The organism is Pedobacter agri, assembly GCF_032678665.1.
In the GTDB taxonomy this organism is placed as follows: domain Bacteria; phylum Bacteroidota; class Bacteroidia; order Sphingobacteriales; family Sphingobacteriaceae; genus Pedobacter; species Pedobacter agri_A.
The window spans coordinates 1-57,671 of the sequence record NZ_JAVTSH010000008.1 but is presented as its reverse complement, the minus strand read 5'-3'; the positions used below and the strand labels follow the sequence as shown (position 1 = coordinate 57,671).

At 37.0% G+C, this 57,671-nt stretch carries 55 protein-coding genes (1 of these 55 running past the window's edge); 30 read left to right on the top strand and 25 right to left on the bottom strand.

The features are described from left to right. The 3 genes from bla to R2Q70_RS16655 form a co-directional block, all read right to left on the bottom strand. Positions 1 to 184, bottom strand: the beginning of a protein-coding gene (gene bla / locus R2Q70_RS16665; RefSeq protein WP_316808683.1) for a subclass B3 metallo-beta-lactamase. Its footprint begins 674 nt before the window's first position; only the first 184 of its 858 coding nucleotides appear in the window; its start codon is at positions 182 to 184; its stop codon lies beyond the left edge, outside the window. A 54-nt stretch (positions 185 to 238) separates the two neighbouring features. After that, positions 239 to 3,391 (bottom strand): peptidase MA family metallohydrolase, encoded by a 3,153-nt coding sequence (locus R2Q70_RS16660; RefSeq protein ID WP_410478386.1) that lies wholly within the window; start codon positions 3,389 to 3,391, stop codon positions 239 to 241. A 157-nt stretch (positions 3,392 to 3,548) separates the two neighbouring features. Further along, the gene (locus R2Q70_RS16655; protein ID WP_316808681.1) at positions 3,549 to 5,999 is read right to left on the bottom strand and encodes a transglycosylase domain-containing protein; all 2,451 of its coding nucleotides are present in this window, start codon (positions 5,997 to 5,999) and stop codon (positions 3,549 to 3,551) included. Between the two features lie 141 nt (positions 6,000 to 6,140). Here R2Q70_RS16655 and R2Q70_RS16650 point away from each other — a divergent pair, with 141 nt between their 5' ends. Continuing rightward, positions 6,141 to 7,019 (top strand): polyphosphate kinase 2 family protein, encoded by an 879-nt coding sequence (locus R2Q70_RS16650; RefSeq protein ID WP_316808680.1) that lies wholly within the window; start codon positions 6,141 to 6,143, stop codon positions 7,017 to 7,019. Between the two features lie 57 nt (positions 7,020 to 7,076). Here the strand turns inward: R2Q70_RS16650 and R2Q70_RS16645 are convergent, their stop codons facing one another. Then, positions 7,077 to 8,318, bottom strand: coding sequence for a serine hydrolase (locus R2Q70_RS16645; protein WP_316808679.1), 1,242 nt, complete (start codon positions 8,316 to 8,318; stop codon positions 7,077 to 7,079). 260 nt (positions 8,319 to 8,578) lie between these two features. On the opposite strand from R2Q70_RS16645, the gene R2Q70_RS16640 reads away from it, so the two are divergent. From R2Q70_RS16640 to R2Q70_RS16615, 6 genes are all read left to right on the top strand, one after another. Then, positions 8,579 to 9,169: a DUF6580 family putative transport protein gene (locus R2Q70_RS16640; protein WP_316808678.1), complete on the top strand. Its 591-nt coding sequence runs from the start codon at positions 8,579 to 8,581 to the stop codon at positions 9,167 to 9,169. A 120-nt stretch (positions 9,170 to 9,289) separates the two neighbouring features. Beyond that, positions 9,290 to 10,231 (top strand): ABC transporter substrate-binding protein, encoded by a 942-nt coding sequence (locus tag R2Q70_RS16635; RefSeq protein ID WP_316808677.1) that lies wholly within the window; start codon positions 9,290 to 9,292, stop codon positions 10,229 to 10,231. Positions 10,232 to 10,244: 13 nt separating this feature from the next. Continuing rightward, entirely contained in the window at positions 10,245 to 10,931 is a 687-nt protein-coding gene (locus R2Q70_RS16630; protein WP_316808676.1) for an SIR2 family NAD-dependent protein deacylase, read from the top strand. Beyond that, a complete protein-coding gene (locus R2Q70_RS16625; protein ID WP_316808675.1) occupies positions 10,921 to 11,646 on the top strand; it encodes a diphthine--ammonia ligase in 726 nt (241 codons plus the stop codon). Before R2Q70_RS16630 ends, R2Q70_RS16625 begins: the two co-directional genes overlap by 11 nt. 127 nt (positions 11,647 to 11,773) lie before the next feature. Beyond that, a complete protein-coding gene (locus tag R2Q70_RS16620) occupies positions 11,774 to 12,271 on the top strand; it encodes a YMGG-like glycine zipper-containing protein (protein ID WP_316808674.1) in 498 nt (165 codons plus the stop codon). Positions 12,272 to 12,346: 75 nt separating this feature from the next. Continuing rightward, complete coding sequence (locus R2Q70_RS16615) at positions 12,347 to 12,679, top strand: Dabb family protein (RefSeq protein WP_316808673.1); 333 nt, start codon at positions 12,347 to 12,349, stop codon at positions 12,677 to 12,679. Between the two features lie 344 nt (positions 12,680 to 13,023). Here R2Q70_RS16615 and R2Q70_RS16610 read toward each other — a convergent pair whose 3' ends face one another. After that, on the bottom strand, positions 13,024 to 13,275 hold the full coding sequence (locus R2Q70_RS16610; RefSeq protein ID WP_316808672.1) for a hypothetical protein: 252 nt from the start codon (positions 13,273 to 13,275) through the stop codon (positions 13,024 to 13,026). Positions 13,276 to 13,309: 34 nt separating this feature from the next. Then, complete coding sequence (locus tag R2Q70_RS16605; protein WP_316808671.1) at positions 13,310 to 14,002, bottom strand: DUF3291 domain-containing protein; 693 nt, start codon at positions 14,000 to 14,002, stop codon at positions 13,310 to 13,312. Positions 14,003 to 14,116: 114 nt separating this feature from the next. On the opposite strand from R2Q70_RS16605, the gene R2Q70_RS16600 reads away from it, so the two are divergent. The 8 genes from R2Q70_RS16600 to R2Q70_RS16565 all read left to right on the top strand — a co-directional run bounded on the left by R2Q70_RS16600 (position 14,117) and on the right by R2Q70_RS16565 (position 20,361). Beyond that, a complete protein-coding gene (locus R2Q70_RS16600) occupies positions 14,117 to 14,596 on the top strand; it encodes a GAF domain-containing protein (RefSeq protein ID WP_316808670.1) in 480 nt (159 codons plus the stop codon). 10 nt (positions 14,597 to 14,606) lie between these two features. Next, on the top strand, positions 14,607 to 15,212 hold the full coding sequence (locus R2Q70_RS16595) for a DNA-3-methyladenine glycosylase (protein WP_316808669.1): 606 nt from the start codon (positions 14,607 to 14,609) through the stop codon (positions 15,210 to 15,212). A 54-nt stretch (positions 15,213 to 15,266) separates the two neighbouring features. Next, on the top strand, positions 15,267 to 15,755 hold the full coding sequence (locus R2Q70_RS16590) for a pyridoxamine 5'-phosphate oxidase family protein (protein WP_010601427.1): 489 nt from the start codon (positions 15,267 to 15,269) through the stop codon (positions 15,753 to 15,755). A 65-nt stretch (positions 15,756 to 15,820) separates the two neighbouring features. Then, complete coding sequence (kynU, locus tag R2Q70_RS16585; protein ID WP_316808668.1) at positions 15,821 to 17,116, top strand: kynureninase; 1,296 nt, start codon at positions 15,821 to 15,823, stop codon at positions 17,114 to 17,116. Between the two features lie 2 nt (positions 17,117 to 17,118). Next, positions 17,119 to 17,979, top strand: coding sequence for a bestrophin family protein (locus R2Q70_RS16580; protein WP_316808667.1), 861 nt, complete (start codon positions 17,119 to 17,121; stop codon positions 17,977 to 17,979). Beyond that, positions 17,979 to 18,881, top strand: coding sequence for a histone deacetylase (locus R2Q70_RS16575; protein WP_316808666.1), 903 nt, complete (start codon positions 17,979 to 17,981; stop codon positions 18,879 to 18,881). Before R2Q70_RS16580 ends, R2Q70_RS16575 begins: the two co-directional genes overlap by 1 nt. A 23-nt stretch (positions 18,882 to 18,904) precedes the next feature. After that, a complete protein-coding gene (locus tag R2Q70_RS16570; protein WP_316808665.1) occupies positions 18,905 to 19,588 on the top strand; it encodes a pseudouridine synthase in 684 nt (227 codons plus the stop codon). Between the two features lie 38 nt (positions 19,589 to 19,626). After that, entirely contained in the window at positions 19,627 to 20,361 is a 735-nt protein-coding gene (locus tag R2Q70_RS16565) for a hypothetical protein (protein ID WP_316808664.1), read from the top strand. A gap of 80 nt (positions 20,362 to 20,441) precedes the next feature. Here R2Q70_RS16565 and R2Q70_RS16560 read toward each other — a convergent pair whose 3' ends face one another. The 3 genes from R2Q70_RS16560 to R2Q70_RS16550 form a co-directional block, all read right to left on the bottom strand. Beyond that, entirely contained in the window at positions 20,442 to 21,797 is a 1,356-nt protein-coding gene (locus tag R2Q70_RS16560; RefSeq protein ID WP_316808663.1) for an MATE family efflux transporter, read from the bottom strand. Positions 21,798 to 21,918: 121 nt separating this feature from the next. Continuing rightward, a complete protein-coding gene (locus tag R2Q70_RS16555) occupies positions 21,919 to 22,545 on the bottom strand; it encodes an RNA-binding domain-containing protein (RefSeq protein WP_316808662.1) in 627 nt (208 codons plus the stop codon). 6 nt (positions 22,546 to 22,551) lie between these two features. After that, the gene (locus tag R2Q70_RS16550) at positions 22,552 to 23,037 is read right to left on the bottom strand and encodes a DUF4442 domain-containing protein (protein WP_316808661.1); all 486 of its coding nucleotides are present in this window, start codon (positions 23,035 to 23,037) and stop codon (positions 22,552 to 22,554) included. A gap of 306 nt (positions 23,038 to 23,343) precedes the next feature. Here R2Q70_RS16550 and R2Q70_RS16545 point away from each other — a divergent pair, with 306 nt between their 5' ends. The 3 genes from R2Q70_RS16545 (at position 23,344) to hemF (ending at position 25,902) form a co-directional block, all read left to right on the top strand. Continuing rightward, positions 23,344 to 23,556, top strand: coding sequence for a hypothetical protein (locus tag R2Q70_RS16545; protein ID WP_029204312.1), 213 nt, complete (start codon positions 23,344 to 23,346; stop codon positions 23,554 to 23,556). Between the two features lie 99 nt (positions 23,557 to 23,655). Then, positions 23,656 to 24,885: an MFS transporter gene (locus R2Q70_RS16540; RefSeq protein ID WP_316808660.1), complete on the top strand. Its 1,230-nt coding sequence runs from the start codon at positions 23,656 to 23,658 to the stop codon at positions 24,883 to 24,885. A gap of 123 nt (positions 24,886 to 25,008) precedes the next feature. Then, on the top strand, positions 25,009 to 25,902 hold the full coding sequence (hemF, locus tag R2Q70_RS16535) for an oxygen-dependent coproporphyrinogen oxidase (protein ID WP_316808659.1): 894 nt from the start codon (positions 25,009 to 25,011) through the stop codon (positions 25,900 to 25,902). Positions 25,903 to 26,090: 188 nt separating this feature from the next. Here the strand turns inward: hemF and R2Q70_RS16530 are convergent, their stop codons facing one another. The 3 genes from R2Q70_RS16530 to gyrA form a co-directional block, all read right to left on the bottom strand. Further along, positions 26,091 to 27,236: a tetratricopeptide repeat protein gene (locus R2Q70_RS16530; RefSeq protein ID WP_316808658.1), complete on the bottom strand. Its 1,146-nt coding sequence runs from the start codon at positions 27,234 to 27,236 to the stop codon at positions 26,091 to 26,093. A gap of 107 nt (positions 27,237 to 27,343) precedes the next feature. Then, positions 27,344 to 28,432, bottom strand: coding sequence for a tetratricopeptide repeat protein (locus R2Q70_RS16525; protein WP_316808657.1), 1,089 nt, complete (start codon positions 28,430 to 28,432; stop codon positions 27,344 to 27,346). A gap of 25 nt (positions 28,433 to 28,457) precedes the next feature. After that, complete coding sequence (gyrA, locus tag R2Q70_RS16520) at positions 28,458 to 31,049, bottom strand: DNA gyrase subunit A (protein ID WP_316808656.1); 2,592 nt, start codon at positions 31,047 to 31,049, stop codon at positions 28,458 to 28,460. Between the two features lie 285 nt (positions 31,050 to 31,334). On the opposite strand from gyrA, the gene R2Q70_RS16515 reads away from it, so the two are divergent. Beyond that, the gene (locus R2Q70_RS16515) at positions 31,335 to 32,546 is read left to right on the top strand and encodes a TCR/Tet family MFS transporter (protein ID WP_316808655.1); all 1,212 of its coding nucleotides are present in this window, start codon (positions 31,335 to 31,337) and stop codon (positions 32,544 to 32,546) included. On the opposite strand, the gene R2Q70_RS16510 is transcribed toward R2Q70_RS16515, so the two are convergent. Together R2Q70_RS16510 and R2Q70_RS16505 are read right to left on the bottom strand one after the other, a co-directional pair. Next, a complete protein-coding gene (locus R2Q70_RS16510) occupies positions 32,543 to 33,262 on the bottom strand; it encodes a hypothetical protein (protein ID WP_316808654.1) in 720 nt (239 codons plus the stop codon). The genes R2Q70_RS16515 and R2Q70_RS16510 overlap by 4 nt on opposite strands. 80 nt (positions 33,263 to 33,342) lie before the next feature. Next, positions 33,343 to 34,695 (bottom strand): PhoH family protein, encoded by a 1,353-nt coding sequence (locus tag R2Q70_RS16505; RefSeq protein WP_316808653.1) that lies wholly within the window; start codon positions 34,693 to 34,695, stop codon positions 33,343 to 33,345. A 734-nt stretch (positions 34,696 to 35,429) separates the two neighbouring features. On the opposite strand from R2Q70_RS16505, the gene R2Q70_RS16500 reads away from it, so the two are divergent. After that, complete coding sequence (locus tag R2Q70_RS16500) at positions 35,430 to 37,604, top strand: FUSC family protein (protein ID WP_316808652.1); 2,175 nt, start codon at positions 35,430 to 35,432, stop codon at positions 37,602 to 37,604. On the opposite strand, the gene R2Q70_RS16495 is transcribed toward R2Q70_RS16500, so the two are convergent. From R2Q70_RS16495 to R2Q70_RS16485, 3 genes are read right to left on the bottom strand one after another with little or no spacing between them, the layout of a single operon-like run. Then, positions 37,601 to 38,041, bottom strand: a complete 441-nt coding sequence (locus R2Q70_RS16495) for a hypothetical protein (protein ID WP_316808651.1) — start codon at positions 38,039 to 38,041, stop codon at positions 37,601 to 37,603. The genes R2Q70_RS16500 and R2Q70_RS16495 overlap by 4 nt on opposite strands. Positions 38,042 to 38,044: 3 nt before the next feature. Further along, positions 38,045 to 39,040 (bottom strand): PorP/SprF family type IX secretion system membrane protein, encoded by a 996-nt coding sequence (locus R2Q70_RS16490; protein ID WP_116168182.1) that lies wholly within the window; start codon positions 39,038 to 39,040, stop codon positions 38,045 to 38,047. Beyond that, positions 39,040 to 41,427 carry a gliding motility-associated C-terminal domain-containing protein gene (locus R2Q70_RS16485; protein ID WP_316808650.1) on the bottom strand — a complete coding sequence of 796 codons (2,388 nt, stop codon included), beginning with the start codon at positions 41,425 to 41,427 and terminating at the stop codon, positions 39,040 to 39,042. The genes R2Q70_RS16490 and R2Q70_RS16485 overlap by 1 nt, the downstream gene beginning before the upstream one ends. Positions 41,428 to 41,879: 452 nt before the next feature. On the opposite strand from R2Q70_RS16485, the gene R2Q70_RS16480 reads away from it, so the two are divergent. After that, positions 41,880 to 42,290, top strand: a complete 411-nt coding sequence (locus R2Q70_RS16480; RefSeq protein WP_316808649.1) for an organic hydroperoxide resistance protein — start codon at positions 41,880 to 41,882, stop codon at positions 42,288 to 42,290. A 61-nt stretch (positions 42,291 to 42,351) separates the two neighbouring features. Here R2Q70_RS16480 and mgtE read toward each other — a convergent pair whose 3' ends face one another. From mgtE to R2Q70_RS16465, 3 genes are all read right to left on the bottom strand, one after another. Beyond that, positions 42,352 to 43,701 (bottom strand): magnesium transporter, encoded by a 1,350-nt coding sequence (gene mgtE / locus R2Q70_RS16475; protein WP_316808648.1) that lies wholly within the window; start codon positions 43,699 to 43,701, stop codon positions 42,352 to 42,354. Positions 43,702 to 43,774: 73 nt separating this feature from the next. Continuing rightward, positions 43,775 to 44,896 (bottom strand): magnesium/cobalt transporter CorA, encoded by a 1,122-nt coding sequence (corA, locus tag R2Q70_RS16470; protein WP_316808647.1) that lies wholly within the window; start codon positions 44,894 to 44,896, stop codon positions 43,775 to 43,777. A 1-nt stretch (position 44,897) separates the two neighbouring features. Next, positions 44,898 to 45,509, bottom strand: a complete 612-nt coding sequence (locus R2Q70_RS16465; RefSeq protein WP_316808646.1) for a WbqC family protein — start codon at positions 45,507 to 45,509, stop codon at positions 44,898 to 44,900. Between the two features lie 38 nt (positions 45,510 to 45,547). On the opposite strand from R2Q70_RS16465, the gene R2Q70_RS16460 reads away from it, so the two are divergent. Further along, positions 45,548 to 46,420 carry a lysophospholipid acyltransferase family protein gene (locus R2Q70_RS16460; protein ID WP_316808645.1) on the top strand — a complete coding sequence of 291 codons (873 nt, stop codon included), beginning with the start codon at positions 45,548 to 45,550 and terminating at the stop codon, positions 46,418 to 46,420. 4 nt (positions 46,421 to 46,424) lie between these two features. Further along, positions 46,425 to 47,438, top strand: a complete 1,014-nt coding sequence (locus tag R2Q70_RS16455; protein WP_316808644.1) for a glycosyltransferase family 2 protein — start codon at positions 46,425 to 46,427, stop codon at positions 47,436 to 47,438. Here the strand turns inward: R2Q70_RS16455 and R2Q70_RS16450 are convergent. Both R2Q70_RS16450 and aroQ read right to left on the bottom strand, forming a co-directional pair. Continuing rightward, positions 47,431 to 48,153, bottom strand: a complete 723-nt coding sequence (locus R2Q70_RS16450) for a TlpA disulfide reductase family protein (protein WP_316808643.1) — start codon at positions 48,151 to 48,153, stop codon at positions 47,431 to 47,433. The two genes, R2Q70_RS16455 and R2Q70_RS16450, sit on opposite strands and share 8 nt — an antisense overlap. A gap of 15 nt (positions 48,154 to 48,168) precedes the next feature. Beyond that, on the bottom strand, positions 48,169 to 48,585 hold the full coding sequence (aroQ, locus tag R2Q70_RS16445; RefSeq protein WP_316808642.1) for a type II 3-dehydroquinate dehydratase: 417 nt from the start codon (positions 48,583 to 48,585) through the stop codon (positions 48,169 to 48,171). Between the two features lie 133 nt (positions 48,586 to 48,718). On the opposite strand from aroQ, the gene xerD reads away from it, so the two are divergent. Continuing rightward, positions 48,719 to 49,618 carry a site-specific tyrosine recombinase XerD gene (gene xerD, locus R2Q70_RS16440; protein ID WP_316808641.1) on the top strand — a complete coding sequence of 300 codons (900 nt, stop codon included), beginning with the start codon at positions 48,719 to 48,721 and terminating at the stop codon, positions 49,616 to 49,618. A 6-nt stretch (positions 49,619 to 49,624) separates the two neighbouring features. Here xerD and prmC read toward each other — a convergent pair whose 3' ends face one another. Next, positions 49,625 to 50,482 carry a peptide chain release factor N(5)-glutamine methyltransferase gene (gene prmC / locus R2Q70_RS16435; protein ID WP_316808640.1) on the bottom strand — a complete coding sequence of 286 codons (858 nt, stop codon included), beginning with the start codon at positions 50,480 to 50,482 and terminating at the stop codon, positions 49,625 to 49,627. A gap of 81 nt (positions 50,483 to 50,563) precedes the next feature. Here prmC and ribD point away from each other — a divergent pair, with 81 nt between their 5' ends. From ribD to R2Q70_RS16415, 4 genes are read left to right on the top strand one after another with little or no spacing between them, the layout of a single operon-like run. After that, complete coding sequence (ribD, locus tag R2Q70_RS16430) at positions 50,564 to 51,616, top strand: bifunctional diaminohydroxyphosphoribosylaminopyrimidine deaminase/5-amino-6-(5-phosphoribosylamino)uracil reductase RibD (protein ID WP_316808639.1); 1,053 nt, start codon at positions 50,564 to 50,566, stop codon at positions 51,614 to 51,616. Beyond that, positions 51,617 to 52,483 (top strand): DMT family transporter, encoded by an 867-nt coding sequence (locus R2Q70_RS16425; RefSeq protein WP_316808638.1) that lies wholly within the window; start codon positions 51,617 to 51,619, stop codon positions 52,481 to 52,483. Continuing rightward, entirely contained in the window at positions 52,470 to 53,084 is a 615-nt protein-coding gene (locus tag R2Q70_RS16420) for a YigZ family protein (protein ID WP_316808637.1), read from the top strand. Before R2Q70_RS16425 ends, R2Q70_RS16420 begins: the two co-directional genes overlap by 14 nt. A gap of 22 nt (positions 53,085 to 53,106) precedes the next feature. Beyond that, a complete protein-coding gene (locus tag R2Q70_RS16415; RefSeq protein WP_316808636.1) occupies positions 53,107 to 53,967 on the top strand; it encodes a nucleoside phosphorylase in 861 nt (286 codons plus the stop codon). 38 nt (positions 53,968 to 54,005) lie between these two features. Here the strand turns inward: R2Q70_RS16415 and R2Q70_RS16410 are convergent, their stop codons facing one another. Both R2Q70_RS16410 and R2Q70_RS16405 read right to left on the bottom strand, forming a co-directional pair. After that, entirely contained in the window at positions 54,006 to 54,401 is a 396-nt protein-coding gene (locus R2Q70_RS16410) for a DUF1398 domain-containing protein (RefSeq protein WP_316808635.1), read from the bottom strand. Between the two features lie 3 nt (positions 54,402 to 54,404). After that, positions 54,405 to 55,451: an aldose epimerase family protein gene (locus tag R2Q70_RS16405; RefSeq protein WP_316808634.1), complete on the bottom strand. Its 1,047-nt coding sequence runs from the start codon at positions 55,449 to 55,451 to the stop codon at positions 54,405 to 54,407. Between the two features lie 75 nt (positions 55,452 to 55,526). On the opposite strand from R2Q70_RS16405, the gene R2Q70_RS16400 reads away from it, so the two are divergent. Then, the gene (locus R2Q70_RS16400; RefSeq protein ID WP_316808633.1) at positions 55,527 to 56,678 is read left to right on the top strand and encodes a galactokinase; all 1,152 of its coding nucleotides are present in this window, start codon (positions 55,527 to 55,529) and stop codon (positions 56,676 to 56,678) included. Between the two features lie 50 nt (positions 56,679 to 56,728). Further along, on the top strand, positions 56,729 to 57,259 hold the full coding sequence (locus tag R2Q70_RS16395) for an RNA methyltransferase (RefSeq protein WP_316808632.1): 531 nt from the start codon (positions 56,729 to 56,731) through the stop codon (positions 57,257 to 57,259). Positions 57,260 to 57,671 lie beyond the last annotated feature (412 nt).

Genomic DNA, 57,671 nt, shown 5'->3' with positions numbered 1-57,671 from the left:
CTTGATTAGTTACAATTAAATAGGAAGCCAAATCGTAGGTGCCTACGTAATAAAGATTGCCTGCAATTCTAAATGGCTCGGTTTTTTGCGACCATTCTTTTGGGTTGTTAACTGGCTCAGTTACATTTTGAGCCATTGCCATCAACCTAACAGACATCAGAATTATTAAGGCAATCTTTTTCATGTTATAGCTTATCAATTTATTATGGCACTAACCATAAGTTAAAAACTTTCTGAATTACCAGCCAGGAGCGAAGGTTAAACCGAAAACACCAGTTTTAACATCTTTGCGTTGGAAAGGTATGGCATAATACGGCTCCAATACAAAATAACCAAACACGTTTACACGCAGAGATACACCCACACTCATTGCCGGCACACGCTCATTGGTTGCCTGATAAGTTACTTGTTTCCCTTGACTATCAACAACAGGAACACCGTTTGCATCTCTAACTACCTCTGTTGTATATGTCGGTTCACTTTTGAATTTTACCTTCGTGTCATTCGTCCATGCCAGACCTGCATCAAAGAATAAGTTTAAATCGCTAAATAGAAATTTGGACGGTATGGCAGCCAGTTTTTTAGGTCCGGTAAAAGGTAATCTCAACTCAAAATTGAATACCGCAATTTTACTTCCAGTTAATTGATTGATGTCAAAAGATTCTGACGATTGCGCTGAAGTTGTTTTGTAGATTGAATTTGATTCATAACCTCTAATTAAATAAGGATAACCTACGTACATTGGGTACAGGCGGTCAGCATCTTTACCAATTCTGAAAGTATTATAAGATCTGGCGGCAACGGTAACAGGCTTCAACCTCCAGTATTTTCTTAAATCTGCCGTGGCACCTGCAAAATTATAGGTTCCGAAATATTTTTCTCCCGCCACGCGGTATCTAAAACCATCTAAAGGCCCGGTTAAACCAAATATCGAATTATCGCCAACAAAACCTGCGTTAAGTTGATAAAGTGTAAATGATCTGAAAGGTACGCCATAATCTAATGTTGCCTGATCATTGTCTAGTCTTTTTCGATCTGAACCTATATAGTAGCCTGCGTTATTATAATAATTGCTATACCTGTCGATCCTGTAGCTATAATGAGAAAATGCTCCTCCAAGTTCGAATCGGTGCTTTTTACTAAATGGGTAGGCGCCAAAAATTTGCAATTGATCTTCAAAAGTTCTAATAATATCTGTTCGCTCACTTAAGGCGTCAATGCTTGTGTTATTATCGGCAGGCAGTTTTTCGTATCCGTAAGAACTAAATCCAGATACATAAGGAATGTGAGATATTGCGGCTCCCCAGTTAATTCTGCTTTTTTGATTAATGTAACCTACCAAACCACCTGCATCATAAATTTCACCGTTAACCGAGATATTGGCGATGATTTGATTGGTACCTAAAATATCGCTAAACATCCCAACAATACCACCAGAAACACCAGTGCCAAATCTACTTGTAGAAACGCCAACGCCACTATTAGCCAAATAATCCAATCTAAACTTCGGTTTGTACGCCACAGTTTTCATCGAATCGGCAACAATTTTCTCAAATCTATCAAAGTTGTTAAGATTAGAATTGATGATGTTTACTCCGAAATTCTCCATTGGTGGTAAAATGGCTGCGTCGAAGTTTTCTTCCTGGTTACCAACTCTTTTGGCTTTAAAACTGCTTAATTTTGCATTGTAAAGTGTGTAGCGCTGATAACGATAGTAACTGTAAACAATATCATCTGTATTAGATACTGATATCGCTGGAGAAAACTCAGTGATACCACTAATACCTGTAAAGTAATCGGTTAACTGATCTACCGAATTATCTTCAAAATTGTATTTATAAAGATTTCTGAATCCATCTCTGTTTGATAAGAAATAAATATTTTGACTGTTTGAAGAAAATTGTGCGTTTAAGTTATTTGCACCTGGAAAAACATCAAGATTGCTTACAGCCTTTGAAGCAATATCATAAACTGCGAGGTTAATAGGTAGTACTGCATTGATATTTTTATTCTGGATGGCAGCTCGATCTGAAGAGAAAACAATCTTTTTACCATCAGGAGAGTAGCTTGGTGCATAATCTGAATATACATCATTGGTGATTTGCGTAATCACCTTTGAATCTAGATTATAAGAATAAATATCACTTTGTCCTTCCACCATACCTGAAAACGCAATATCCTTTCCGTTTGGCGACCAGGTTAAGTTCCCAAATTGTTGTACTTGTTCCATCGCGGTTTGAGAAACGGTACTTCCATTTGCCACATTGATAATCATCATCTGGTTTTTACCATGGCTGAAAATACTGAATGCAAATTGCTTACTATCCGGCGACCAGGCACCAGCTGATTCAATGAAGTTAAAATCGTCAATGTGTCCATTTGAAATTTGGCTGGTCAGCTTCCGGATAATTCTACCCGTTTTCGCATCAGCCAAAAATAAATCGATGCCAAATAAATCTTTTTCCGACATGAAGGCCACATATTTTCCATCAGGACTCAGGGCAGGAGCAACGTTCATGTTACCTGCATTTTTATTATCGATAATTTTAGTTCCGGTTATCTTAATCTGCGAACTATCAGCTTTTAGCATGGGTTTGTAATGCGCATCGATGGAGTTTTTCCATAAACCCGATAACGTTTTATCATCGTAACCGAAGGTGTATCTGATCGCATTTTCATAACCGTATTTAGCTGTATTTTTAAATAACGGAACAATGGTTGTATCGCCATATTGTGAACCGATGTAAGTCCAAAAGGCTTGCCCGTAGCGATATGGAAAGTATTTGTTGGAATTGGTCAGATCTTTTAACGATGGAATATCTCTGTTTAACATGGCATCACGCATCCACATTGACGTAAATGCATCCTTTTTTCCAATGGATAAATATTCAGCCATACCTTCAACCATCCATAAAGGCGTTTGGCCAACATTTTCTAAGCTAATGGAATCTTTTTGCAACAAAATGTGATATTGAAAAGCGTGAACCAATTCGTGTCCTAACACGTGGCGTGTTTGGCTATTCAGCTCCATTACTGGCATAATCACCCGATTTTTTAGCGCTTCTGTTACACCACCAGTTCCAATTCCAATCTCTCCCTGCAGGGCGGTAGTTTGCTGAAAATCAGGATGGTTGTTATAAAGAATAATTGGATTTTTTGTCAGAAATGTATCTCTAAATACTTCCTGATGCATCTTATACCAGGTTTCTGCATCCTGAGAAAAACGCTTCAACATATTATCATTCTTCAGATAATAATAGATTTCGAAATGCGGAGTTTGTAAAACTTTAAAATCGAGTTTTTTATATCGAACCTTATTTTGTCCGAAATATTGCGCCTGTGCAGAAAAAGAAAGAATAAGCAAAAGCAATATTGGAACATATTGCCTCATATAAGTAGAGCCTATTTTCATAAATGTTTGTTTAGTTTGTATCAATAATTACTATTCGGAAGTCGGATAGATAAATAAAAATAATAACACTTTAAATTAGTATTTAAAATTTAACACTTTTTAAAGGAGTTAATAACTGATCCTTTAAAGCCAAAATCTATTGGCCACCATTTTCATTTTTTTTCTTTTCGCGTTCTTCCTGTCTCTGTTTCCTCCGCAGCTCTCGCTCTTCCTTTTTCGTAAGCGGGGCAGTGGTTGCAGGCTGGTTTTGTACAGGATCGGCTTTCTTTTCTTCCTTTTTCACCTCTTGTTCGGTTGGTGCTACAGGTTGGGCAACTTCAGGTTCCGGCACATCAAAGTCTGTAGAATCTACTACGACACTATCAGTAGAAGTTGTATCTCTAACATATTGCGGACTTGGGCAGTTGTAAGTTCGGGTAATTTCTACAGTCGCTTTAGGGAAGGGACCATAAGTATAGCCCGTTGATGGATCTAAATAAACTTTTTCCATAAACTTGGCAAAAATTGGCAAGGCAGTTCTTGATCCTTCACCTTGTTCACCATTTTTAAAGTGGGCTGTCCTTTCATCGCAGCCTACCCAAACACCGGTTACTAAATCCTTGGTCAGCCCCATGTACCAGGCATCAACATAATCTGATGAAGTGCCGGTTTTTCCACCAATCTGGTTATTCTTTTTAAACAAGTTTGGCCATTCCCATAAGGCTTGCGATGTTCCTCTGGGTTCTTCCATACCCCCACGAAACATATATGTCATTAACCAGGCAATCTCTTCAGATAAAACCCTTTTTGTTTTAGGCTTGAATTCCTCGATAACATTATTATCCAGATCTGTGATTTTTTCGACCAGGATCGGATCGGTTTTAATGCCTTTGTTCATGAAAGTTGCATAAGCCTTAACCATTTCGTAAACGGTAACATCATTCGAGCCTAAACTTACCGATGGAACAGATTCCAGATGACTGTCTATACCACATTCATGGGCATATTTTACCACATTATCCCATCCAACTTTCTCCGTTACCTGAGCCGTAATGGTATTAACCGATCTGGCCATGGCCCAACGCAAACTCATTTCCTGGTAGGTAACACTATAATCTGCATTTTTTGGTTCCCAATATTTTGTCTCTCCTTTATCCTGGTATGCAATTTTAACCGGTTTGTCTGTAAATTTATCACACGGGCTCATGCCTTGTTCTAATGCGGTTAAGTAAGCGAAGGGTTTAAAAGTTGATCCTGCCTGTCTTTTGGCTTGATTTACGTGATCGTATTTAAAGAACTTATGATCAATACCACCGACCCAAACTTTAATTTTACCACTGGCGGGCTCCATGGTCATCATTCCAGTATTCAATATTTTTCCATAATAGCGAATGGAATCTAACGTGGAAAATAATGTATCTCGATCGCCTTTGTACGTAAAGATTTGCATCCTTTTCTTTTTATTGAAATAGGCTGTAACAGAATCTGGCTGATTTGGAAACTTCTTCTGCAACATTGCATAAACCGGTAAATTTTTCATCGCCCGATCGGGATAATCTACTTTTTTCTTCTCAGAATCGTACCATGGATCTTCATTTCCCCAAACGCTGTAAAACCGGCGTTGTAAGGTTTTCATTTGCTCTGCTACTGCTTCTTCTGCATATTTTTGGAGTTTTGAATCAATTGTAGTATAAATTTTTAAACCATCTTCGTTTAAATCGTAACCATTTTCGGTACACCATTTTTCCAGGTATTTTGATACAGCAGCCCTCAGGTACGAATCGCCATCACTGCCATCTTCCATTTTACCTTCTTTAAGTTTAATGGGCTCTTTGGAAAGTATAGCCAAACTATCTTTACTTAATTTATTGTTTTTATTCATTTGGCTTAATACAACATTTCTGCGTACCAATGCCTTTTCAGGGTTTTTAGTAGGATTATAGAGGCTTGTACCTTTTAACATACCAACCAGCATCGCTGCATCGGTAGTAGCTAAATCTTTTGTTTCCTTATCAAAATAAATTCGTGCCGCTGTTTTAATGCCGTAAGTGTTATTTCCAAATGATACCGTATTGAGGTACATCGTAATGATGTCGTTTTTTGAGTAATTCGACTCCAGTTTAACTGCAGTTAACCATTCTTTGAGCTTCACGATTAAGGTTCTTACCAATGGAATTTTTACAAGAAACCCTTGTGATTTGTTGTACCTGGTGCGATACAAGTTCTTTGCTAATTGTTGGGTAATGGTACTGGCGCCGCCATCTTTACCCATGCCTACAACAGCACGCCCTACAGCCTGTGCATCTATTCCCCAGTGTTTGTAAAAACGAACATCCTCGGTGGCAACCAATGCATTTATTACACTAGGTGCGATATCGCTAAAACTAACAGGAGTTCGGTTCTCTTTAAAATACCGGCCAATGAGTTTTCCATCAGAAGTATATAGTTCAGAGCCAACACGCAAGGTTGGTGTTTTAATATCACGATAACTAGGAGAATAGCCAAATAGCCACAGAAAATTCAGTTGAAGTGCCGAAAAGAAGATTATTATAAAAAATATAAAGATTGTAAAATAACGTAAGTACTTGTTTTTTATCTCTTTGAACATATTAAATAGGCTGATATTTTGGTAAATGCTGTGGCGTTAAATATAAAAAACTCTCTATGCAAATTCACGTTTTTAATTTACTAATTTTTTAGTACTATATTTAAAACCTTGATGCTGAAATAATCTAAATTACAATAAAAGATGAAAAACGAATTTAAGGCGCTAATTGTACAAGGCGATAAAAAATTTTCAATCAAAAGTGCAAAAACTGATTTTACCGGAGATTACAATAAAGAAAAGGCTAAAGATGCTTTGATTAAATCAAAAATCGAAGTGAACCATTTGCAAGAGAAACTATATGCTTCAGCAACACATTCGCTCTTAATAATCTTTCAGGCAATGGATGCCGCCGGTAAAGATAGTGCCATTGAACATGTAATGAGTGGTTTAAATCCGCAAGGATGTCAGGTTTTTAGTTTTAAGGTTCCGACATCCGAAGAATACAAACACGATTTTTTATGGCGACACATGAAGGCCTTGCCCGAGCGTGGACGTATTGGCATTCACAACCGCTCGCATTATGAGAATGTTTTGGTTTGTAAAGTGCATCCCGAATATATTTTAAGTGAAAGCATTCCAGGTTTTGATGAGGTTAAAAAAGTTAATAAAAATTTCTGGAAACAGCGCTACCAAAGCATTAGGAATTTTGAGGAGCATTTGGCTGCAAATGGAACAGTTGTACTTAAATTCTTTTTAAATGTTGGCAAAGACGAACAGAAACAAAGGTTTTTAGATAGGATAGAAGACCCCATTAAAAATTGGAAATTTTCTTCAGGTGATATTAAGGAAAGGGCTTTATGGGATGAATATATGAAAGCTTACGAAGACGCCATTAATGAAACCAGCACCAAAGAATCGCCGTGGCACATTATTCCGGCAGATAAAAAATGGTTTGCCAGATTAGCCATTAGTGAGATCATTGCCGATAAATTAAAAAGTTTGAATATTAAATTCCCTGTTTTAGATGAAGTGGAACAGGGGAAATTACTGGAAACCAAAACTGCGTTATTAAACGAATAACGCAGTGATTTTGCGGCAGCTTGAGGGGTTTAGTTCTCGTGAAATGTTGATCAATATCTAGTAATCCAGCTTAAACTTGCTTAAATCTGGCTTAGGTTTGTTCCGATTCTTTTCAAACTCATAAATTGTTCTTCCGAGGTTTTTCATGAAGGGAAAACAAACGGTTTCATATTCGTATTTGTTATCATTAAAAATGCCGTCTTCATTGCTCTGAATTACAGCAGTGAGTAAAAATTCAACGCCCGTTTTGAAATCTACAAAGTAAGCGTTGTCTATAATATATCCGTAACTGTCTCCGTATTTGTTGAAAATTCTAATATTAGGTTTTGGGGCTATATTTTTCTCCCGACCATAATAAAGCATTTTGGCATAGGTTGGCCAAAATTCGTTCGCATCATATTTGGGGTAATCGCTCTCTGTTGGATATTTACTCATGTAAGTGTAAATCATCTGATAATCTGCTGAAGCAAGATTAAATCTTTCCTTTGCCGGAAAAGCTTCAGGAAACATCAGTTTCTGCATTAAATGATGTTGATCATTAATGGCAAAGGCATTTTTATTTGCTAAACTGAAAGGTTTGTTTACCAAACGATCAGCGCTGTCCAGATATCCTTTACCCATGGTTAAGTTAGTTAAATCCAATTTATATTCTTTTGGATCAAACTGCGCTTTTTGGTCATAAACCAATTGATCGCCATGGTAAAACTTAATCGGGTTCGTATGTTTAGAGGTTTCCCCGGCATCGCCGATAGCAAGTCTGTTTAATACCCGACTGTCATTAAACCCATATTTTTTCAATTTTTCATTAATTTCAGCACGACCGATAAATTCAAATAATCTGTTAAAAGCATCATTATCGCTGGTAAGCAAAATCTTTTTAATATAGTGTTCAATAGTTGGATAGCCATTTTTGGCGGTGGTATCTTTGGTAACTTTTGTTTGTCCCCGAAAGGCGCTATCGGTAATCATTTTATTGTTAACCGTCAATCCTGTACTTTTTAGTCGATTTACTTTTTCCAAAGCAAAAATAACGGCAGCAAGTTTGACCGTGCTGGCCGGATAGAAATAGCGGTGCGGATCTAAATTAAAGCTATAGCTTTTAAAACCTGGTCTATTTTTAGCATCGCGTGTAATTTGCGTGTATAAAATCTGCACCTGATTTTTATCTGGATGGTTTAGTACCGAACTGAACAATTCTGGTCGGGATTCCATTAACTTCTTGAGAAAAGTTGTATCCGTGTTTTGAGCCATCGTAATAATGCTGTTGAGTAAAAAAATGATCAAAAAAAGGGTTCTCATGGTTTCTTGTTGAACTATAAAGTTAAACTTTTAATGTAAATGTGCCGTTTCTCATCATTTATTTTACAGCTATGAGAGGTTAGTTATTGTCTGAGTATTCCAGTGAACTATAAATGTGCTCAGCGATAAATGAGGTAATTTAATATAGGTTAGTAGTTTTAATATCCGCTAATAAAATTTAACTTTGCATAAGATAGGAATTCGGGTTTGGGCATTCGAAAATCCTATTTATTAAGATACCAACTACTATATTCCACAATATGTCTAATTTAAAATTTAATCCGCGTAACCTTATTTTATTACTGATGATTCTGGTGATTACCTTATTTCGTTTATTGGTAACCTTCAACTCAGATGAGCTTCAGTTCGCTAATTTTTCTTCGATAGGGGCAGTTGCACTTTTTGGTGGCGCATATTTTAAAGATCACTTTAAGGCGTTTGCTTTTCCATTAATCAGTTTATTTTTAAGCGATTTTATTCTGGCTAATACAATTTTTAGCAAATACAGTAATGGTTTTTTATATGAAGGTTGGTATTGGACTTATCTGGCTTTTGCTTTGATGGTTTTAGTGGGAAGAGTTTTGCTGAAAAAAATTAACGTGGTAAGCTTACTGTCATCAACCTTAACAATTGTTTTCATTCATTGGATTGTTACTGATTTTGGAGTATGGTTTCAAAATCCTTCATACACGCAAGATTTTGCCGGCTTTTGGTTATGCCTCGAAAGAGCAATTCCATTTGAAATCAGATTTTTAGAAGGTACCTTGATATATGGTGCACTACTTTTCGGAGCATTTGAATTATTAAAAGCAAAGTATCCTGTACTAAAACTTCAGGCCCAAAGCGTTTAGAAATAACTAATGTTTCTTTAAATCCTCTTTTGATTATTCAGAAGAGGATTTTTTTTAACTTTATATTTTTTACAGGTAAATAATTCCTGTTAAAAATCCATCATCCTTTAAATGTTTCGAATGAAAGTTGTCTCTTTTTTACCTGCCGCAACCAAAATGATCTACGACATGGGTTTGCAAGAACACTTGTACGGTGTTACATTCGAATGTCCTAAAGAGGCTGCAGCGCAACCTAAAGTAGTCCGCTGTATTCTCGAAGGTAAAAACTATTCGAGCATTGAAATTGATCGAATCTTTTCTGCATCGAAGGCGCAGGGTAAAAGCTTGTATTGGGTTGATGATGAACTTTTGGAAAGCATAGCTCCTGATATCGTATTTACGCAGGATGTATGCGAAGTTTGCAACATCGATACCGTTTGTACGGAAACTGCTGTCATGAAGTTGTCTAAAATGCCCAAACTTGTTCCATTATCGCCAAACAATCTTCAGGATGTTTTTGAATGTGCCATCACCATTGCAAAAGCTTTAGGGAGGGAAGAGGTTGCACTACAATACCTGGCGAACCTTCAAAAACAAACGGATTATATTTTAGATCAGCTCAGAGCAAATAGGGCTCCGTTGAAACGTGTAATGTTAATGGAATGGATTGAGCCCATTTATAACTGTGGACATTGGATTCCTTTTCAAATTGCGGCCGCTGGTGGCGTTGATATGTTATCTAACCCTGCCGGAGATTCAATCGTTACTCCATGGGAAAAAGTGGTTAAGTATAATCCTGAAGTATTGGTTATTGCGCCATGTGGTTTTGATAAAGAGAGAACACTGCAGGAAATAACGTTGCTGTTTGCTAAAAGTAATTGGAGCGAACTCCACGCTGTAAAAAACAATCAGGTTTACATTGCCGATTTTGATATGTTCACACAGCCCAGCATCGGCACACTGGTGCAGGGAATTCAGGCGCTGGCTTGCATGTTTCATCCAGAAATTTTTAAAGCTGACGACATCATTAGCAGCAAATTCAGCAACCTATCAGCATCCAACATACTTCAGTCGTCTTGCTAAATACTTAATCCAAATGAAAATAGTTGTTCTAACAGGGGCAGGCATCAGTGCTGAGAGTGGATTAAAAACGTTCAGAGATTCTGATGGTTTATGGGAAGGCTATCATATTCACGATGTCGCAACTCCTGAGGCATGGGAACGTAACCCTGAAATGGTTCAGGAATTTTACAATGAAAGAAGAAGGCAGGTGCTTGCTGCTCAACCCAATCAGGCGCACCAAATTTTAGCTGAACTGGAGAAAAATTTCGATATCGAAATCATTACGCAAAATATTGATGACTTACACGAGCGGGCCGGCTCAACAAAGGTTACACATCTTCACGGCATTATTACCAAATCGCAATCCGATCGAAAGTCTAATTTAACATATCCAATTAATGGTTCAGAAATTAGTATGGGCGATTTATGCGAACTTGGCTCTCAACTGCGTCCGCATGTGGTGTGGTTTGGTGAGGCTGTACCCATGATTGAAGTTGCAGCTGATATTTGCCAGCAGGCGAATGTTTTCGTGCTTATCGGTACCTCTTTAGCCGTTTATCCCGCCGCAGGTTTAATCGATTTTATTCCAAAAGGAGTGACAAAGTATATTATTGATCCCAGAACACCTGATGTAAAAAGATATCAGAATGTAATCGCCATACAAAAAAATGCCGTTCAAGGTGTAGCCGAATTAAAACACATGCTGTTAAATGCCAAATAAAAAACTTTGTATTTTTAACTGGAGTGGTGGCAAAGACAGCACTTTGGCGCTTCATTACGCACTGCAAGATCCTACGATTGAGATAAAATATTTAATCACAACAATTACTGAAAAATATAATCGCGTATCGATGCATGGTGTAAGAGAATCTTTACTGATTGCTCAAGCCAAAAGCATCGGCATACCTTTATATCAAATTCGATTGGGCGAAATGCCAGATATGAATTCGTATGACCAAGTGATGGAACTGCATTTATCTAAATTTAAGGAAGAAGGAATTACCCATTCCATATTCGGTGATATTTTTTTAGAGGATCTCCGTACATACCGGGAGAAAAAATTAGCAGAAGTTGGATTAATGGCTATTTTCCCTCTCTGGAGAAAAGATACTAAGCAACTCATCAGCGAGTTTCTAAATCTGAACTATAAAACCATCATTGTTTGTACGCAGCAAAACCTAGAAGTTTTTTGTGGACAAATAATTACCAGTGACTTAATTGCCAATTTGCCTCCTGGTATTGATCCTTGTGGAGAAAACGGTGAGTTCCATACTTTTGCTTTCGAAGGTCCCATTTTTAAAGAAAAGATTCCATTTGAATTAGGAGAGAAAGTTTTCAGAACTTATAATCAACCTAAAAAAGTGGATGAAAGCAGTGGGAATGATGATACGGATATTGCTCTTTTAGGTTTTTGGTATATCGATTTAATAAATTAATCGATGTATCAAAACATTTTGGCATCATTTTTTCTTTACTACATATAATTAACTAAAATACACATCCTAATGAAACCTGTTTTGTGAGGTTAGGTAGCAAAGCAAGATTCATAAAAAACAAAAAGTTATGAAAAAGATATTTGTAGTAATCGCATTGAGTTCAGTAATGTTCGCTTGTAATAATAAGGCAAAAGAAGAAGCAGCGTTGAAGCAGCAAGAAGCTGAAAAACAACTTGCAATCAAAGCAGTTAAAGATAGCTTACGGTTAGATAGTTTCAAAAGAGCTGAGACAGCGAAAATTGAAGCAGAAAAAGAAGCGCAACACCAGGCTGAATTAGCAGCTGCAAGAAGAGCAGGAGCAGCTTCATCTAAATCATCTAGATCTTATGCAAGTTCAGGCGGTAGCAGTTCAAGCTCATACGGTGGTACACAGCCAACAGCTAAGAAAAAAGGATGGAGTGATGGTGCTAAAGGTGCCGTAATTGGTGGCGCAGCTGGTGCAGTTGGTGGTGCATTAATCGACAAGAAAAAAGGTAGAGGTGCCATTATCGGTGGTTTAGTTGGCGCAGGTGGTGGTTACCTGATCGGTAGAGGTGAAGATAAAAAATCAGGTAGAGTACAATAATCAATAAAATTATATTTATTTTGAAAGCGGTCATTTAATGGCCGCTTTTTTTATGTTTAAGCTCATCTCAACATCATGATTACTTCAAATTCAAATAAAGGACAAATTCAACACTTTGTTTTATTCTGGTTAAAGCCTCAATTAACTCAAGTCGAAATCCAAGACTTTGCTAATTTCTTCGAAAGCCTTAGGCCAATAAAACTGATTAAAAGCCTGCATTATGGTTTAGCCGCAAACACCCCTGCGAGACCAGTAATAGATAACTCGTTTACCTATTCGCTAACCATTACTTTTGATAATATTAAAGATCATAATGCCTATCAGGAAGATAAAATTCACTTGGATGCCGTCGCGAAATTTTCTAAAAATTGGTATAGGGTAGTAGTACACGATACCGTAATTGCTTGATAGATGATTGAGACTTTATTATAGTCAACGCCCATGCCTAAGCAATGATGATTGCATTTCAAGACATATTTATTAGGTACTTAGTTAGCTGCCTTTGAAGATGATAAGTTATACGAAATGCTTCTTACAAGTAATCTTACCAATAATTTGGCAATAATCGCCTGCAAAACAAAATTCTGTATATTAGTATAATAATCTTTTTATCAGTTACTTATTTTGTTTAATTAAAACTTATACATTATATAGATGATTGATTCTTCCATTGAAACAATCAAATTAGCCAAACAAAATTCTGTATATGAATTTATGTGATTAATAATCAGTGTTTTATCTAATTTTATTAACTAAAATTGGTGTCTTTTGTAAGCAGTGGTAAAGTCTGAACGCATTTGTTTAAATCGCTCTATTACAGTTGCAATAAAATCTTCATCCAGAATTTCAAACACATCATTTACGCCACCGCCGCTCAAATCCAATTCAGCAAGTTTATAACTCTGCTCAAAAGTGCCTTGTTCAAACTTTACAATGTATTTCTGGTTCATTGAAAAGATACTAATCTTACATTCCGGATGTGGAAGTTCTGCAATAACTCTCATATAATTTTATTGATTTGTTTGGTAACAGTTTATTCTAATTGTTTGACACTGATTTTCCGTTCAACGTTCCCCAGCTTTTAATTATTTCAAAACGGGCGAAAAGTTCTTCTGAATACCATTTACGCTCTCTGGTGAGTTTGATTACCTCAGCATGGTCATGTGATTTATAAGCGTAGTTTTTCATACTTTGAGCATCCTCCCAAATGGAAAACGTAGCCTGGTCTAGAAATGGATTTTCTCCAATTCCGGCTGAGAGTATGAAACCATCTGCCCGTCTCATCTCATTTGCAGCTCGTTTAATATTGCTTCTAAATTCCTTTACCTTGTTAAATCTGATTGCTGCCCGGGTAATCACCGCGATCTTACCAGTTGTCGGATTGGGATTTTTAATATATTCAAATGGTTGTTTTCCAGACCATAAGCCATGAGCAGATAAAGGAGTTAATAAGATCGTAAATTCTTCGCAACCGAAAAATCTAAACCATTTCAATACAAATGATTGGTTGTAGAAATGGTCGCAATCGGATTCATTGTTCCATGTTGTTAGTATTGCCCAATGTTTAAAATCAGGAGCCAGATCAACCTGAGCGTCTTTACCGCTGCCCATTAATTTCCAAAATTTACATTTCTGATTTAACCACATGGGAATACGTAATATTGCCATTCCTAAAAAGGCAAAGGGAATGGCTATTCGACTAAACTTCGTAATGGTTAATGCAACGATCATTTCAGGGTATAATTGAATCCAAAACTAAGGAAATTAATATAGCTGATCATTCAATTTTTTGTCATTATCAATCCTTAACCCAAAAATCAGGAAAATCCTGCCTAACTTTGATTAATGGCAGAAGATTTAAAAATAAATAGAACGGCCGCCAAGGCTGGACAATATGAATCGCTGATTCCACAAATTAGCGCCTTGCTAAGTGGTGAAACCGATTTTGTAGCAAATATGGCTAACGTCGCGGCAGCACTAAAAGAACAATTTAATTGGTTCTGGGTGGGTTTTTATCTGGTAAAAGATGAGCAATTGGTACTAGGACCATTTCAGGGTCCTGTTGCTTGTACCAGAATTGCAAAGGGAAAAGGTGTTTGCGGATCATCATGGGCACAAAATAAAACGTTAATCGTTCCAGATGTTGATGAATTTCCAGGACACATTGCATGTGCCTCGGCATCTAAGTCTGAGATTGTTTTGCCGCTTGTACAAGATGGAAAGGTAATTGGTGTGTTGGATGTAGATAGTGAATTTCTAGATTATTTCGATGAAACAGATCAAGTTTATTTAGAGCAGGTTATTTCCATTTTATTAAACAAATAATTTATCTGAATTGAAATTATCCAGGGAATATTATTTAAATGAAGATGTGCTGCATCTAGCCAAAGATTTGCTTGGAAAAGTTCTTTTTACAAATATTAATGGTGAAGTTTCTGCGGGAGTCATCGTCGAAACTGAAGCTTATTTCGGAATAAATGACAAGGCTTCTCATGCTTATGGAGGAAGAAGGACCAACCGAACTGAGACCATGTTTAGTGAGGGTGGTGTTGCTTACGTTTATCTGTGTTATGGCATGCACCATCTTTTTAATGTGGTAAGCTCGAAAATAAATGATCCTCATGCCGTCCTGATCAGGGCGATAGAACCGCTAGTAGGCAAAGCGTTGATGGAAGATCGCAGGAAAATGGCATTTACAAAGCCAGCTATTTCATCGGGCCCAGGTTCTGCGGCGAAAGCTTTAGGCATCAACAGGTCTTTCAATGCTAAAGATTTAACCGGAACAGAAATTTGGATTGAAGATCATCAAATTAATTTTGATGATAATGAGATTATGGCTTTTCCCAGGGTTGGAATTGCATACGCTCAGGAACATGCTGCACTTCCCTGGCGTTTCTTTATCAAAGGAAACAAATATGTGAGCAAACCTAACAAGGTTTAGTTTAATTCAAACTTTTCATTCGTCTTGCTGTTTTTCTTTCAAATATCTACAATCATGAAAAACGAGAAGAACATAGCAATATTGAAAGAAATGGCAGAGAGTGTGCGCACCTGTATGTTTACCACATTTTCTACGGGTGATGAACTGGGTAGCCGACCAATGGGTACCGCCAAAATAGAAGATGATGGAAGCATCTGGTTTTATACCAATGAATATTCGCTTAAATCAAAAGAAATTTCGAAAGAGAATAATGTGCTGCTGGCATACAGCGATCCTTCTAAAAATACTTATTTAACGGTAAAAGGAAAAGCTGAATTGGTAGATGATCAGGTTAGGAAAGAAGCCTATTTTTCGCCTTTTGTAAAAGCATGGTTTCCCGATGGTGTAGAAGATCCAAGATTAATTTTGATAAAGGTAACGCCTGACGAAGCCGAATACTGGGATGCATCATCCTCAAAAATTGTTGTGCTTTTTAGTATGTTGAAAGCTGTAGTTACCGGAGATACTCCTGATTTGGGCAAACATGATACAATGAAATTTTAAAATCACATTTATCTTTTAAAAGCAGGTTTGGAAACAATACCTGCTTTTTTTGTAATATTGAGGCAATGAAATTTGAAAACACTTTAGCTTTTGCAAAGGAACAGGATGAAAGAGATGAACTTAAACATTTCAGAGATCAATTCCTGTTTCCGAAATATCGTGATGAATCATTTATATACTTGTGTGGTAACTCATTAGGATTGCAACCTAAAGTGGCTAAAGAGGTACTTAATAGTCAGTTAGATAACTGGGCTAATCTCGCTGTAGAAGGTTGGTTTGATGGAGATGAACCCTGGATGTATTATCATAAAGAGCTGAAAAAGTTAATGGCGCCTGTTGTTGGTGCGCTCCCAAGTGAAGTCTGCCCGATGAATACGTTAACCGTAAACCTCCATTTGTTGATGATTAGCTTTTATCAGCCAAAAGGTAAGCGATTTAAAATCATCATGGAAGCTGGTGCATTTCCTTCTGATCAGTATGCAATAGAAAGTCAGGTTAGGTTCCATGGTTTTGATCCAAATGATGCAATTATCGAGGTTTTCCCGCGAGCTGGCGAAGAAACCCTTCAAACGGAAGATATTGTTGCTAAAATAAAGGAACAGGGAGATGAAATCGCCTTGGTACTTTTCGGTGGAATAAATTATTACACCGGTCAATGGTATGATATGGAAACCATTACCAAAGCTGGTCACAGCATTGGTGCAATGGTAGGATGGGATTTAGCTCATGCTGCAGGTAATGTCCCGGTTAAACTTCACGATTGGGATGTAGATTTTGCCTGCTGGTGTTCTTATAAATATCAAAACGCTGGCCCTGGAGGTATAAGTGGGATATTCGTACATGAAAAGCATTTTGAAAATACAGCGCTCAACCGGTTTGCCGGATGGTGGGGCTATCAGGAAAATAAGCGCTTCAAAATGGAAAAGGGTTTTATTCCCGAAGCCGGAGCTGATGGTTGGCAAGTAAGCTGTACGCAGGTAATGCCGATGGCTTTATATCATGCTTCATTACAAATTTTTAAGGAAGCTGGCTTTCTAAATATGTTAAGAAATAAAAGTATCAGTTTAACCAGTTATTTGGAATTTGTTGTGAATGAATTAAATATAGAATTAGAAGAAGTGCAATATAAAATTATTACACCTAAAAATTCAGAAGAAAGAGGTGCTCAACTATCTATCATTGCGGCTCGAAATGGTAAGGAAATTTTTGATGGTTTATTAGCGCATGGAATTCTTGGCGACTGGCGTGAGCCAAATGTAATTCGTTTAAGTCCGGTTCCGCTTTATAATTCATTTGAAGATGTTTACCAGACAGGTAAAGCATTATCAGAAGTCACCAAAAAGATATTAACTACGGCATAAACATGATTCATTATAACCCGAAAGATTGGTTTACATTTATTTTTCATTTTCATAAAGGCGATACTTTTAGGAAGTTATGGCCGCTAATGATTAGTATCTCAATATTTTCTGCTTTTGTAGCATTTCTTGAACTGAATGTGTTTCAGCTCTCCAAAAGTGATTATGTAAGCAATATCGGGATGATGCACAGCCTTTTAGGTTTCGTGATTTCTATGTTACTCGTTTTCCGAACAAACACTTCCTACGACCGGTGGTGGGAAGGCAGAAGGTTGCTCGGTGCACTCACCAACGTAAGCCGAAATTTCGCCATGAAAATTAAAGCGCTTAACTTACCAGAGGAGGAAGTAAGGTTTTTTGAGTATGGCATTCCAAAATATGCTTTCGCATTAAAAGAGCACCTCCGCGAAAAAAAATATTTCGGTAAGAATAGTTTTTTGATAGAGGTTGAAGAAAGCAAACATATTCCAAATCAAATTGCCAGCAGTATGATTTCGCGTTTATATGAGCTAACCCGAAAAGGATACATTTCGCAAGAACAGCTAATCGTGTTAACCAATGACGTGAATCAGTTTACGGATATTTGCGGAGGTTGCGAAAGGATTAAAAATACGCCTATTCCATTTTCTTACAGCGTTTTCATTAAGAAGTTCATTTTCATTTATGTACTAACACTTCCTATCGGATGGGTATTTAGCTTAGGTTATTTCCTGGTGCTGATTGTTCCATTTATACTATATGTACTGGCAAGTTTGGAGCTGATTGCCGAAGAGATTGAAGATCCGTTCGGATATGATCCGAATGATTTGCCGGTAGATCAGATTTCGAATAATATTGAAAAACACATTGAAGAGATTTTGAGCTAATGATCAAAATTGCCTGGCATCCATTGTACGCACATCCTTTGCCCGAAGGACATCGGTTTCCTATGTTAAAATATGAGCTCATTCCCGGACAGCTCCTTCATGAAGGTACAATTGATCAAAATAATTTATTTAGTCCGAACCTGGTTGATGAAGACATCATCCTGTTGACTCACGATGAGAATTACTGGAAACAATTGAAAGGACTTACCCTTCCACAAAAAGAACAAAGGAGAGTCGGTTTTCCACTTAATGCGCAACTGGTTGAACGTGAATTGCGAATTACACAAGGAACAATTGAAGGAACGCAATTCGCAATTGAAACCGGAATAGCATTTAATGTAGCCGGCGGAACCCACCATTCTGGCAGTAATTGGGGAGAGGGATTTTGCTTACTAAATGATCAGGCTATTGCAGCTAACTATTTGCTACATAATAATTTATTCAGTCGAATATTAATTATTGATTTAGATGTACATCAGGGAAATGGCACTGCTGAAATTTTCCGTAATGAACCACGGGTATTCACCTTTTCCATGCATGGCGAAAAAAACTTTCCATTCAGAAAAGAAATTTCAGATCTAGATGTACCGCTGGAAGACCATATCGGAGATGATGAATATTTATCGTTGCTTGATGAGAAGCTAAATCAAGCTTTCGATAAATCCAATCCGGAATTTGTATTTTATCTTGCCGGCGTAGATGTGCTGTCAACAGATAAACTAGGGAAATTATCTTTAAGTAAAGCCGCCTGTAAGGAGCGAGATCGCATGGTTCTTCAGGCCTGTAAAAGCAACGGCATTCCGCTGCAAGTAAGTATGGGTGGCGGCTATTCTGCAGATATCAAAGATATTGTAGATGCACATTGTAACACATATCGTTTAGCTTTTGATTTATTTACTTGATTCAATATCCTTATCTTCGCCGCATGTTGGAGATTATTTATGAGGATGAACATTTGATTGCGATTAACAAACCACATGGTTTATTGGTACATCAATCTTCTATTGCGAGGGATGCTACAGAATTTGCTTTACAAATGCTACGCGATCAGGTAGGCAAACACGTGAGTCCGGTACATCGTTTAGACAGAAAAACCAGTGGAATCTTATTATTTGCATTTGATAAGGAATCGGAGATCGCCATGCACCAGCAGTTTATGAATGCAGCCACCGAAAAAAAATATTTAGCGATTTTACGTGGCTTTACGCCAGATGAAATGGATATTGATTATCCTTTGGCTAAAGAGAATGGAACCATGCAAGATGCTTTTACCTCCTTTAAGACCCTGCAAAAGGCAGAAGTGGATGTAGCCTTCGGTAAACATGCAACTTCCAGGTATTCATTGGTTGAGGCAACTCCGAAAACCGGGCGTATGCATCAGTTAAGGAGGCATTTCAGTCATATTCTTCATCCAATTATTGGTGATAGAACTCATGGCTGTAATAAGCAAAATAAATTTTTTCTCGAACAATGGAACATGACAACCATGTTGCTCCATGCATCAGAACTGAAATTTATTCATCCTAAAAACCAAAAAGAGATCCATTTAAAAGCTGGGTTGCATGATGAATTCAAAAGAGTAATGGATTTTATGAAAATGAAGCTTTAACACAATTTTTGCATCGAAAAACTGTTTATAAAACATCTATGAATAAATACTTACGTTTAGCTTTCCCAATTTTAGCGCTTTTTGCCAGTAGTTGTTCTTCCGTTTACATGCCCAATGTACCAAATACGCCAATGTTAAGTAAACAGGGGGAATTTAGCGGTGGCGGCCATATTTCCTTAAAAGGTAATGCCAGTATTAATGGTGCTTATGCTGTTTCAAATCACATAGGTGTTTTGTTTAGTGGATCGGCGATGAATAGTGAACGTAAATCGAAAGATTTCGGACACAAATTGATTGAAATAGGGGGTGGTTATTTTGATACTTTCGGGCCGGATAATAACCGCATTATCGAAGTTTACGCTGGTGTTGGAAAAGGATGGAGTGACATTACCTTCAGAGATTATAAAAATGATGTTCTGGTAAGCAGCGAACTCCAGGAAGTAGATTATAGAAAATCCTTCCTTCAGGTAAACTATAGCTCTAAAAAGAAAAACAATTTAAAGTTGTTCGGCAAAGATTTTCCGATCAATTATGGTACGGCATTAAGAATCAGTCATGTGAAGATGGATCGCTTCTTTTTAAATGGCGTGTTTCAGCCCAAAGAAGACAACATTTTCTTCGAGCCAATCTTTTTTACCAGAATGGGATTAAGCAAAACCATTCAATTACAATATACAACAAGTAGTAATATCGGTCTGAAGAACAGAGATTATATGTCTGCCGGAAATTCAATTTTCACTATCGGCGTGGTGGTGAATGTTGGCGGGAAGTAAATCTCAACTCAATAACTGATTAATTTTCGATGAACGAAAAACATAAGTCAATGATCAATGGTTTAAGCATAATGCCTCAGTTATTGATTAAGGTTTCTGGTTTTATTCTGAAACCTTAAAAACAATAGGATAGAGGCAGTTAACAATCCAAAGGTAAGGCCATACCAAATCCCGTATACACCCAACCCAAAGGTAAATCCTAGTAAGTAACCTACCGGAATACCCACAACCCAATATGCTAAAAATGTGATAAATGTTGGCATATTCACGTCGCCAATGCCACGTAACACACCCAAACCAACCACCTGGGTTCCATCGAATAATTGGAAAAAGCCTGCAATAATCAGTAGTTGTCCGGCAATAGCTACAACTTTGGCGTCATCAGTATAGATGAACGGCATAATGGTGTGCGCTACAATAAAGATAATTGCTGTACAACTCATAAAAAGTAAAATGACATGGTAACTTGCGATGGCAGATTTCCGGAGATCATCAAAACTTTTTTTACCAAAATTATTTCCTGTTTTTATTGTTGCGGCAGAAGCTATACCGCTGGCAATCATATACGTCATCGATGCTAAACTGATCGCAATTTGATGCGCTGCCTGTTCAACAGCACCAATAGTTCCAATTAGAATAGCTGCACCGCTAAAGGCACTGATTTCAAAGGAATACTGCAACGCAACCGGTGCACCAATTTTGATGATTTTAGTGGCATAAACCTTATCAATAAATGTAGCTTTAAAGCCAATAAGATATTTTTTAAAATGTTTTGATCGCAGTACATAAATCGCCATTACAACAGCCATCAATGATCTGTCTATCAGCGTACTTAAGCCAACTCCGCTTACGCCCATTGGTTTAATGCCAAACATTCCCTTTACAAAAATGATCCCTAAAGTGATATTTAAAACATTACCCCAAATGGAAACAAACATTGCCTGCTTGGTAAAACCTAAACCTTCGGCAAACTGCTTAAAAGTCTGGAATACGAGTAAAGGGATGATGGATATCGAAAGCAATCCCAAATATGGTTTAGCATAAGCTACAACTGCTGGTGTTTGATTTAAATGATCAATTACCAACAACATTCCAAAATGCACCAGCGCATAAAGCAATATACCCACCAACACATTAATAATTAAGCTGCTCGATAGAAGTTTTCCGCATTCCTGATCATTGTTGCGACCATGTTCTTGTGCAATTAAAGGTGTTAATCCGTACGAAATACCTAAACCAATCACCATGATCAGAATAAAGATACTGTTAACAAGCGATACAGCGGCAAGCTGTGTGGTATCAGTGAAGTGGCCAACAATTACACTATCAGCCATATGTACCAAAGTGTGCCCAACCTGCGATCCAACAATTGGCAATGCCAGATGAAGATTTTCTTTGTAGTAGGGCTTGTATTTGGTATAAATTTTAGAAAACATAAGGCTGCAAAGGTCGGCTTTTTTAATATGAAAAAAGATAGCTTTGATTAATTATGCGGTTTACTTGGTAATTACGGTGATGATTTCTCATCACTCATACAGCGAAACAATAACATCGTTTTTATACAGCTACGAAATATTCTTCCTTCTCCGAAGTATAGGCTCTAATTACATTGGTAAGAATAAGATTCACTAGTATTTTCTGTGCTTTCCGATAGGAGCAGCGTAGTAATTTGCTCAGTTCTTTTAAGGTAATTCGCTGATTGCGATCCAAATATTCCAAAAGCTTTTTCTCATTATCAGAATAGGAGATGAGTACCCCTTTATCTTTATGATCATTTTTGAGCACCTCCACAATAATTTTGCTGGCCAATACACTCTTGTCATCAATTCGGATATATGCCCACCATTTTTTATGTTCATCCAGTGCATAATGCGGCTTAGTATCGCTTTCCGGAATGTTGGCAACCAATACTAGTTTCTCATCAACATAAATTTCTTCGAAATAAGGTTCAATGGCGGGCTTGCAAAACTGATGGGCAGCCGTAAGGATCATGTATTTTTCTTCTTCTTCCGATTTTACACCTTTGATGGTGCCATCATCGGCTACGCCAATAAGCAACTTACCGCCCTTATTATTTGCAAAGGCAACTAAGCTTTTTGCAATCTTTTCGGTGTTGGTAATCGTTTTTTTAAAATCGAGCATCACACCTTCGCCCTGCAGAATTAAACTTTTAATACTTGGCATAATAGATCAATAAGCAACAGTTGGCGTTTCGCCTTGATGCAGGTTTCGGATATAAACTTCGTTCATTACGGTAGCACAAAGCACCCCATTTTTATCAGTAATTTCCATAGGAAAGGCCTTTACAAATTTACCAACGGTTTTTAATGCGTCTTCGGCTTCGGCTATCATCTCATCGGTTACACGAATGGTAAAATATAAATTCGATCTTCCAGGTTTTAAATATTGAATAGATGCACTTTTTAACCAAACCCGAACTTTAAAACCCCGTCTTTGCATTAGTTGATCGAATAACAAGGCATAAAATGGATCGGTGGCAGCGTAAATAGTTCCCCCAAAAATAGAACCATTATAGTTCTTATTCAGGAAACTTTTGCTCAGTTTAACAGTACAACTTCTAAAATCCTCTTCAAATTTCTTCACCCAAATGCGCTGAAAAAATAAAGGTGGATAAAAGCGCATTACCCATTTCAAGGTGTTTTGAGAAATAATCATATTGCCTAATATCAGAAAGATTTAGCACCTTTTAAAGTTTTTAAGCCCGATGTTCAGTAATATTTCAGTAAATAAAGGTGGCAAACAATTATTTGTTAAAGAATTCATCAAATCCTGATTTTTTCAAAAAGCATGTATATAATTCTGAATGTGATCGAACTTAAAAATGGCAATGTGCCAGCTGGTATCCTTTACCGAGAATGCAGCTATGAATCAGCTACATATCTAAAAACGCCAATACTTGATAACAAAAATAAAACTAAATGATTACAAGGTTGTTAAGTGTATAGATAACAATAAAAAACTATGAAAAAAATAATTTTAAGTCTTGCTTTTGCTGGCACATTGATGATTGCCACATCAGCATGCAATTCATCTAAGAATATGGCTGGTTCATCAGACAGTACTTCGATGGATTCTACAGCAACTACGGCGCCAATGGATACGACAAGAACCACACCGCCAGATACATCTAAAACTACACCACCGGATACAACAAAAACACCTCCGATGCAGTAATATAAATGCCACTCTAAATCAAGAGTGGCATTTATTTTTATAATCTGTTTTATTTATTTGTGCTAATTTGTACTTTCAGCAAATAAACCAAATATCGAAATGGATCCAAAATCTAAAGCAAACAATCGTAATGTTATATTTTTAGTCATCGTAGCCGCTCTGGGTTATTTCGTTGATATATATGATCTTGTTTTATTCTCGGTAGTTCGTGTACAAAGTTTAACTGAAATTGGCGTTTCACCTGAAAACATGCAATCTGATGGTTTCCTGATCATCAACTCGCAGATGTTTGGATTGCTTCTTGGGGGGATTCTTTGGGGCGTGATGGGCGATAAGCTTGGCCGAATTAAAGTACTTTTCGGCTCCATTTTATTATACTCCTTAGCTAATATTGCGAATGGTTTTGTTACCTCGGTAAATAGCTACGCTATGATCAGGTTTATTGCTGGTATTGGTTTGGCCGGAGAGCTTGGAGCAGGCATTACGCTTGTTGCTGAAACCATGGATAAAGAAAAGCGTGGTTACGGCACTATGATTGTTGGTGCAATTGGATTGCTGGGCGCAGCCGTGGCAGCAACGGTAGCGTCAAAATATACCTGGCAAACCTCATATTTCGTAGGTGGTGGAATGGGACTGGTTTTATTGCTCCTTCGTGTAGGTACATTTGAATCAGGAATGTTTAAACATGCCGCCGGCGCTGACGTTTCTAAAGGAAACATTTTCATGCTTTTTAACAATAAGAAGCGATTTCTGAAATATCTCTACTGTATTTTAATTGGTATTCCATTGTGGTTTGTAGTTGGAATTTTAGTTACACTTGCCCCAGAATTTGGGAAGGCATTGGGCGCCACTGAGCCGCTGAAAGCCGGAACCGGAATCATGTTCACTTATTTTGGTATTGCAATTGGCGATGTGGTAACGGGCCTGCTTTCTCAGGTGCTTAAATCCCGTAAAAAAACCGTATTCATTTTTCACTTGCTTTCGGCAATTAGCGTGGTGGTTTATTTAACCAGTTATGGATTAACGAGTGATTCCTTTATCTGGATTTGCTTGTTCATGGGTTTTTCGGTAGGATATTGGGCTACCTTTGTCACCATAGCATCAGAGCAATTCGGAACCAATATTCGTGCTACGGTAACTACTACAGCTCCTAATTTTGTACGTGGCGCACTTATTCCAATTACTTTTCTGTTCGAATTTCTCGCGAAAAAATATGGTTTAATTTCTGCAGGGTATTTAGTTATGGCTATTTTAACCATCATCGCCGTGTTTGGATTGAGTCAGTTGAAGGAAAGCTTTAGTAAGGATCTTGATTATCTCGAAGAATAATTAACGGATTTGACAGTAAAGCTTTCGAGATAAAAGATTATGTCAATCCAATGTACTATCTAAACATTTATCAATATAGCTCCTTTAATAGCTTTAAATTTGTGAATACTTAATCACACCACCATGTTTAAAGAAGAAGTTGCAGAACGTTATAAGCAAATACAGGATGAAATTTGCAGGGGATTGGAAATTGCCGACGGAAAGGGAAAATTTCAGGAAGAGCTTTGGGAAAGAAATGGTGGGGGAGGCGGTCGCACCCGAATCATGCAAAACGGTTCGATTATCGAAAAAGGTGGTGTAAATTTCTCTGCGGTATATGGAAAACTTCCGGAACCGGTAAAAAAGGCCTTTAATGTAACTGAAGATGATTTTTTCGCTACTGGAGTATCTATCGTTATTCATCCAAATCATCCTTTAGTTCCGATCATCCACATGAATATCCGCTACTTTGAGCTAAATGAAGAAACGCGTTGGTTTGGTGGCGGAATTGATTTAACACCGCATTATGTGTTTGAGAACGATGCCCGTTTTTTTCATCACAAATTGAAGCAGGCATGTGATGATTTTAGCATTGACTTTTATCCGAAATTCAAGAATCATGCTGATGATTATTTTTTTATCAAGCACCGTGAAGAAACCCGTGGTATTGGTGGCATTTTTTACGATCGCTTGAAGCCAGAAAATACAAATTTATCCTGGGAAGAAATTTTAGATTTTTCGATTAATGTTGGTGAAACATTTTTACCAATTTATACAGAATTGATTGACCGAAACCGCGACAAGCAATTTACCGAAGTTCAAAAAGAATGGCAGTATCAGCGCCGCAGCCGTTACGTAGAATTTAATTTAGTTTACGATTCCGGAACCAAATTCGGCCTGGAAACCAATGGCCGGATTGAATCAATATTGATGAGTTTGCCGCCACAGGCAAACTGGGGTTACAATGTTCAGCCGGGAAATGATACAGAGGAATTCAAAACGCAACAATTTCTAAGAAAGGGAATTAATTGGGTTTAAAGATTTGTATCGGCATTCATGCTGGTCATTAATTTTGCCTAATTAATTTTTTTAATTTTTTGGGCTGTTTCAAGCTCATTTATGAGATGATAGCTGTGTATAAAAGTATTAATAATTGAGTCTTATAATTAATATTATGTTAAGTTGATATTTTGCAATACTATCCTATTCTCTTTTTTATTATCATCTTACAATTCCTGGAGTTTACGGTTCAGTTCCTGAACTTTGTCTGTAGCATTTTTTCTGGTGTAAATGTCTACAAGTAACTGAACTGTTTTTTTGTCGTTAGGATTAATTTCATTTGCTCTTTGTAAAGCAAACTGCGCCCTGTTAATCAGATTATTATATTTGTTGGCTTTGTCTGCTTCATTTTTACTGAGCGTTTCATTTGCACTGTTAATATAAGCCAGACTCAATTGATAAAGCGCATCAAAATAATTTTGGTCGCTATCAAGTGCTTTATCATAAGCGAGAATTGCTGTCGCATTATTTCCATTTACTTGCTGTAGATAACCGTACAAAAAGTAAAGTAATTTATTGCCTTTTTCTACTTTTAAATTTCCCTCGATCAATGCAGCAGCTCTGGTATAGTTCTCAGTATCCAGAAGCAAGTTAATGTAATCGTTAGTAAGATTTCTTTGAAAAGGATTTTTCACCAGGCCATCTTCAAGAGTTTTGATTGCCGTTTCATTATCGTATTTCCCGACGTATAACTGTGCAAGCTTTTGAAACATCGCCGCATTCTGAATACCATTATCTTTTGCTCTTTTGAAGTAATTTATGGCTTCATCATAATTCTGGATGTTTAAAGCACAAATTGCCGTATTTAACGCTAATGTGGTATCTGCAGGAAAACTATCACTTACTTCTTTCAGGTCGTTGTAAGCCTCAGTAAAATCATTGTTAAAAAACGATGAATTAGCTTTTTCCTGTTTTTTAATTAAGATATTATGGTTCGAAGCTTTAATTAAGCCAGAATTGTCTTCGTACTTATCTAAACCCCTCGCCTGCTTAATTGCTGCATTCGCCGCGTCATAAAACTTATCAGAATTGGCTTTATCTGTATCGATGAGCGACGCGAAAGATGTTAAATATGATTTGATTGACCAGGTTTCTGCCCAGTTTTTTGTTTTGTTATCTTTCTCTGCTGATTCTATTGATTTAAGACCTTCGGTAATAATCGCAAGTTGCTTTTTTTCATCCTCTTTATTAGCAATCGAGGCTTGAAGTTTACCTACCGCATTTCTGGCAATTAGTATCTGGCTTTTTTGAGCAACAGCATTAAATGAAACAAAAAATGAGAGGGCTAATATCAACTTTGAACCGCTATGCATAGGATAATTGTACGTTAAATTCGTAAAATGTATTGGTAATGCCGTAAAAATAAACAAAAAAAAAGAGTCCCGAATTAATTCGGGACTCTTTTTTAAATTGTTATCATTTATTGCTTAGGAAGCGCATCTAAACGTTTTTTGATGTCTTCGTAATTTTTAGTGTCATTTCTGAAACCATAAATTGTTTTAAGGGTTTCCAAAGCACCTGGATTTTTAGGGTCAATTTCTAACGCTTTTTTGTAGTAAGGTAGAGATTTGTCTAACAAACCATTCATTTTGGCAGTTACATCATTAAACTCTTTAACTTTTTTAGCATCAATTTTATTTCTTTCATTTTGTAGCTTTAGCGCTTGAGAGAAATAAATGTTTCCTAATAAAACCTGATAGTTTGGGTTAGTAGGCTCTTTTGTTGCCAATGCATTTAACATTTGCTCCGATTTAGCAGCATCTCCCCTGTCGATATAAATTTGAGTTTCTGTTTTGATTAACTCAGCATTATCAGGATATTTTGCTACCGCTTCTTTAATAATTGCCAACGCAGCTGTGGTATCCTTTTGCTTACGTAAAGTAATGTCAACCAGCTCGTTGTATAATTCTGATGACTGTGGTGAGTTTAAAGAGATAACCTTTTTAAACTGCTGAACAGTAGCTGGCCAGTCTTCAGTATTTCTTGCTGCAATGCCTGCGTTTAAATACATCGAAGTATCCTGAGGATTAATTACTGTTGCCTGAACAAATTTGGTGTAAGCTGTCTTATAATCTTTTTTGTTGTAAGCCATCACACCTGCATTTCTTACTGCATTTGCAATATTTGTTTCAGCCAAAGCAAAATTATCTTTTTCCGACCCTTTTGCGTCAATTTTTTTACCTTCAGCAATAGCATCTTGAGCGATCTTAATGTTTGCATCTGCATTTGCCGCATCTACAGTATCTAAAATTGCCGCTGATGAAGCAAACAAAGCACGATACGACCATGCTTCCGGCATTACTTTAGATTTCTCATCGGCAATTGCCTTATCCGTATTAGCTAAACCACTTTTAATGGTTTCCAGTTTTTTAGCCAACGGTGTAGAAGCACCTTGTGAAGTTAGTTGAAAAATGCCCCACTTTTTTTTAGCCTCGTTAACTTCGCTTTTCTGAGCAAACGCAGCGCTTACAGTGCCTGCTAAAATTATACCTAGAAATACTCTTTTCATAATTTTTATTCTAATCTTAATTTAGTTAATTTTCTTCTTCCGTTTCGTCCTCTGAATCTGTTTCATCTTCTTCAGTTTCTTCTGCTTCGGTTGTATCGGCTTCTAACTCTTCTCCGTCAGTTACCACAACATCTGTTAAATCAACTGTTTCTTCTTCATCTTCTTCATGATCAATTTTGGTTACCGAAGCAATTTCATCATCACCTTTTAAAGATATCAAACGAACGCCCTGAGTAGCACGTCCCATCACTCTTAAAGCAGAAACAGGTATTCTAATTACAATGCCTGATCTGTTGATGATCATCAAATCTTCGCTGTCTGTAACGTCTTTAATTGAAACCAATTGTCCTGTTTTTTCTGTAACGTTAATGGTTTTAACACCTTTACCGCCACGGTTTGTCACACGATAATCTTCAATGTCTGTTCGTTTTCCGTATCCTTTTTCTGATACTACTAACACCGTAACCTCCGGATTGTTTACAGCAATCATGCCAACAACCTCATCTTTATCATGTGCCAATCTCACTCCACGTACACCAGTTGCAGTTCTACCCATCGGGCGAACAGTTTTCTCATTGAAACGAATTGCCCTTCCTGAGCGTAAAGCCATTACAACTTCGCTTTCTCCATTAGTTAAACAAGCTTCTAATAAAACATCACCTTCGTTAATGTTAATTGCATTGATACCGTTTACACGTGGACGAGAGTATGCTTCAAGAGAAGTTTTCTTAATGGTACCTTTTTTAGTACACATAATAATGAAATTGTTCTCTAAATACTCATGATCTTTGAGGTTTTTAACTTTGATATAAGCCTTAATTTTCTCGTCTTTCGGAATGTTGATGATATTCTGAATTGCCCTTCCCTTACTTGTTCTCGAACCTTCAGGAATTTCGTAAACCCGTAACCAGAAACATCTTCCGGCTTCAGTAAAAAATAACATGTAATTATGATTGGTTGCAACCAACATGTGCTCAATGAAATCTTCATTTCTTGAGGTACTGCCTTTTGATCCTTTTCCACCTCTGCCCTGCGCCCTGAATTCAGTTGCTGGTGTACGTTTTACGTAACCTTCGTGTGAAATGGTAATTACTACTTCTTCATCATCAATGAAATCTTCCATGCTCATATCTTCAGCAGAATGAACAATGGTGGTTTTACGTTCATCGCCGAACTTTTGTTTAACCTCTTCAAGCTCATCTTTGATAATCTTCATCCGCAAACCTTCATCTGCAAGAATAGATTTCAAATATTCAATGGTTTTCATCAACTCAGCATATTCTTCCTTAATTTTATCACGCTCTAGTCCTGTTAAACGACGAAGCGTCATATCAAGAATTGCCCGAGCCTGAAGGTCGCTTAAACCAAATTTCTCCATTAACCCTAAACGGGCTTCTTCAGGTGTTTCTGAAGCACGGATTAATTTAATTACTTCATCTAAATGATCTAAAGCAATTAAATAACCTTCTAAAATATGAGCTCTTTTTTCAGCCTCAGCCAGTTCATATTTGGTACGGCGAATAACTACATCATGACGGTGATCTACAAAATGTACAATTAAATCTTTCAGATTTAACATCTGCGGACGACCTTTTACCAATGCAATATTGTTTACACTGAAAGAGGTTTGTAAAGCCGTATATTTATATAAGTTATTTAAAACGATGGAAGCATTTGCATCACGTTTTATCTCGTAAACAATGCGGATACCATCTTTATTGGATTCATCTTTAATGTTTGAAATACCTTCCAGCTTTTTCTCGCCCACTAATTCAGCTGTACGCTCAATCATTTGTGCCTTATTTACCTGGTAAGGAATTTCGGTTACAATGATTACTTCACGATCTTTAATGCTTTCAATTTCGGCTTTAGCACGCATCACGATACGACCGCGACCAGTTTCAAAAGCTTCTTTAACGCCATTGTAGCCGTAAATAATACCACCCGTTGGAAAATCAGGAGCTTTGATAAACTTCATTAATTCTTCGATGGTAATATCTCTGTTATCGATATAGTTTATAATCCCATCAATAGATTCTGTTAAGTTATGTGGCGCCATATTGGTCGCCATACCTACCGCAATACCAGATGATCCGTTAACCAAAAGGTTTGGGATTTTTGCTGGTAAAACGGTTGGTTCCTGTAAGGTATCATCAAAGTTCAGCTGAAAATCTACTGTATCTTTGTTAATATCGGCAAGCATTTCCTCAGCAATTTTAGAGAAACGTGCCTCCGTGTAACGCATTGCAGCTGGTGAGTCACCATCAATGTGACCAAAGTTTCCCTGACCATCAACCATTGGGTAACGTAAGCTCCAATCCTGAGCCATACGAACCATGGTAAAATAAACAGATGAATCTCCATGCGGGTGATACTTACCTAAAACCTCACCCACAATACGGGCAGATTTTTTATGTGGTTTATTACTTGTTACACCAAGATCGAGCATACCATATAAAACACGGCGGTGTACCGGTTTCAATCCATCGCGTACATCAGGCAAAGCCCTTGATACAATAACCGACATTGAGTAGTCAATGTAGGCCGATTTCATCTGCTCCTCTATATTAATTTGGATGATTTTGTCGTTTTGTTGATTTTCTAAATCTTCTGCCATAAATTATTATTCTCGTTATCAAAAACGATATTTCAAAAAAAAGGTGTTATTATAACCTTGCGAATTTAGCAAAAATATGCCGAAATAAGGCATTGTGGAAAAGTTTTGCCTATCTACAAAGCTTTTCTGATGCTTAATTTTTTTAGTGTGCTTAAAGCGACATTTAAATGATTTTTTTGAAGCAGCTGAATTAAAGCGCAGCGTCTTTAATGTATCGAGAATCTGATACAATTGGTAGGATTAGGTCATCCAAATTTATATTTTTGCTTATAACCAAAAATTGTAATGGCTAAACAAAAAAAGTCGGCGATGATTTTTATCATGATCACGCTGCTGATTGATTTTACGGGATTCGGAATTATTATACCAGTGTTGCCCAAACTGATTCAGGAATTTACCGGTGGAAGTGTTAGTGTGGCGGCCGATTACGGCGGCTACCTGATGGTTGCATTTGCATTGGCACAATTTATCTGCTCTCCAATTATGGGTGGTCTAAGTGATAAATACGGACGCCGGCCAATTTTGCTATTCTCGCTTTTTGGTTTAGGTATTGATTATATTTTTTTATCCTTCGCTCCTTCCATCTTTTGGTTATTTATTGGCAGAATTATCGCCGGAATAACAGGAGCCAGTTTTACAACTGCTATGGCTTACATTGCTGATATTTCTGAACCAGAGAAAAAAGCTCAAAATTTTGGCCTTGTTGGTGCGGCATTCGGTGTAGGCTTTATTTTAGGACCTGTAATTGGCGGCATCTTTAGTACTTTCGGTCTACGGGTTCCATTTATGATTTCGGCAGGACTTGCTTTAATTAATTGGCTATACGGATATTTTATTCTTCCAGAATCACTTGGTAAAGATAAACGGAGAGAATTTTCATGGAAACGGGCAAATCCGATAGGCTCATTCCTGAACGCTTCTAAATATCCGGCCATACTGGGGCTACTGGCGACCCTATTACTGTTATATATTGCCAGCCATTCCGTACAATCTAACTGGTCATATTATGTAATCGAAAAGTTCCAGTGGGATTCTACCATGATCGGTTATTCATTAGGCGTAGTAGGTTTAATGGTGGCTATCGTTCAAGGTGGATTGATCAGGTTGATCATCCCTAAAATTGGAAACCGAAAGGCAATTTACTTTGGATTAATGTTGTACGTAATCGGTTTTGTGTGCTTCGCTTTCGCTAATAGCGGTTTAATGATGATGATTTTTATAGTTCCTTATTGTCTAGCTGGTATCGGCGGACCCGCCATGCAGAGCATTATATCCAACCAGGTACCTGAAAATGCGCAAGGCGAAATTCAGGGAATAACCACAAGTTTGCAAAGTTTAGCCGCAATCATTGGTCCATGGCTGGCCAGTCATATTTTTGTTTATTTCATCCAGGATGGTACTCCGTTATATTTTCCTGGTGCGCCTTTTATTTTAAGCGCCTTTTTAACGCTGATTGGTTTTTTTATCGCCATCAGGGCAATGCGAAAATATCATTAACGCGAAGCCTGCAGTATCTTAAACTCATTGTAAGCCATCACCACATTATAAACCATTAATACTATCGCTTCAATTTTTACGGTTTTGGATGTATCAATTTGTGTTAATGCCGAAAACAAAAATACTGCTGCAATCAATCCAATTGATATGAAAAAGGAAAGTTTAAACGAGCGGTAAAGCATCGATAACCTGAATAAGGTTTTTTTCTTAAACATTACCGGATCCTTAATCAACTGAACAATGTTGCTGAAAACAAAAAATAAAATCAGGATGATGGTGATGCCAGAGATAGTGCCTTGTTTCAAGCTTGGAATCACCAAAATCTGATTAGAAATAAAATAAGCTACAATAAGGATGCAAGCCAGGGTTTTTAATAACTGCCAGTTTTTATTTCTGAGTAACCAACGCATCGAAGAAAACTTTTCCTGATCTGTAAGCATTTGCAGTTTAGCCCGTGCATCTGCAGAAAAGGAAACAAATGGATTAATAATGCTGATGATAACGATAAGCAAGGTGCTCACAAATTGAAAAATACCATCTGATACCAGCACATGAATCCGATCATCTGTTAAAATATTAGTGTTAAAAAAGGAGATTACAATTAAAACAATAATCACAAAATGAAAAACAATTGGAAAATAGTTTTCGATATTTCCATTTTGTGTGTTTGGGTTGTCTGCCAGTTTGAATTGATCATTATCGAGGTATTTATTCATTAACCGAATAATAACCAGCAGAATAAAAAGTGAGAACATTGAGTTTGCGTTTGTATTAAATTAAGGTCGGCAAAATAATACTATAATAGCGCATTTGCAAGATTAGCCAATTCACTTCGCTCACCCTTTTGCAATGTAATGTGCGCATATAAAGGATGATTTTTAGCATTCTCAATGAGATAAGATAATCCGTTGCTTTCCGAATCGAGATAGGGTGTGTCAATTTGATAAATATCTCCTGTAAAAACTATTTTCGTATGCTCACCCGCCCTCGAAATAATGGTTTTCACTTCATGCGGTGTGAGATTTTGCGCTTCATCTATAATGAAGAAGATTTTTGTTAACGTTCTTCCCCTAATAAAAGCCAGCGGTGCAATTGCAATTTTTTCTGTAGCGATTAACTCATCAATTTTGGCAGTCATTTTTTCATCACCACTAAACTGATCTTTAATAAAGCGGAGATTATCCCAAATGGGTGCCATAAAAGGATCTGTTTTAGATTTGGCATCGCCAGGCAAAAAACCAATGTCTTTGTTGCTAAGTGATACAATTGGTCGGGTAATATAGATTTGCCTGAACTCTCGGCGTTGCTCCAGAGCGCTCGCAAGTGCCAGCAGTGTTTTGCCGGTGCCCGCATTTCCCTGAATACTCACCAGTTTTATATTTGGATCTAACAAAGCATGTATGGCGCAGGCCTGTTCGATATTTTTTGGTTTAATTTTAAATATAGCATCTGTTGAAACAGATGAAAGTGTTTTCAGGGCATGATTATAAAACACATTGGCAACCTTCCGCTTGTTTTTTAATACGTAAAAATGATTTCCCTCTTTCGCTGAAAGCACTATATTCTCCGTATCTAAGTACTTGGTTTTTTTTACCTCATCGATAATTGATTCAGGAAAATTTGACAGTTCTGTCTTGCCGGCGTAGAGCTCATCAACATTTTTAATTTTGCCGGTTTCATAATCTTCTGCGTGTAAATCAAGTGCTTTGGCTTTCAAACGCAGGCATATATCTTTTGAAACGAGCACAACTTTTTTGTTGGGATATTCGTCTTTCAGACTTAACGCGGCGTTCAAAATTTTATGATCGGTTTTGCCCTTGCCAAATATCTCCTCCGCATCAGTTTTTAAGGGTTGATTATTTAAAATCACCCTGAATTTACCAGCACTTTCTGTTTTTAGTTGAACCCAATCACTGATAAGTTGCTGTTTGGAGGTTTGATCAATTAACCTGATAAAACTTCTGGCTTCGAAATTCCGGGTATCGTTTCCACTTTTAAAATGATCGAGTTCCTCTAATACCTGGATAGGAATAGCAACATCGTGTTCATGGAAGTTGTTGATGGCATCATGATCATATAAAATCACAGATGTATCTAAAACGAAGATTTTTTGAGTGGGGTTAATTGGGGTTTTACCTTTTTTAGCCATAAGGTAAATTTAATATTTTGGATAGGATTTGCACCAAATATTGCAATCTTTTAAATGCAAAGTAAAAAACGGTATAAATAAAAACGGGGTCCTTCTTCTTTCGATTCAGTTCCCCGTTTTAACCTTAAAACAACCATAGTTGTATTTAAAGCATCTAATTCTTGTTACTTTGATTTTTCCATTTCCGTAAGGTTTTACAACTTTTACGATCCGTGAAAATTTATTTCCGACTATTCTGTTCGTAAACTTCCTAGTTTTCAATAAGCTCTGTTTGGGCCTGTGCGATTTTCGAATAATCTATCTTTCGATGAGGATTATTTATATTCTTACTCGGTTTAACCCTTTCTGAAATTAATCGTTTTCCCTGTAAACATATCCGAAATAACTCTCTGTTCAGATCATTATCTCTTTTGGATGGTTTTATCAGAATTCAAAGTACTTCGTATTTGATATCATCTAATTTAGTACAAAAACACCCCTGTGTCAAGCAAAAATCGACACAAATTATTAACATAGTTTTAAACTTAAAAACACTGGTTATCAACATGATAAATAGATATAGTATTCATTTCTTTAAAGCCAACGCATATTATCAAAGTTTATTAACATCAACGCTATAAGAAATTATAAACATTTTATAACATTTTGGTAACCAGTGCACTAGTTAAATTCTGCCTGAATTTTCTAAAAAATCAAAAAACTTAATTTTCAGTGCAACAAAAAACATGTGTATTATGTTATTTTTGTACATGCAGATCAGGCAACCCATTCGAAATATTCAAGACTTTTTATTAAGTACTTACTTTGCGGATGGGTTGCGAATTACGATAGGTGTTCTCCTCCCCTCACTTATACTAGCACAATTCGGTATGCTAACCTATGGCATGACTTTATCGCTCGGTGCTTTGTGTGTGAGTGTGGTGGATAGCCCCGGGCCGATGGTTCACAGGCGGAACGCAATGTTCGTTACAACGATATTAATTTTCGTATTTTCAATCATCACCGGACTTACCAATAAAAGCCATTATTTCATAGGTTTTTTACTGGCCATTTCGAGTTTTATCTTTTCGATGTTTTACATCTATGGGGTAAGAGCTGCGTCGGTTGGTACAGCCGTTTTACTTATCATGGTGTTGAGCATCGATGATGTTCGCCCATGGCAAGAGGTGATTTCTCACTCGCTAATGGTTTTGGCCGGGAGTTTATGGTATACAGGATTAAGTTATTTCGTCTATCGCCTCCGCCCCTTTCGTTTGGTACAACAATCTTTAAGCGATTCTATTTTAGAGGTAGCCGAATTTTTGAGGGAAAAAGCAAAGTTTTATCATCAGAACAATAATTACGATAAAACCTACGCCGATTTGTTGCAGTTACAAGTTTCGGTACACGAAAAACAAGATGCCGTTCGCGAACTTCTCTTCAGAACAAGGGAAATTGTAAGAGATTCAAGTCCGGAAGGCAGATTTTTATTGCTGGTATTTGTAGATATGGTTGATTTGTTTGAGCAAGTGATGTCAACTTATTATAACTATCAGCAATTACATGATCAGTTTGATAAAGCGGGTATTTTATCAGACTATGAAATGGCGATAAAACGTATTTCTTATGCTTTGGATGATATTGCCTTTGCCTTGAAAAGCGGTGGAAAACCAGTAATCTCCAAACGATTGCTTATCGAAATTGAACGTTTAAAAATTAAAATCAATAACCTGGAGAAGAATAATACCAATCAGGAATATAGTACCATTGGGATTATTGCTTTGAAAAATATCGAAGTAAATATTGAGAATATCCTATCAAGGGTGAAAACAATTTTCAGTTATTTCAAGGTCCGCAATAACAAAGATATTCGTCAGGCGGAAGTGGATACCGAGAAATTCATTAAGCGCCAGAAATTTGATTTTGATTTATTTAAGGAAAATCTCACTTACAGTTCTTCAACCTTCAGGCATTCGTTAAGGGTTACGGTAGTCATGTCGCTTGGGTTTATCGTTTCGCAAATACTTGATTTCTCTCACAGTTACTGGATTTTGTTAACCATTTTAGTGATTTCCAAACCCGGCTTCAGTCTAACTAAAGAGCGAAATTATCAACGGTTAATTGGTACAACCGTTGGCGCTTTCATTGGTATGGCGGTAGTGAGTTATATTCATGATAAAAATGCGCTTTTTGTAATTCTATTAATATGCATGGTTGGAAGCTACAGTTTTCAGCGTAAAAACTATGTGGTGAGTGTGCTTTTCATGACGCCATACATCCTTATCTTATTTGATTTCCTCGGAATGGGTTCTATTGCCTTAGCCAGGGAGAGGATTTATGATACATTTATTGGGTCGGGTATTGCTTTGTTAGCCAGCTACTCACTCTTTCCAACCTGGGAACATGAAAAACTAAAAGAAGCGATGACCGACATTATAAAAGCTAACAAAGCTTATTATGAACAGGTTGCCAGGTTGTATTTTGAAAAAGTTTATAACCGGACAGATTACAAGTTGGCGAGAAAAGAAGTATATGTGGCTACTGCAAACTTAGCGTCATTATTTCAGCGAATGTTCTCTGAACCTAAAAGTAAGCAGTTATTTATTAAAGAAGTACATCAGTTTACAGCATTAAGTCATTTGCTGTCTTCGTATGTGGCCACACTCTCGCTCTACAATAAAGAGCACGAATTTACTTTCGAAAATTTCGACGCCTTAAAACCTATTGCTCAAAATACAGATTATTTGCTTGATACTGCGATGAATAATTTACTTGAAGGCAAAAATACGATTGAAAATGTTCCGTTGATACGCCTGGCAGATACCGGCTTAAAAATAGTAGAAGGAAAAGACTTGGTGCCAGAGCAATTTGACTTGATTCAAAAAGTTGCCTATGATATTTACAAACTTACAGTTAAGGTAAAAATTTAGTTTTTCGCAATAAATTCAATTACACTGCAAGCGCTAAAAGGCAAAGTATAACTTGTTCCGTTGTCTAATTTAAATACGATTTTTGCATCACAGGGAAAATTCTTGTCTGCTAAATCTTTCGCCTCAAATATTATTGGATAAAACTTTTGTTCGGGATTGTCTGACTTAACGGTCTCTTCCCTTAGCTTAAATTTAAGTTTTAATTCTGTTTCTCCAGCTTTCAAATAAACTTTATCAATTTTTTTAAAACTCGTATTTGCGGTGAAATTGATCATCAAATGATTATCCATTCCGCTACTATTATCTTTAAATAGCTCGAAAGCGTAGTAACTTTTGTCATCTCTAAAGTATTGATAATCGATACTCTGCTTAGTTTGCTGACTATATGCAATATTGCCAAATGCAATTAACGCGAAAAATAATAATGTAGTTTTCATAGCTTAAAACTTAGGGCATGGAACTTTAAAACCTTTAAAATTGTTATGTCTGTAAATAAATGATAGTTCATAAGTGCGGGGTGTTGCGCTCAATAGTTTATTTCCGTAAACAGTATAGTTCAATCCGGCGCTCACATCACCCATCGCTACGCCAACGTAAGGATAAAATGAGGCTTCGTTAAACTTAAACCACATGCCGAAATTTAGTTTCAAACGGGTTTCATCGTTAGGTTTGAAACCTACAACGGTGCCAAGGATAGTGTCTTTATTATTTCTTTGAACATTATAAACACCTGTAACATTTAAATCTACATAGTTGTTCAGCAAATAAAGCATGCCAAAATTGGCAGTCTGCCTTACCGGAACATATTCATTTGCATTATTTAATAAAGTTTCTTGTGGTTTGGTAAGGTGATAATGTGCGTAACCTACAGCAAAACTCAGGCGATTGAAATTTGCAGCGAAGTTAGCGCCGATATTTACATCAAAATATGATGTCTTATCGTTTTTGAGGTCTAGATAGTTAGGCAACGAATTATCAAAGCCGCCATCAGTATATTGCGAGGCGAAAGTTAATTTGTTGTAATCTAGAAATTTAGATACGTACGAAACTTGTGGTGCCAGGCCAAACTTAAAGCGATGTTCAACATCGAGGTATTGATAGTACGACATACTGGCGCTGATGTATTGCGACTTCAAAGCCCTGTTGAAAGATTCATCAAATAGTCCACTTAATCCTAAACTGAAAACGCTATTGGTAAAGTTTTCATCCTCCACGAGCTTTATATCTCCAGAAACACTATAGGTATTGTAAGGGTCGCCGAGGTTTCCCCACTGTTGGCGGGTGTTTACCGCAATGCGATATTCTCCATCGAAAAAACCTGTGTAAGCAGGATTTAATGACAGTGGTGCCGCAAAGTATTGCGAGAATTTAGGGTCTTGTGCTGAACAGTATAGTGTAATCATGCACAAAAAAGAGGTGAGTAACGATTTGTACATTATAATATAAGTATAGTTTTACCTGTTGACTGAAATTTACCACCAAAGGCATCTATGCCTTCAGCGAACCATGAGAATGTTTCTAATGGCTGCATTTTGCTTTTAAATTGTCCATCCCAGCCATTTGATGCCAAGTCGGTTTGATAAACAAGGATGCCCCATTTATTAAATACTTTGAAACTGGTTAATTTTTGGATGCTCACTAAAAACGGATATAATTTATTGTTGGTTTCTTTATGCGGCGTAAATGCAGTGGGCACAACAATTTTAGGCTGTGGCAATATATTAAGCTCAATTGGTGCCGATACGGAACAACCTTTTTCATTTTGTAGCGTTATATAGTAAATGCCAGCTTTGTTCATCCTGGTAGGATCTGCAATTGGGCGACTTAATAACGCATCATGGAAATAACTAACCTTAGAAAAATCTTTACTTCCTTTAGTGATTTCGGCACTGGTTAGATCGATAAAATCATAATCAAAGATTGCTTTTGGTTTATTGAGCACAATGGTTGGCAACGAATTAATGGTGACGTTAATTCTGTCAGACACATAACAACCAGATGCATTAGTAGCTTTTACATAATAAGCTCCAGATTTGCTTACTGATTTTGGATTACTTACCCGGTCAGTGAGTGCTTCATCGCTAAAAAACGAATAGCTCAATTTCTCTGAACTGCCCAGGAAAAGATTTTGATTGGTTAAATCTACCTTTTCCGGATAGCATACAGCCGCAGGATCTTTCACCGCTAATACAGGCAAATCGTTTACTACAACATCAATTTTACCATTAACCGAACAGCCCTGAGCATTGGTTGCAGTAACGAAGTAGCTGCCGGTTTTACCGATATGTTTCGGATCATTTATTGGATTTTTTAATGCGGCATCTTCAAAGAAGCTGTATTTAAAAGTTGGGTCGTTGCCCGCAAATATATTGCTTGAAGTGATATCAATTGTATTTGGATAGCAAACTGCCACTGGATTACTGATGTTAAGAAGTGGTTTCGGGTTGATGATTACCTCTACAGGAAGAATTTTACTGCAGCCATAGTTATTGGCAAGTAATACATAATACTTTCCGGATGTTTTAATGGCGTTTGGATTTGCTAATGGTTTCGATGCCTTATCATCAAGGAAATAACTTCTTAAAATGCCCTCTAAATTGGAATACAACTGATCATTTGTAAGATCAACGGTATGATCAAAACAGGCTGTTAGCGGACTATTAACCGTTACATTAGCTAAATCAAAAACATTAATGTCAATTGTAGCGACACTTTCGCAACCTTTAAAGTTTGTTGCCTTAATATAGTATTTCGCATTTTTTTTAATGCTAATCAATCCGGTCAATTGCTGTGTTAAATCTTTATCCTGATAAACCAGATATGTAAATTGATCACTTTTGTTTAAAATATAATGGCTACTGGTTAAATCGACTTCAGCATTTTGACATACGGTGTTTTTCTCCAATACCTGCATGAGATAATCAACACTATGCACTACAGATGTAATTGAACTCGGGCAGCCGAAACCGGCATACGGAACCAGATCCAAGATAATTTTTGATCCTTCAGGTGGCGTGGGCTTGATATTTACCGACTGCCCGGAACCATATTTAACTGATTTATCGGCGTTATACCAGTTATAAAACTGAAAGCCACTTGGTCCGGAAATATTAAGTTCATCAGCACTTTTGCAAAAGGTATTGCCTACAATCAGGTCGCCGCATAAATTGTCTACATCAACGTAAGCATAACCAAAATGACCACCCAGCGCACAATCTGCACTTATAAATTCAATAAGTAACTGCTTTCCCTGATAGCCAGATAGGTTTATCGTTACCGGCGTCCACTCCTTATAAATTATTGAAGCATTAACTTTAGATTTTTTAAATCCCGGTAAGGATGATGTTGCTACATATTCAAATGAAGCGCAAGGAATGTATTCATTTTTCTCAAGATCTTTTACGCGAGCTATAAAACGAGGCTGTTCCTCCAAAGGATGCGATGGATCTTCCAAAACAACAGCATATTGATAAGTTAGCGTAAATTCGGGGCGATCTGAAGGAACGTTTAGCAAGTATGAAACGCCATCAACTTGGGCGCCAGTGCCATTGTTCCCTAATTTAACTGAAAAATTGCCACCACTTCTCGGAATGAGGTCAAATCCACCATAATAGTCTTTTTCAGCCTTATTGGTGATAATGGTATGTCGGCCCAATGCAGGTGATGTTACCTCATTGGTATAGATGACATTTTTGTTGCTGTAGAGCGTAGATAATCCTGTAAATAACTTCCAGTTCCGAAAATTTCCATTTTCGAAACCAATGTTTTCCGGACAAGTTTGACCAAACAATTTAGATGGTATAGCCAATACTGCTACACACATCAACAATAACAATTTATTACTCAACGGGACGATGAATTAAAAAGTGATACTGTAAAAATATCATTTTAGTATATCGGTGAGTTTACGCATAGGCCTTAAAGCATTTTTTTTACACGAAAGCCAAATCACAGAAGTGAGTATGTATTTGCCACAGAGCGGTATATGTTATGGTAGACAACGAAGTAATAAACTGTATTACAATATAATATCATTACGATTAGCAGCTGATGGCATATTACTAATACGTTGTTTCATTTAAGGAAATTAACTTTCGGAAGGATGCCGAAAATTATTTTTTTTACACGAAACCCGATCGAAAATTGATGTTAGAAGCTGCAAAATCCCTTAAATAACAATTGAAGTGATCAAGTGGCAGCTTATGACCATTAAAATTGCCTACCAAACAAAGCGTACTACCAGTTGTTGTTTATACTAAAACAAAGAATATTTTTATGGAAAAGCTATATACAGCTGAAGTTACAGCTACTGGAGGAAGAGACGGACACATCAAGTCGAGCGATGGCATATTAGATTTTGAGTTAAGAAAACCTAAAGAACTTGGTGGACAGGGTGGTGCTACAAACCCTGAAGAATTATTTGCGGCAGCCTGGGGGCCATGTTATTTAGGAGCTTTGGGCTCCGTTGCCGAACGGGAAGGTGTTGACGTAAGTGAGGCCAATGTTAAAGTTCTGGTATCATTTAATAAAGAAGGAAATGCATATTCTCTATCGGCCGATTTAGATGTTCATATTCCAGGAATTTCTCATGAAGAGGCGCAGGCAATTGCCGATAAAGCACACAGAGCTTGTCCGTATTCAAAAGCGGTAAAGGGAAATATTGAGGTGAGGGTTACGGCGGTCTAAATCCTTATTAAAATATAAAAGCGACTTTAGGGTCGCTTTTTTTATGCTCAAATTGTTGTATCTACAGCAGAAGTTTGCTGGCTAAACCTAAGATTAGCAGAAAACCAAAAACATCGGTAAAAGTTGTGATGATGATTGACGATGCAATTGCCGGATCAATTCCTACACGTTTCAAAATTAATGGAATACCGGCACCCGTAACACCGGCAATCAACAGATTTCCCGTCATTGCTAAGAAAATGACCAGTCCGAGCATTGGGTTTCCATCAAAAAAGAATGCGAAAATAAAAACGATCAACCCGTTTACCGCACCGTTAATTAAACCAACTGTAAACTCTTTCAATACTGTTCGGTAGGCCTGTTTATCTGTCAAATCATAAAGGGAAATACGCCTTACAGTAACTGCAAGCGCTTGCGTGGCGGCATTCCCTCCCATTCCTGCAATAATGGTCATATAGGCAGCTAGTGAAGGAATGAGTTTAATTGTAGGATCAAAATAACGTACAACTGAAGAAGCTAAAAAGGCAGTACCCAAATTGATAATTAGCCAGGGTAAACGTGATTTTACTGCTTCAACCCAATTACCGCTTAATTCCTCATCTTCAGAAACCCCTGAAATTTTCAAAATATCCTCAGTACTTTCCGCTTCCAACACATCGATCACGTCATCGAAAGTAACTCTTCCTAAAAGTTTTTGATGTTCATCAATTACCGGAATACTGGTTAGGTTGTACTGAGAAATCAGATTCGCAACTTCTTCCTGGTCGGTATTTGGATGAACGTATACCGCATCCATTTTAACAAGTTCGGTGATTTGAGCGTTGTGTTTAGCTTTGATAATATCTTTTAATGAAACAATTCCTTTGAAGATCTTTTCATCATCTACTACATAAATTGTGTAGAATTCCTCCATTTCTTCGCTTTGGCGGATAATTTCATCAATGGCATCTTTTTTAGTTAAATTGATGTTTACACAGATAATTTCTGTATTCATCAAACCACCGGCGGTTTTCTCGTCGTAGGTTAAAAGGTTTCTGATTTCAGATGCGTGTTCATCCTGTAAATCTTCGAGTATTTCGGCCTGCTCATGATCTTCCAGTTGTGAGATAATGTCAGTAGCGTCATCATAATCTAGCTCTTCTACAATTTCGGTACGTTTATCTGGATGAAGTTCGAAAAGTAGATTTTCAGGATGGGATTCCTCATCCATTTCGGAAATAATTTCAGATGCAATTTCCGCTGGCAATAGGTTAATGATATGTCTTTGTTCCGATTTATCTAATCGTTCGAACAGAATGGCAATTTCTGAGGCATGATATTCCTCTAAAACCTCTTTCAGGGTTTCATCACCAGCTAAAATTGCATTTTTAACCTTTAAAACATCGCTTTTGTCTATCTCGAATGACTGCATCTATCTCTAAACCTTCTAAAATTGTTTAAAGCTACCAAAATTTTAAGCGCTAATAAAAGTAAATAGTATTAACTTACTTGAACCAGCCTTTTCTCCAGAAATATATCACCTGAACAACCGCGATTACAGCCATTACAATCCATGTCCATGTATAGCCATTTGGGCTGTAGAGTTCTGGCATATTATCGGGCATTACTTTACCGGTAACAGGGTCTTCCCTGCTGAAGTTCATTCCATAAATACCTGCTATGAAAGTTAAGGGAATAAATATTGATGAAATTATTGTCAGCACCTTCATAATCTCATTCATTCGGTTACTGGTAATCGAAAGATTCATATCAATATTGGCAGATGCAATCTCTTTTAACGATTCTATAAAATCAATGATCTGGATACAATGGTCGTAAGCATCCTTCATGTAGGTTTTGGTGAGATCAGAAATCAGCGGACTATCGGTACGGATGATGTCGTTTAATTTATCCCGTTCTGGCCAGGCCACTTTCCGTATTGTAATTAATGATCGTTTGATGGCTTGGGTATCGTACATAATCCTTCTATCCGGGCGATCATAAAGCCGATCTTCAATGGCATCAAGCTCCTCTCCCCAGAAATTTAGTAAGGTGAAATAATTATCTACAATAACATCCATGATCGCATACATCAGATAACTGCTTCCGCCTATGCGTATATTTCCTTTGCCAATTTCCAAACGCTTCCGTACCGGCTCAAAACAATCTGAGTAGGTTTCCTGAAAGGTAATTAACGTTCTTTCTGATAAAATAAAAGAAATCTGATCATTACATAACACATCATCTTCACCTAAGTAAAGGTGCCTGCTAACTGAAAAGATATACTTATCATTGTCATATTCATCAAGTTTCGGACGCTGGTATGAACTCGTGATATCTTCCAAAACCAATCTGCTGATATCAAATTTAGCATAAAGCGTTTCGAAAATATTGGGATCGGCCAAACCCTTAATATCAAACCAATAGTTAAAATCTTTATCTGCAACCAGTTTATCAATGTTGTTAATGTTTTTCAGTTCTTCCTTTTTATAACTTTTGCTGTTATAAGTATGAAGAACGATAACGGGTTTTAAAGCTTCGTCATCAATAGCATATAAACCAGGACTAGTGCCTGGAGCAGGAACTTTATAATGTTTATGTCGATTGCGAGGCTTATTCTTTCCCATTTTATAGATATAACTTGGCTTGCGGACCTTGGTTAAATAACAAATCAACGATGCTTAAGTTGGGCAAAAATTGATGTCTGTCTTCAAAAACCTGATAATATGGTTTATTGTTTACAAACTCATCACTTTTTTTAGGATTCATCATACCTCTAAAGTCGAGTTCAGGAAGAATTTGATCTTCGTAAGCGACTGTGGTATCTAATTCGATATTTAACTTAAGTTTTTTGTTAAGCCAATCCATCAACTCCATGTTGTAGTCGAAAAGGAATTCAAATTTTTCCTTGTAAAACCGAGAAAGCTCGTCTTCGTAATATTCAAAATAAGCCGAACTGCGGTAACAAGTTTCTAAACTCAGCCAATGCAAACGTTGCCAGTTAAAGTCATAACTGATTTTAACATCCTTCATTTTGGTATGCGTTTTTGAGCCTTTAACCAATGGAACCGTTAAATCAAGCTTTCCGTTTGGCGAATAAATGCTTGCCCGGTTACGGTAGGTTTGTTTTGCTAAATGTTCATGTTTCTCGATTAAAAAATCCTGTCCGTGTTTTTGCAATAAACTAAAATAGCCTACTGGAGGAAGATAAAATAACGGAAGTATAGCTGTATTATGCATTTGAAAATTTATGTTTGTAGCTGAAACAAATAAAAATAATGATTAAAAGAGGGTTTGCGCACCTTGGCGTATTTTTTTTATACCTGGTGTCGTTGCTTCCTCTGCCCATCCTGTTTTTTTTTGCAAGATTACTATATTATCTTCTTTATTATGTAATCGGCTATCGAAAAAAAGTTGTTCGTGAAAATTTAGTCAACTCTTTCCCTGAAAAACCAATTGCTCAGATTATCGAAATAGAAAAGAAGTTTTTTCTTTTCCTATCGGAATTAATTTTCGAAATCATTAAAATGACTACAATTTCAAAGCAGGAAACTTTGAAAAGAGTGAAATTTACGGGGCTTGAACAACTCGAAAAACATTTCAATGCCGGAGAAAGCGTACTGGCTTGTACCGGTCATTATGGGAACTGGGAACTTGGTACTTTGGCTCTAGGTTTAAGTATCTCTGCGAAAACAATGGTGATCTATAAGCCACTTACCAACAAGATTTTCGAATCGTGGTTTAATACATTCAGAACAAAATATGGAAATGTTTTTATCGCCATGCGCCAAACTTTGAGGGGAATGGCTGCATATAAAAACGAGCCTACATTATTATGTTTTGCCAGCGACCAGGCGCCAACGCGTGAAGAAACCAAGTATTTTGTAGATTTTTTGCATCGGCCAACTGCCGCACTACTAGGTGTAGAGAAAATTGCCAAATCTACAAACCGGCCAATTTATTATTTCAAAGTTAATGTAGTGAAGAAAGGTTATTACCATGTTGAGGTATTGCCGATGTGTTTAAATCCTGCTTCAGCAAATGAATTTGAAATTACTAATTTGCACTTTAAATTTTTAGAAGATATTATTAAAGAACAACCTCAATACTGGCTATGGAGCCATAAACGCTGGAAGTTTAAACCCGAATAAAAGAATGAATCCCTCAGTAGCTGTTGTAATATTAAACTGGAATGGTAAGGCATTTCTAAAACAATTTTTACCAGGAATATTACTTTCTCAATATGATAATTTGCAAATCGTTGTTGGTGATAACGCATCAACTGATGAGTCTGTCGCTTTTTTGCAGGAGCATTTTCCCACAGTCAAAATTATTCAGAACGATTTAAACTATGGTTTTGCTGGAGGTTATAATAAAGTACTCGAACGCGTAGACGCGGAATATTTTATCCTTTTAAATTCTGATGTAGAGGTTACGCAGAACTGGATACAGCCCGTTATCGATCTAATGGCAAAAGATGACAGCATTGCTGCGGCGCAACCGAAAATTAAATGGCAACTCAATAAAAACCAGTTTGAATATGCCGGTGCCGCAGGTGGCTATCTGGATATCTACTCCTACCCGTTTTGCCGCGGACGCTTATTTAATGTTTACGAATTTGATCAGGGACAATATAACGAACAGGAAGAAGTTTTCTGGGCCAGCGGTGCGGCATTTTTTATCAAAAGCAAATGCTGGAAAGAAGCTGGTGGTTTAGATGCTGATCTTTTCGCACACATGGAAGAAATTGATCTATGCTGGAGACTTAAAAACCTGGATTATAAAATCATGTATTGCCCTGATTCAGAAGTTTACCATGTTGGTGGTGGAACACTGCAAACTGAAAATCCATTTAAAACCTACCTTAATTTTAGAAACAACCTGATCATCATGCAGAAAAATCTTCCTGCAGGCGATGCTATTTTTAGGATAACAATCAGGATGTGGATTGATTTTGTCGCCTGGTGGCACTTTCTTTTATCAGGAAAGCTAAAGTTTACCATGGCTGTTAGTAAAGGCCACTGGCATTTTATTAAATCAATTGCCAAGACAAATAAAAAACGTAAAGCCATTCAAAAGCCTTATACTAAACATGCTGGCGTTTATAATAATAGTGTTGTCTGGGATTTCTTTATCAAAAAGATAAAGTATTTCAATAAGCTTACTTAGTGCTTAATGATTCATCTATCGACTTTTTAATCCAAAGAACGGTGTTTGCTGCTAATCCATAAGTACTAAATTTAACTTTTCCACCTTTATCTATTACAACATGTGTGGGATATGAATTAATAGAATATTGATTACTTATTGGGCGGCCATTTTCAATGATAGAATATTTATAAGGATTATTTTTTAAAAATTCCTGTAATCGAACGCTATCATCTAACGCAATTGCTAAAAAAATAATATCCTTAGTGTTTTTATAAGAATCAACCATTTCATTTAAAAATGGAATTTCAATTTTACAAGGCGGACAGTTTATAAACCAAAAGTTTAATACAATAATTTTGCCTTTAGCCTCTTCCAGATTAAACTGGTTTCCATTTAAATCGGTTACCTTGAATCCATCAAACTTCTTTCCTGCAGGAAATGCTAAACTCTCCTTCGGCTTAGGCATGCTAGCAAGCATTGCCTGTGTTTGTTCCGCTGTTAGTTTGTATAGTAAAAATTCAGGTTTACCTTTATTATCATTGGTGTTTAATGACTTAACTGAATATTTTCCAGAAAACCACATCAATTTCCATTCATCATAAGCGTATACTTTTCCGTCCTCTCCTTTTACTACCGATTTTTCATTAGGCTGTAAATTTAGTGAAGATTGATTTTGGGAATAACCTGAAATCGTAAATAATATTATTGTGAGTAAGAGCGATAACTTTTTCATAAATGTTAATTATTTTTAATGTATTAAACTTTCAATTGCTAAGCGATAGCCTTTCATTCCAAAACCTGTTAAAACACCCTGGCAATTTTTACCAGTTAATGAAACATGACGGTATTCCTCTCTGGCATAGATGTTAGATACATGCACTTCAACAACCGGAGTTTTGATGGCTGCAATGGCGTCAGCAATGGCTACAGAAGTATGCGTATAACCACCTGCATTAAGTACAATGCCATCGAAACTAAAGCCTACTTCATGCAATTTATTAATGATTTCTCCCTCAACATTACTTTGAAAATATTCAATTTCTAATGAAGAATAATGTGCCTTAAGTTCTTTAACATAATCTTCGATGCTGATACTACCATAAATTGATGGTTCACGAACACCCAGCAAGTTTAGGTTTGGGCCGTTAATAATTTGTATTTTCATTTTTAACTTTCTTTGTGTTGATGATGAAACAATTCAAATTTCCGAGATATCAAAAATTTGATGATGGTTTCATGCTGGTAATCTTTATTAAATATTGTAACGTTGCAATGTTATAAAAAATCTCAATAAAAACATGCTTTGGCAATCATATATTAAAGGATTTAAAGCTTACTTAAAATTAGAGCGCTCACTTTCTAACAATTCTGTTGATGCTTATCTAAATGATATCGACAAGCTGGCGCAGTATTTTAAGTCAGTAAGTCAAGAACCTGCCTTGAACAATATCAAGGCTGCGGACATTAAATCATTTATTAGCTGGCTGAATGAATTGGGAATGCAGGCAACTACCCAAGCGAGGGTTATTTCGGGTTTAAAAGCTTTTTTTACCTACCTCATGCTTGAGGAGGTAGTAGAAAAAGATCCTATGGCTTTGATTGAAGGACCAAAATTGAGCAGAAAACTTCCAGATATGCTGAACATCCATGAAATCAATCAACTTATTGACGCTATTGATGCTTCGAAACCGGAAGGCATGAGAAATAAGGCAATTATAGAGGTGCTCTACGGCTGCGGTTTGAGGGTTACGGAATTAACAGAATTGAAAATTTCGAATTTATATCCGCAAATTGAATTTATTAAAGTGATCGGAAAAGGAAACAAAGAACGATTGGTTCCGATTGGCGGCGTTGCGTTAAAACTGCTGGATATCTACATCCATTCTATCCGCGTTCACATGAACATCAAAAAAGGCAATGAAGATTATATTTTTCTAAATCGCTTTGGAGCTAAATTATCTAGAATATCGATTTTCAATCTAATTAAAAGCTTAGCTGAAAGCATCGGTTTGAAAAAAACGATCAGTCCGCACACCCTTCGCCATTCGTTTGCCACCCATTTAATAGAAGGTGGTGCAGATTTAAGAGCTGTGCAGGAAATGTTGGGCCACTCAAGTATCACCACAACAGAAATTTACACACATGTGGATAGAGATTATTTGCGGGAAGTAATCACCCAGTTTCACCCCAGATCTTAGGTTAGATTAAATATTCTTAATTGTTGCTTTAAGCATCCTATCCTTGCCTTGCATATCTTGCTTTAATACAATGTCATTAAATCCTTTTTCTTCTAACATTTCTCTTGTTTCTTTGCCTAAATACTCATTAATTTCAAAGTAAACATTTCCCGATGGCTTGAGATTAGTTTTAGCAAAATCAGCAATTACCTTATAAAAAATCAGCGGATCACCGTCTGATACAAATAGCGCAAGATGTGGTTCATGCAATAAAACATTTTTATGCATTTCAACCTGCTCTAAATACCTGATATAGGGTGGATTACTAACGATTATATCAAACCTATTTTCACTTGAAAATGCTGCAATATCAGCCAAGATAAAATCGACATTGGTATCCATGATTTGTGCATTTTCTTTGGCTACGGCAATTGCTTCTGAAGATACATCGAGGGTGGTTACTGTAGCGCCTGTTAAGTATTTTTTCAGCGAAATAGGGATACATCCTGAGCCAGTACCAACATCAAAAATAGATAGTTCGGCTTTCGGTTTTGTTTTACAATCGTTAATAATCCAATCCACTAACTCCTCCGTTTCCGGCCGTGGAATAAGTACATTTTGGTTTACTTTGAAAAAAGATCCGTAAAAATGCGCCTCTCCTAAAATGTGCTGTATTGGTTTTCCGATCATTAAATCATTTAGAATGCTCAGTATCTTTTGCAGATGGACAAAGTCTGTATCAATATCTCGCATCATTTTTAATTTAATGGGTGTTAAATTAAAAACATGTTCGGCTGCTAAACCAAAAAGTGCTTTGGCTTCATCCTGATCGTAAAGGGGTTCTAGTTCTAATGCAAAATGCTCTTCTAATTCTCCAATTTTCATTTGATGTAAAATTACCTATTTGTAACCATATCAAATCTATTTTATAAAGGCTATGATTCATTTTTTACTATTTTTGCCCACATGGTGGATGAATTTTACATTAAACGTTGTTTGGAACTGGCCTCACTTGCCATCGGAAATGTAAGTCCAAATCCTATGGTGGGATGTGTGATTGTTCATAACGGTAAAATTATTGGCGAAGGATACCACCAGCAATATGGTGAAGCCCATGCAGAGCCAAATGCTATTAAATCAGTAATTGAGCGTTTTGGCGCTGAGGCCGAAACATTACTACGGGAATCAACCGCCTATGTTAACCTGGAACCTTGCGCCCATTTTGGAAAAACACCTCCCTGCGCCGATTTATTCGTAAAGCATCAGCTTAAAAAAGTTGTGATTGGTAATCGCGATCCATTCTCAGGTGTTGATGGAAAAGGTATAGAGAAATTAAAAAATGCCGGAATTGAAGTATTTAGCGGAATTCTTGATGAAGAATGCAGGGAGTTTAACAGGCGGTTTTTTACCAGGATTCAAAAACAGCGGCCATATATTATATTAAAATGGGCAGAAACCGCAAATGGCTACTTTGCCACTAAAGATGGTCATCAAAAATGGATTAGTGGCGCTTTGGCAAAACGACTGGCACATCGATGGAGAACAGAAGAGGATGCTATTCTGGTTGGTAAACAGACGGCGATCATGGATAACCCTCAATTAACGGCTAGAGAATGGCCTGGAAAGAATCCGATAAGATTGGTTATCGATAAAAATCTTGAGGTGCCGCAAAGCAACCATATCTATAATGCTGAAGCTAAAACCATCATTTTTAATGAAGTTAAAACTGATGTGATTGGGAACATCCACTATATTCAAATGGAAGATATGCACTTCTATCTGGCCCAAAAAATAGCTTTCCAACTTTACTTGATGGATGTTCAGTCTGTTATTGTAGAGGGCGGTGCAAAAATTTTAACTCAGTTTTTAGATGCCAATCTCTGGGATGAAGCCCGTATTTTTTCGTCGTTAGGAAGCTGGGGCGATGGCGTTCCTTCGCCCGTAATCAACGGACATTTACAAGAACAGATTCAGGTTGGAGCAGACAAACTATCTATTTATAAAAACACTTCTAACTAAATGATATACATAATTTTAAGTATTCTCTGTAGTGTTACTGTCGCGATATTATTAAAGCTGGCAAAACGATATGAGATTAGTATTGTTCAGGCCGTTTCGGTAAATTATTTCGCAGCACTAATACTCTGCTTTTTATTTTTTAAACCTGATATCAGCTCGGTCTCTTCAAGCGCACCCTGGCCAATTTATATCGCCTTAGCCATATTATTGCCCGGTATCTTTTTAATTCTTGCGGCGTCAATCAGAAATATGGGTATCGTAAAAACTGATATTGCCCAACGCCTGTCGTTGTTTATTCCTATTCTCGCTTCATACTTCATCTTCCAGGAAAACTTCAACTCACTTAAAATAATTGGTTTAATCATCGGTTTTCCGGCAATTTTTCTAACATTTTTGAGGAAATCAACCGAGGTAAAAACGGAGGGTAACTGGATTTATCCTGTTAGCGTTTTTCTTGGTTTTGGTGTAATTGATGTGCTTTTTAAACAAATTGCGCTGTACAAGGCATTGCCATACACCACATCGCTTTTCACAATATTTTGCCTGGCATTTATTGTTTCGCTAATCATTGTAGTTACCCTGGCGTTGTTAAAAAAGATTAAAATACAGCCTATAAATCTGGTTTGTGGATTAATTTTGGGTTTGTTCAATTTCGGAAACATCTTGTTTTATATGAAGGCGCACAAAGCGTTGGTTGAAAATCCTTCTACAGTATTCGCTGCCATGAACCTTGGTGTTATTGTTTTTGGAAGTTTAGTGGGTATAATTATTTTTAAAGAGAAGCTAAACAAACTCAACTATATCGGAATTGTTTTAGCACTTGTTGCGGTCATCATCATAACCCTTTCGCAAAATGCTGTTCGATGATGCTTATCAAACCATAGAAAGTGCCGCAGAAGGTATTTTCAGGGATAAAGGAAGTAAATTTATTGCATACGCCTATCCTATCCGCATGGAAGCAGAAGTGAAACCAATCATTACGCAACTTCGTTCGGAACATCCAAAAGCCAGGCATTGGTGTTACGCATACCGCCTCACTCCAGATCGATCGATATTTAGAATAAATGACGATGGTGAACCATCGGGCACCGCAGGCAGGCCGATCTTAAATTGTTTGTTATCTGCAGACCTCACAAATATTTTAATTGTGGTGGTTCGCTATTTCGGGGGCACTTTATTGGGGGTTCCAGGTTTAATCAACGCTTATAAAAATGCAAGTTTAGAGGCTTTGGCTGCGGCATCCATCATTACCAAAACCGTAAATGATTGGTACGAAATTCATTTTGAGTACTTGCAAATGAATGATGTGATGAAAGTCATCAAAGATGAAAATCTTGAAGTTTTAAATCAGCAGTTTGACATCAATTGCATTTTGAAATTTGAGGTAAGAAAGGCACAACTGAACCAGGTTTTAAGTAAGTTTGATAAAATCGAAGATATCAAGCTAAAATATCTTCAAACTGTTTAAATCAAATAAAGAATTTTAACAAATGAAAATATCTGAGAGCGATTTAATTATTAATCCTGATGGAAGTATCTATCACCTTAATCTTTTACCAGAAGATGTTGCAGATACAGTAATCACTGTTGGCGACCCGGACCGTGTGGGTGAGGTAAGTAAATACTTCGATAAAATCGAACTTCAAAAAGGTAAGAGAGAATTTATTACACATACCGGATACGTAGGTGATAAAAGGGTCACCGTACTTTCAACTGGTATTGGGACTGATAACATCGATATCGTTTTCAATGAATTAGATGCATTGGTTAATATTAATTTTAAAACCCGGGAGATAAAACCGAATTTAAAATCACTGAACATTATCCGAATCGGAACTTCTGGTGCAGTACAGCCAGACATTCCAATGGGCACAATCTTAGCTTCAAGTTATGGCTTGGGTATGGATGCTTTAATGAATTATTATGTTCAGGAAATATCCGAAGATGAAAAAAGTTTGAGAGATGATATTTCTGTTCATTTCGGGCGCTTAACAAGTATAAATCCTTACTTAACTGCGGCGAGCAGGAACTTACTTGATACGATCGGAAAAGATCTGCCTAAAGGAATAACGATTACTTCGCCAGGTTTTTATGCGCCGCAAGGCAGGCTTGTTAGAGCAAAAAATGCGGTTCCGGATTTTATTAGTTTAATAAACGGTTTCAAGAGTAACCAGCACCGCATCACAAATTTAGAAATGGAAACAGCTGGCATTTATGCTTTGGCTAAAGTGTTAGGGCACCAGGCGCTATCTGTTAACGCAATTTTGGCTAGTAGAGTAAATTTTGAATTTAGTAAAGAGCCAAATAAAATTGTTGAACAAGCTATAAAGCTGGTATTGGAAAGAATTTAATTTCAGGCCTCTTTTTTTTAGATATGAGGCCTGAAAAACTAGACTGTTGGTATTTTTTCTTTTACCAGTTCATTTCCTTCCGCGTCCAGGTAAGTACAGGTCATGTGGCCTAAATCAATTACCCATTTTTCCACGCCTGCATCGGCAGCCTGTTTACAAAAGGTAAAGTAATCCGTTTCTCCCTGCTGATGTATTTTTAAAGCGTGCTCCAGCTTCGCTGCAGAAGATTCATCGTTTACGATCAGTGTAGGATATTCTTCAGGGCTGGCTTGTTGCGCATTATCTTCATCATCAAAATAGATTGATAAACCGTTGGACACATAAACATCATTCCTGACTACACCCATGGCTTTTATTTCCTGAATAAACTTCGGGAAATCTGCACCGGTTTTTATTTTTGATTCTGCTGCTTTTATTTCTTCAAGACTAAACATATTTTATTTTGTTAATGATACTTTGTAAATGGTGGTTTGGGTGTAAAGCTCTTCTGGTTTTAGCACAGTAGTGGGAAATTCAGGGATATTAATACCATTTGGATGGTGTTGTGTTTCAATGCAAAACGCATCATATCCTACATAATCCTTCCCTCCCTTTCCATTTTTAACATCTACGTATTTGGCGGTATATAAATGCGCTACCGGTTCTGTGGTATATACATTTAAGGTTAGGCCACTTTCCATTTCGGTTGTTTTACTTGCCAAGGTTAAATCTCCGTACGTTTTATCCAATACAAAAGATTGGTCATAACCCTCATCTGCATTCCAGTCTTTACCAATTTCTTTTAATTTCGTAAAATCCAATGCAGTTCCAGCTACTGGAATTAGCTTCCCTGTTACGCAATAGTTTTCATCCTGTTCTAAATAGTTCGATCCGAATATTTGCAACTGGTGATTTTTAATATTTCCTCCACCGGGCGCTAAGTTAAAATAGCCATGATGGGTTAGATTGATAGCTGTTGCTTTATCCGTTTCGGCTTCATAACTCAATATCAGCTCATCATGATCTGTCAATTCAAAAGTTAAATCGATCACTAAATTGCCTGGAAAATTTTCTTCCGCATCTTCACTCTCATATTCTAAAGTAACGGTCGTCTTTTCATCATCTACATCCACAATATCCCAAACCTTTCTATCAAAGCCTACAACACCACCATGTAAGGTGTCATCACCATTGTTTTGAGCCAGCTGATAAGTTTCATCATCAATTGTAAAGGCGCCATTTTTGATTCTATTTGCATAACGCCCGATGATTGCTCCGAAATAAGGATAGTTTTTTAAATAGTCAGGGTTTAAATACTGTTCAAATTCATCAAACCCGAGTACAATATCTTGCATTTCTCCTTTGGCATTTTGAACAATGAACTTATTAATGATCGCACCGTAATTAAATATTTTAACGTAAGTGCCTTTGCTATTGGTTAGTTCGATTGCGATAACTTCTTCGCCTTCAATAAATTTTCCTGTTGATGTTTGCTGAACGCTCATAAATTGTAACTTAGGATTTTTGTTCCTTAAACAAACATACCATTATTAGTTGCTTTAAATAAATATTTTAACCAAATGAAGACTGAACTTGATCAAAAATTTGTAGAACAATATCACAAAAATGCTGATGCAATTTATTTTAGTCCTGGTCGCGTAAACCTCATTGGTGAGCATATTGACTACAACGGTGGCCTTGTGATGCCATGTGCAATTACATTAGGTACCTGGATTGCAATTGCCTCCAACAATGACCAGAAATATAGATTTAAGAGTTTAAACTTTGATGGTGAGAAAGAAGTGGAAAGTAATCGCCTACATGAAAAAGATGGCTCCTATTGGGCGAATTATCCAATCGGCGTAATCAATGAATTTATAGAAGACGGTAAAGAAATCAATGGTTTCGATTTTTTATACTTCGGCAACATTCCAATTGGTTCAGGATTATCATCTTCGGCATCAATTGAAATCGCAACAGCCTTTGCCCTAAACGATTATTTAAGCTTAGGTTATGATAAACTTGAACTTGTAAAATTAGCCAAGCGTGTAGAAAACGAATTCATCGGACTAAACTCTGGTATCATGGATCAGTTTGCGGTAGCTTTTGGAGAAAGAAATAAGGCGATTGTGTTGGATTGCGAAACGCTAAAATATAAAATGGTTGATGTTGATTTAGGCAAATATGTGTTAGCCATTATTAATACCAATAAACCACGCGAACTGGCCGATTCGAAATATAACGAACGGGTTGCAGAATGCCAGGAGGCTTTGAAAGTGCTGAATGAGGAAATTACATTGCATCACCTTTGCGAATTAAATGCTGAAAAGTTTGCATTACATAGTCATCTCATCACAGATGAAACAGTTTTGAAAAGGGCCACACATGTTGTTAAAGAAAATGACCGTGTTCATTTGGCGGCTAAAGCCTTAAACAGCGGAAGTCTGGATGAGTTCGGCAGGTTGATGTATGCTTCTCATCAATCGTTAAAAGAATTGTATGAGGTTAGTGGCGAAGAATTAGATGCTGTGGTAACATTTTGTTCAGGTTATGAACACGTAATCGGTGCCCGGATGACTGGTGCTGGCTTTGGCGGTTGTGCCATTGCTTTGCTGGAAAAAGGTTTTGAAGAAGATTTTGCGAAACACTTAACAGATTATTATGTCGAAAAAATAGGTTATCCTGCCGCAATTTATGTAAGTGAAATTGGAAGTGGCCCTGTTAAACTTTAGAATATAATTATACTTTCGCAGGATTATTTATCATCTGCGGCTATTATTACATGAGAAAATTAAAATTAGACGAGTTAAATCGTCCGGATATTGAGGAGTTTAAAGCGCAAGAAAAACTGCCCGTTGTAGTGGTTTTAGATAACGTTCGCAGCATGCATAATGTGGGTTCTATTTTTCGAACAGCTGATGGTTTTGCTTTGGAGAAAGTTATACTTTGCGGCATTACAGCTCAACCGCCACATCGTGAAATCGAGAAGACGGCTTTGGGCGCAACACAATCTGTAGATTGGTCACACTACCCTACTACAATAGAAGCTGTTGATGCTTTACGTCATTCAGGATATGAAATTATAGCCATCGAGCAAGCCGAGTACAGTACCATGTTAAACACTTTTCAACCTGATCGTTCGAAAAAATATGCCTTAATTTTTGGAAATGAAGTAGATGGCGTTAGCGATGAGGTAATGTCAAAAATTGATGAATGTATTGAAATTCCGCAATTCGGAACCAAACACTCTTTCAATATTGTTATCTCTGCTGGAATAGTTTTCTGGGATTTTTTTGCAAAATTGAGATTGTAAAATTGCGGGTTGTCTGTTTCTGGATGGAGTGTTCTTCGATGTTAAATCTAAGGCTGGCACAAACATCCTATCAAACATATATTAGATCAATCACCCGGTCGAATATTGCAATTCTTGTTAAATATTTGACTTGGTATAAAGCTAAAAAGCTAGATGAAAATTTGCTTTTTAAATCTCACTTTTTAATGCTACTCTAACTTTTGTATACAATTCTATACATCTAACACCCTGCGATTGGGCTTTAGGTAACTTTTTTGTGAAGTTAATTTTCCGTCATAAACTTCTGATAATATGTGATTTGCGAAGCATTTATCGCTTTTGGCAAGGTTTTTTCTTAGTGGATGCAAAACAGTATGTTAAAAAAACTGTTAAGAGACTATTATTTATAAAACGAAAAACATGAATTCGAGAA

Bases quoted from the DNA above. Each gene is read 5' to 3' on its own strand.
- R2Q70_RS16660 (WP_410478386.1), bottom strand. From the start codon at position 3,391: ATGAGGCAATATGTTCCAATATTGCTTTTGCTTATTCTTTCTTTTTCT.
- R2Q70_RS16655 (WP_316808681.1), bottom strand. From the start codon at position 5,999: ATGTTCAAAGAGATAAAAAACAAGTACTTACGTTATTTTACAATCTTT.
- R2Q70_RS16650 (WP_316808680.1), top strand. From the start codon at position 6,141: ATGAAAAACGAATTTAAGGCGCTAATTGTACAAGGCGATAAAAAATTT.
- R2Q70_RS16645 (WP_316808679.1), bottom strand. From the start codon at position 8,318: ATGAGAACCCTTTTTTTGATCATTTTTTTACTCAACAGCATTATTACG.
- R2Q70_RS16640 (WP_316808678.1), top strand. From the start codon at position 8,579: ATGTCTAATTTAAAATTTAATCCGCGTAACCTTATTTTATTACTGATG.
- R2Q70_RS16635 (WP_316808677.1), top strand. From the start codon at position 9,290: ATGAAAGTTGTCTCTTTTTTACCTGCCGCAACCAAAATGATCTACGAC.
- R2Q70_RS16630 (WP_316808676.1), top strand. From the start codon at position 10,245: ATGAAAATAGTTGTTCTAACAGGGGCAGGCATCAGTGCTGAGAGTGGA.
- R2Q70_RS16625 (WP_316808675.1), top strand. From the start codon at position 10,921: ATGCCAAATAAAAAACTTTGTATTTTTAACTGGAGTGGTGGCAAAGAC.
- R2Q70_RS16620 (WP_316808674.1), top strand. From the start codon at position 11,774: ATGAAAAAGATATTTGTAGTAATCGCATTGAGTTCAGTAATGTTCGCT.
- R2Q70_RS16615 (WP_316808673.1), top strand. From the start codon at position 12,347: ATGATTACTTCAAATTCAAATAAAGGACAAATTCAACACTTTGTTTTA.
- R2Q70_RS16610 (WP_316808672.1), bottom strand. From the start codon at position 13,275: ATGAGAGTTATTGCAGAACTTCCACATCCGGAATGTAAGATTAGTATC.
- R2Q70_RS16605 (WP_316808671.1), bottom strand. From the start codon at position 14,002: ATGATCGTTGCATTAACCATTACGAAGTTTAGTCGAATAGCCATTCCC.
- R2Q70_RS16600 (WP_316808670.1), top strand. From the start codon at position 14,117: ATGGCAGAAGATTTAAAAATAAATAGAACGGCCGCCAAGGCTGGACAA.
- R2Q70_RS16590 (WP_010601427.1), top strand. From the start codon at position 15,267: ATGAAAAACGAGAAGAACATAGCAATATTGAAAGAAATGGCAGAGAGT.
- kynU (WP_316808668.1), top strand. From the start codon at position 15,821: ATGAAATTTGAAAACACTTTAGCTTTTGCAAAGGAACAGGATGAAAGA.
- R2Q70_RS16580 (WP_316808667.1), top strand. From the start codon at position 17,119: ATGATTCATTATAACCCGAAAGATTGGTTTACATTTATTTTTCATTTT.
- R2Q70_RS16575 (WP_316808666.1), top strand. From the start codon at position 17,979: ATGATCAAAATTGCCTGGCATCCATTGTACGCACATCCTTTGCCCGAA.
- R2Q70_RS16570 (WP_316808665.1), top strand. From the start codon at position 18,905: ATGTTGGAGATTATTTATGAGGATGAACATTTGATTGCGATTAACAAA.
- R2Q70_RS16565 (WP_316808664.1), top strand. From the start codon at position 19,627: ATGAATAAATACTTACGTTTAGCTTTCCCAATTTTAGCGCTTTTTGCC.
- R2Q70_RS16560 (WP_316808663.1), bottom strand. From the start codon at position 21,797: ATGTTTTCTAAAATTTATACCAAATACAAGCCCTACTACAAAGAAAAT.
- R2Q70_RS16555 (WP_316808662.1), bottom strand. From the start codon at position 22,545: ATGCCAAGTATTAAAAGTTTAATTCTGCAGGGCGAAGGTGTGATGCTC.
- R2Q70_RS16550 (WP_316808661.1), bottom strand. From the start codon at position 23,037: ATGATTATTTCTCAAAACACCTTGAAATGGGTAATGCGCTTTTATCCA.
- R2Q70_RS16545 (WP_029204312.1), top strand. From the start codon at position 23,344: ATGAAAAAAATAATTTTAAGTCTTGCTTTTGCTGGCACATTGATGATT.
- R2Q70_RS16540 (WP_316808660.1), top strand. From the start codon at position 23,656: ATGGATCCAAAATCTAAAGCAAACAATCGTAATGTTATATTTTTAGTC.
- hemF (WP_316808659.1), top strand. From the start codon at position 25,009: ATGTTTAAAGAAGAAGTTGCAGAACGTTATAAGCAAATACAGGATGAA.
- R2Q70_RS16530 (WP_316808658.1), bottom strand. From the start codon at position 27,236: ATGCATAGCGGTTCAAAGTTGATATTAGCCCTCTCATTTTTTGTTTCA.
- R2Q70_RS16525 (WP_316808657.1), bottom strand. From the start codon at position 28,432: ATGAAAAGAGTATTTCTAGGTATAATTTTAGCAGGCACTGTAAGCGCT.
- gyrA (WP_316808656.1), bottom strand. From the start codon at position 31,049: ATGGCAGAAGATTTAGAAAATCAACAAAACGACAAAATCATCCAAATT.
- R2Q70_RS16515 (WP_316808655.1), top strand. From the start codon at position 31,335: ATGGCTAAACAAAAAAAGTCGGCGATGATTTTTATCATGATCACGCTG.
- R2Q70_RS16510 (WP_316808654.1), bottom strand. From the start codon at position 33,262: ATGAATAAATACCTCGATAATGATCAATTCAAACTGGCAGACAACCCA.
- R2Q70_RS16505 (WP_316808653.1), bottom strand. From the start codon at position 34,695: ATGGCTAAAAAAGGTAAAACCCCAATTAACCCCACTCAAAAAATCTTC.
- R2Q70_RS16500 (WP_316808652.1), top strand. From the start codon at position 35,430: ATGTTATTTTTGTACATGCAGATCAGGCAACCCATTCGAAATATTCAA.
- R2Q70_RS16495 (WP_316808651.1), bottom strand. From the start codon at position 38,041: ATGAAAACTACATTATTATTTTTCGCGTTAATTGCATTTGGCAATATT.
- R2Q70_RS16490 (WP_116168182.1), bottom strand. From the start codon at position 39,040: ATGTACAAATCGTTACTCACCTCTTTTTTGTGCATGATTACACTATAC.
- R2Q70_RS16485 (WP_316808650.1), bottom strand. From the start codon at position 41,427: ATGTGTGTAGCAGTATTGGCTATACCATCTAAATTGTTTGGTCAAACT.
- R2Q70_RS16480 (WP_316808649.1), top strand. From the start codon at position 41,880: ATGGAAAAGCTATATACAGCTGAAGTTACAGCTACTGGAGGAAGAGAC.
- mgtE (WP_316808648.1), bottom strand. From the start codon at position 43,701: ATGCAGTCATTCGAGATAGACAAAAGCGATGTTTTAAAGGTTAAAAAT.
- corA (WP_316808647.1), bottom strand. From the start codon at position 44,896: ATGGGAAAGAATAAGCCTCGCAATCGACATAAACATTATAAAGTTCCT.
- R2Q70_RS16465 (WP_316808646.1), bottom strand. From the start codon at position 45,509: ATGCATAATACAGCTATACTTCCGTTATTTTATCTTCCTCCAGTAGGC.
- R2Q70_RS16460 (WP_316808645.1), top strand. From the start codon at position 45,548: ATGATTAAAAGAGGGTTTGCGCACCTTGGCGTATTTTTTTTATACCTG.
- R2Q70_RS16455 (WP_316808644.1), top strand. From the start codon at position 46,425: ATGAATCCCTCAGTAGCTGTTGTAATATTAAACTGGAATGGTAAGGCA.
- R2Q70_RS16450 (WP_316808643.1), bottom strand. From the start codon at position 48,153: ATGAAAAAGTTATCGCTCTTACTCACAATAATATTATTTACGATTTCA.
- aroQ (WP_316808642.1), bottom strand. From the start codon at position 48,585: ATGAAAATACAAATTATTAACGGCCCAAACCTAAACTTGCTGGGTGTT.
- xerD (WP_316808641.1), top strand. From the start codon at position 48,719: ATGCTTTGGCAATCATATATTAAAGGATTTAAAGCTTACTTAAAATTA.
- prmC (WP_316808640.1), bottom strand. From the start codon at position 50,482: ATGAAAATTGGAGAATTAGAAGAGCATTTTGCATTAGAACTAGAACCC.
- ribD (WP_316808639.1), top strand. From the start codon at position 50,564: ATGGTGGATGAATTTTACATTAAACGTTGTTTGGAACTGGCCTCACTT.
- R2Q70_RS16425 (WP_316808638.1), top strand. From the start codon at position 51,617: ATGATATACATAATTTTAAGTATTCTCTGTAGTGTTACTGTCGCGATA.
- R2Q70_RS16420 (WP_316808637.1), top strand. From the start codon at position 52,470: ATGCTGTTCGATGATGCTTATCAAACCATAGAAAGTGCCGCAGAAGGT.
- R2Q70_RS16415 (WP_316808636.1), top strand. From the start codon at position 53,107: ATGAAAATATCTGAGAGCGATTTAATTATTAATCCTGATGGAAGTATC.
- R2Q70_RS16410 (WP_316808635.1), bottom strand. From the start codon at position 54,401: ATGTTTAGTCTTGAAGAAATAAAAGCAGCAGAATCAAAAATAAAAACC.
- R2Q70_RS16405 (WP_316808634.1), bottom strand. From the start codon at position 55,451: ATGAGCGTTCAGCAAACATCAACAGGAAAATTTATTGAAGGCGAAGAA.
- R2Q70_RS16400 (WP_316808633.1), top strand. From the start codon at position 55,527: ATGAAGACTGAACTTGATCAAAAATTTGTAGAACAATATCACAAAAAT.
- R2Q70_RS16395 (WP_316808632.1), top strand. From the start codon at position 56,729: ATGAGAAAATTAAAATTAGACGAGTTAAATCGTCCGGATATTGAGGAG.